This is a genomic window from Mesorhizobium sp. M0848 (assembly GCF_040319805.1).
Lineage (GTDB): Bacteria > Pseudomonadota > Alphaproteobacteria > Rhizobiales > Rhizobiaceae > Mesorhizobium.
The window spans coordinates 1-57,671 of record NZ_JAMYOM010000033.1; the positions used below are offsets into that span (position 1 = coordinate 1).

At 60.8% G+C, this 57,671-nt stretch carries 50 protein-coding genes and 1 pseudogene (1 of these 51 running past the window's edge); 31 read left to right on the plus strand and 20 right to left on the minus strand.

Features of this window, described 5'->3' with window-relative positions; translation table 11 throughout:
• Window positions 1-129: 129 nt before the first annotated feature.
• The 5 genes from NKH95_RS28920 to NKH95_RS28940 are packed head-to-tail and all read right to left on the minus strand — an operon-like array spanning window position 130 to window position 4,359.
• Complete coding sequence (locus tag NKH95_RS28920; protein ID WP_031212611.1) at window positions 130-903, minus strand: LamB/YcsF family protein; 774 nt, start codon at window positions 901-903, stop codon at window positions 130-132.
• 37 nt (window positions 904-940) lie between these two features.
• Entirely contained in the window at window positions 941-1,330 is a 390-nt protein-coding gene (locus tag NKH95_RS28925) for an acetyl-CoA carboxylase biotin carboxyl carrier protein (RefSeq protein WP_023809521.1), read from the minus strand.
• The gene (accC, locus tag NKH95_RS28930; RefSeq protein ID WP_023809522.1) at window positions 1,320-2,693 is read right to left on the minus strand and encodes an acetyl-CoA carboxylase biotin carboxylase subunit; all 1,374 of its coding nucleotides are present in this window, start codon (window positions 2,691-2,693) and stop codon (window positions 1,320-1,322) included. The genes NKH95_RS28925 and accC overlap by 11 nt, the downstream gene beginning before the upstream one ends.
• A 5-nt stretch (window positions 2,694-2,698) precedes the next feature.
• Window positions 2,699-3,148: an acetyl-CoA carboxylase biotin carboxyl carrier protein gene (locus NKH95_RS28935; protein ID WP_023809523.1), complete on the minus strand. Its 450-nt coding sequence runs from the start codon at window positions 3,146-3,148 to the stop codon at window positions 2,699-2,701.
• 8 nt (window positions 3,149-3,156) lie between these two features.
• Complete coding sequence (locus tag NKH95_RS28940; RefSeq protein ID WP_352442509.1) at window positions 3,157-4,359, minus strand: pyridoxal phosphate-dependent aminotransferase; 1,203 nt, start codon at window positions 4,357-4,359, stop codon at window positions 3,157-3,159.
• A 203-nt stretch (window positions 4,360-4,562) separates the two neighbouring features.
• On the opposite strand from NKH95_RS28940, the gene NKH95_RS28945 reads away from it, so the two are divergent.
• Window positions 4,563-5,741, plus strand: coding sequence for an NAD(P)/FAD-dependent oxidoreductase (locus tag NKH95_RS28945; RefSeq protein WP_352894005.1), 1,179 nt, complete (start codon window positions 4,563-4,565; stop codon window positions 5,739-5,741).
• Between the two features lie 106 nt (window positions 5,742-5,847).
• Complete coding sequence (locus NKH95_RS28950) at window positions 5,848-6,501, plus strand: GntR family transcriptional regulator (protein ID WP_023809526.1); 654 nt, start codon at window positions 5,848-5,850, stop codon at window positions 6,499-6,501.
• A gap of 46 nt (window positions 6,502-6,547) precedes the next feature.
• On the opposite strand, the gene NKH95_RS28955 is transcribed toward NKH95_RS28950, so the two are convergent.
• From NKH95_RS28955 to NKH95_RS28975, 5 genes are all read right to left on the minus strand, one after another.
• On the minus strand, window positions 6,548-6,997 hold the full coding sequence (locus tag NKH95_RS28955) for a VOC family protein (protein WP_023809527.1): 450 nt from the start codon (window positions 6,995-6,997) through the stop codon (window positions 6,548-6,550).
• A gap of 20 nt (window positions 6,998-7,017) precedes the next feature.
• Window positions 7,018-7,797, minus strand: a complete 780-nt coding sequence (locus tag NKH95_RS28960; protein ID WP_023809528.1) for an SDR family NAD(P)-dependent oxidoreductase — start codon at window positions 7,795-7,797, stop codon at window positions 7,018-7,020.
• A 94-nt stretch (window positions 7,798-7,891) separates the two neighbouring features.
• Complete coding sequence (locus NKH95_RS28965) at window positions 7,892-9,370, minus strand: aldehyde dehydrogenase (RefSeq protein WP_352442507.1); 1,479 nt, start codon at window positions 9,368-9,370, stop codon at window positions 7,892-7,894.
• A gap of 8 nt (window positions 9,371-9,378) precedes the next feature.
• Window positions 9,379-9,966, minus strand: a complete 588-nt coding sequence (locus tag NKH95_RS28970) for a thiamine pyrophosphate-dependent enzyme (RefSeq protein WP_023809529.1) — start codon at window positions 9,964-9,966, stop codon at window positions 9,379-9,381.
• 5 nt (window positions 9,967-9,971) lie between these two features.
• A complete protein-coding gene (locus tag NKH95_RS28975) occupies window positions 9,972-10,544 on the minus strand; it encodes a thiamine pyrophosphate-binding protein (RefSeq protein WP_023809530.1) in 573 nt (190 codons plus the stop codon).
• A gap of 101 nt (window positions 10,545-10,645) precedes the next feature.
• On the opposite strand from NKH95_RS28975, the gene NKH95_RS28980 reads away from it, so the two are divergent.
• From NKH95_RS28980 to NKH95_RS29035, 11 genes are all read left to right on the plus strand, one after another.
• Window positions 10,646-11,581 (plus strand): LysR family transcriptional regulator, encoded by a 936-nt coding sequence (locus NKH95_RS28980; protein WP_127267891.1) that lies wholly within the window; start codon window positions 10,646-10,648, stop codon window positions 11,579-11,581.
• Window positions 11,582-11,686: 105 nt separating this feature from the next.
• Window positions 11,687-12,835: an acyl-CoA dehydrogenase family protein gene (locus NKH95_RS28985; protein ID WP_023809532.1), complete on the plus strand. Its 1,149-nt coding sequence runs from the start codon at window positions 11,687-11,689 to the stop codon at window positions 12,833-12,835.
• A 9-nt stretch (window positions 12,836-12,844) separates the two neighbouring features.
• Complete coding sequence (locus NKH95_RS28990; RefSeq protein ID WP_352894009.1) at window positions 12,845-13,585, plus strand: NAD(P)H-dependent oxidoreductase; 741 nt, start codon at window positions 12,845-12,847, stop codon at window positions 13,583-13,585.
• A complete protein-coding gene (locus NKH95_RS28995) occupies window positions 13,578-14,708 on the plus strand; it encodes a CaiB/BaiF CoA transferase family protein (protein ID WP_352894011.1) in 1,131 nt (376 codons plus the stop codon). The genes NKH95_RS28990 and NKH95_RS28995 overlap by 8 nt, the downstream gene beginning before the upstream one ends.
• Window positions 14,709-14,718: 10 nt before the next feature.
• Window positions 14,719-15,561 carry an HTD2 family dehydratase gene (locus tag NKH95_RS29000; RefSeq protein ID WP_023809535.1) on the plus strand — a complete coding sequence of 281 codons (843 nt, stop codon included), beginning with the start codon at window positions 14,719-14,721 and terminating at the stop codon, window positions 15,559-15,561.
• A complete protein-coding gene (locus tag NKH95_RS29005) occupies window positions 15,555-16,367 on the plus strand; it encodes an HpcH/HpaI aldolase/citrate lyase family protein (RefSeq protein WP_023809536.1) in 813 nt (270 codons plus the stop codon). The genes NKH95_RS29000 and NKH95_RS29005 overlap by 7 nt, the downstream gene beginning before the upstream one ends.
• Before the next feature lie 26 nt (window positions 16,368-16,393).
• Window positions 16,394-17,770 carry an MmgE/PrpD family protein gene (locus NKH95_RS29010; RefSeq protein ID WP_352894014.1) on the plus strand — a complete coding sequence of 459 codons (1,377 nt, stop codon included), beginning with the start codon at window positions 16,394-16,396 and terminating at the stop codon, window positions 17,768-17,770.
• 825 nt (window positions 17,771-18,595) lie between these two features.
• Window positions 18,596-19,087 (plus strand): alcohol dehydrogenase catalytic domain-containing protein, encoded by a 492-nt coding sequence (locus tag NKH95_RS29020; RefSeq protein ID WP_023809539.1) that lies wholly within the window; start codon window positions 18,596-18,598, stop codon window positions 19,085-19,087.
• Window positions 19,088-20,020: 933 nt separating this feature from the next.
• On the plus strand, window positions 20,021-21,235 hold the full coding sequence (locus NKH95_RS29025) for a glycosyltransferase family protein (RefSeq protein WP_128303851.1): 1,215 nt from the start codon (window positions 20,021-20,023) through the stop codon (window positions 21,233-21,235).
• 1 nt (window position 21,236) lies between these two features.
• Window positions 21,237-22,481: a glycosyltransferase gene (locus NKH95_RS29030; RefSeq protein ID WP_023809541.1), complete on the plus strand. Its 1,245-nt coding sequence runs from the start codon at window positions 21,237-21,239 to the stop codon at window positions 22,479-22,481.
• Window positions 22,478-23,629, plus strand: a complete 1,152-nt coding sequence (locus tag NKH95_RS29035) for a glycosyltransferase family protein (protein WP_023809542.1) — start codon at window positions 22,478-22,480, stop codon at window positions 23,627-23,629. The genes NKH95_RS29030 and NKH95_RS29035 overlap by 4 nt, the downstream gene beginning before the upstream one ends.
• A 36-nt stretch (window positions 23,630-23,665) precedes the next feature.
• On the opposite strand, the gene NKH95_RS29040 is transcribed toward NKH95_RS29035, so the two are convergent.
• The gene (locus tag NKH95_RS29040) at window positions 23,666-24,331 is read right to left on the minus strand and encodes a class I SAM-dependent methyltransferase (protein WP_081734794.1); all 666 of its coding nucleotides are present in this window, start codon (window positions 24,329-24,331) and stop codon (window positions 23,666-23,668) included.
• A 233-nt stretch (window positions 24,332-24,564) separates the two neighbouring features.
• Between NKH95_RS29040 and NKH95_RS29045 the strand changes: the two genes are divergently transcribed.
• Genes NKH95_RS29045 through NKH95_RS29055 form a run of 3 tightly spaced genes read left to right on the plus strand, consistent with a single transcriptional unit; the run spans window position 24,565 to window position 28,638 of the window.
• Window positions 24,565-27,279, plus strand: a complete 2,715-nt coding sequence (locus NKH95_RS29045; RefSeq protein ID WP_352894016.1) for an ABC transporter transmembrane domain-containing protein — start codon at window positions 24,565-24,567, stop codon at window positions 27,277-27,279.
• Window positions 27,280-27,313: 34 nt separating this feature from the next.
• Window positions 27,314-27,760: a cyclic nucleotide-binding domain-containing protein gene (locus tag NKH95_RS29050; RefSeq protein ID WP_031212612.1), complete on the plus strand. Its 447-nt coding sequence runs from the start codon at window positions 27,314-27,316 to the stop codon at window positions 27,758-27,760.
• 23 nt (window positions 27,761-27,783) lie between these two features.
• On the plus strand, window positions 27,784-28,638 hold the full coding sequence (locus NKH95_RS29055) for an MBL fold metallo-hydrolase (protein WP_023809545.1): 855 nt from the start codon (window positions 27,784-27,786) through the stop codon (window positions 28,636-28,638).
• A gap of 1 nt (window position 28,639) precedes the next feature.
• Here the strand turns inward: NKH95_RS29055 and NKH95_RS29060 are convergent, their stop codons facing one another.
• Together NKH95_RS29060 and NKH95_RS29065 are read right to left on the minus strand one after the other, a co-directional pair.
• Entirely contained in the window at window positions 28,640-29,401 is a 762-nt protein-coding gene (locus tag NKH95_RS29060) for a polysaccharide deacetylase family protein (RefSeq protein WP_023809546.1), read from the minus strand.
• On the minus strand, window positions 29,398-30,486 hold the full coding sequence (locus NKH95_RS29065) for a glycosyltransferase family 4 protein (RefSeq protein WP_023809547.1): 1,089 nt from the start codon (window positions 30,484-30,486) through the stop codon (window positions 29,398-29,400). Before NKH95_RS29065 ends, NKH95_RS29060 begins: the two co-directional genes overlap by 4 nt.
• 73 nt (window positions 30,487-30,559) lie before the next feature.
• Here NKH95_RS29065 and NKH95_RS29070 point away from each other — a divergent pair, with 73 nt between their 5' ends.
• The 8 genes from NKH95_RS29070 to NKH95_RS29105 all read left to right on the plus strand — a co-directional run bounded on the left by NKH95_RS29070 (window position 30,560) and on the right by NKH95_RS29105 (window position 40,700).
• The gene (locus NKH95_RS29070; RefSeq protein WP_352442504.1) at window positions 30,560-31,741 is read left to right on the plus strand and encodes a DUF3095 domain-containing protein; all 1,182 of its coding nucleotides are present in this window, start codon (window positions 30,560-30,562) and stop codon (window positions 31,739-31,741) included.
• A 169-nt stretch (window positions 31,742-31,910) separates the two neighbouring features.
• Window positions 31,911-32,015, plus strand: a complete 105-nt coding sequence (locus NKH95_RS29075; RefSeq protein ID WP_023809549.1) for a hypothetical protein — start codon at window positions 31,911-31,913, stop codon at window positions 32,013-32,015.
• A gap of 536 nt (window positions 32,016-32,551) precedes the next feature.
• Window positions 32,552-33,886: an adenylate/guanylate cyclase domain-containing protein gene (locus tag NKH95_RS29080; RefSeq protein ID WP_352442503.1), complete on the plus strand. Its 1,335-nt coding sequence runs from the start codon at window positions 32,552-32,554 to the stop codon at window positions 33,884-33,886.
• A gap of 157 nt (window positions 33,887-34,043) precedes the next feature.
• Window positions 34,044-35,939, plus strand: coding sequence for an ABC transporter ATP-binding protein (locus NKH95_RS29085; RefSeq protein ID WP_023809553.1), 1,896 nt, complete (start codon window positions 34,044-34,046; stop codon window positions 35,937-35,939).
• Window positions 35,936-37,834: an ABC transporter substrate-binding protein gene (locus NKH95_RS29090; RefSeq protein WP_023809554.1), complete on the plus strand. Its 1,899-nt coding sequence runs from the start codon at window positions 35,936-35,938 to the stop codon at window positions 37,832-37,834. The genes NKH95_RS29085 and NKH95_RS29090 overlap by 4 nt, the downstream gene beginning before the upstream one ends.
• Window positions 37,835-37,836: 2 nt before the next feature.
• Window positions 37,837-38,835, plus strand: a complete 999-nt coding sequence (locus NKH95_RS29095) for an ABC transporter permease (RefSeq protein WP_023809555.1) — start codon at window positions 37,837-37,839, stop codon at window positions 38,833-38,835.
• Complete coding sequence (locus NKH95_RS29100; RefSeq protein WP_031212616.1) at window positions 38,832-40,013, plus strand: ABC transporter permease; 1,182 nt, start codon at window positions 38,832-38,834, stop codon at window positions 40,011-40,013. The genes NKH95_RS29095 and NKH95_RS29100 overlap by 4 nt, the downstream gene beginning before the upstream one ends.
• Window positions 40,014-40,220: 207 nt before the next feature.
• Window positions 40,221-40,700 (plus strand): class I SAM-dependent methyltransferase, encoded by a 480-nt coding sequence (locus NKH95_RS29105; RefSeq protein WP_023809557.1) that lies wholly within the window; start codon window positions 40,221-40,223, stop codon window positions 40,698-40,700.
• Between the two features lie 124 nt (window positions 40,701-40,824).
• Here the strand turns inward: NKH95_RS29105 and NKH95_RS29110 are convergent, their stop codons facing one another.
• Complete coding sequence (locus tag NKH95_RS29110; protein WP_023809558.1) at window positions 40,825-42,240, minus strand: adenylate/guanylate cyclase domain-containing protein; 1,416 nt, start codon at window positions 42,238-42,240, stop codon at window positions 40,825-40,827.
• A 189-nt stretch (window positions 42,241-42,429) separates the two neighbouring features.
• Here NKH95_RS29110 and NKH95_RS29115 point away from each other — a divergent pair, with 189 nt between their 5' ends.
• From NKH95_RS29115 to NKH95_RS29125, 3 genes are all read left to right on the plus strand, one after another.
• Entirely contained in the window at window positions 42,430-43,269 is an 840-nt protein-coding gene (locus NKH95_RS29115) for a hypothetical protein (protein ID WP_023809559.1), read from the plus strand.
• Between the two features lie 74 nt (window positions 43,270-43,343).
• Window positions 43,344-43,868, plus strand: a complete 525-nt coding sequence (locus tag NKH95_RS29120; RefSeq protein WP_023809560.1) for a GNAT family N-acetyltransferase — start codon at window positions 43,344-43,346, stop codon at window positions 43,866-43,868.
• Window positions 43,868-45,247 (plus strand): hypothetical protein, encoded by a 1,380-nt coding sequence (locus NKH95_RS29125; protein ID WP_352894020.1) that lies wholly within the window; start codon window positions 43,868-43,870, stop codon window positions 45,245-45,247. The genes NKH95_RS29120 and NKH95_RS29125 overlap by 1 nt, the downstream gene beginning before the upstream one ends.
• A gap of 305 nt (window positions 45,248-45,552) precedes the next feature.
• On the opposite strand, the gene NKH95_RS29130 is transcribed toward NKH95_RS29125, so the two are convergent.
• Genes NKH95_RS29130 through NKH95_RS29145 form a run of 4 tightly spaced genes read right to left on the minus strand, consistent with a single transcriptional unit; the run spans window position 45,553 to window position 50,495 of the window.
• Window positions 45,553-46,623, minus strand: a complete 1,071-nt coding sequence (locus tag NKH95_RS29130) for an adenylate/guanylate cyclase domain-containing protein (protein ID WP_023809563.1) — start codon at window positions 46,621-46,623, stop codon at window positions 45,553-45,555.
• Window positions 46,624-46,626: 3 nt separating this feature from the next.
• Complete coding sequence (locus NKH95_RS29135) at window positions 46,627-47,121, minus strand: Rab family GTPase (RefSeq protein ID WP_023809564.1); 495 nt, start codon at window positions 47,119-47,121, stop codon at window positions 46,627-46,629.
• A gap of 13 nt (window positions 47,122-47,134) precedes the next feature.
• Window positions 47,135-49,813, minus strand: coding sequence for an OmpA family protein (locus NKH95_RS29140; protein WP_352442500.1), 2,679 nt, complete (start codon window positions 49,811-49,813; stop codon window positions 47,135-47,137).
• Between the two features lie 7 nt (window positions 49,814-49,820).
• The gene (locus tag NKH95_RS29145; RefSeq protein WP_031212622.1) at window positions 49,821-50,495 is read right to left on the minus strand and encodes a coiled-coil domain-containing protein; all 675 of its coding nucleotides are present in this window, start codon (window positions 50,493-50,495) and stop codon (window positions 49,821-49,823) included.
• Between the two features lie 904 nt (window positions 50,496-51,399).
• Here NKH95_RS29145 and NKH95_RS29150 point away from each other — a divergent pair.
• A complete protein-coding gene (locus NKH95_RS29150) occupies window positions 51,400-54,306 on the plus strand; it encodes a glycosyltransferase (protein WP_352894023.1) in 2,907 nt (968 codons plus the stop codon).
• A 158-nt stretch (window positions 54,307-54,464) separates the two neighbouring features.
• Window positions 54,465-54,632, plus strand: a pseudogene (locus tag NKH95_RS29155) (IS1595 family transposase); the annotation flags it as partial.
• 93 nt (window positions 54,633-54,725) lie between these two features.
• Here the strand turns inward: NKH95_RS29155 and NKH95_RS29160 are convergent.
• Together NKH95_RS29160 and NKH95_RS29165 are read right to left on the minus strand one after the other, a co-directional pair.
• Window positions 54,726-55,880 carry a RelA/SpoT domain-containing protein gene (locus tag NKH95_RS29160; RefSeq protein ID WP_245486161.1) on the minus strand — a complete coding sequence of 385 codons (1,155 nt, stop codon included), beginning with the start codon at window positions 55,878-55,880 and terminating at the stop codon, window positions 54,726-54,728.
• A gap of 336 nt (window positions 55,881-56,216) precedes the next feature.
• The gene (locus tag NKH95_RS29165) at window positions 56,217-56,597 is read right to left on the minus strand and encodes a type 2 periplasmic-binding domain-containing protein (protein ID WP_206638033.1); all 381 of its coding nucleotides are present in this window, start codon (window positions 56,595-56,597) and stop codon (window positions 56,217-56,219) included.
• 107 nt (window positions 56,598-56,704) lie between these two features.
• Here NKH95_RS29165 and NKH95_RS29170 point away from each other — a divergent pair, with 107 nt between their 5' ends.
• Window positions 56,705-57,085: a DEAD/DEAH box helicase family protein gene (locus NKH95_RS29170; RefSeq protein ID WP_352722856.1), complete on the plus strand. Its 381-nt coding sequence runs from the start codon at window positions 56,705-56,707 to the stop codon at window positions 57,083-57,085.
• A gap of 43 nt (window positions 57,086-57,128) precedes the next feature.
• Window positions 57,129-57,671, plus strand: partial view of a hypothetical protein gene (locus NKH95_RS29175; RefSeq protein WP_352894025.1) — the 5' portion only. Its footprint extends 102 nt past the window's final position; 543 of the gene's 645 nt are visible here — the first part of the coding sequence; the start codon lies at window positions 57,129-57,131; the stop codon falls past the right edge of the window.

The window sequence follows — 57,671 nt, forward strand, 5'->3', positions numbered from 1 at the left end:
TTCCCTGCATTGCCCAGTACGGCCTCGACCCGAATGACCATTACCCCGCGGGCCTCCGCCACCCCGACGTCTGGTTGTAAAACGTCCGCGGCGGTGCCGTTCGGCACGGCCGCGTAACCGTTCGGTCGCTTAGGCCGCGAACGCTCTGACCCTGACGCCGCTTGCCTCAAGCCGTCTCCTGACATGCGCGGCGATGGCGACGGCAGCCGGCGTGTCGCTGTGGACGCAGATCGAATCGATCGGCGTCCGCAGCATCTGCCCGGAAAGCGTCTCGATGGCGCCTTGCTTGACCATTCGGACGACCCGTTCGGCTGCCCTCTCGGCGTCGTGGATGACAGCGCCTTCCAGCTTGCGCGAAACAAGGAAGCCTTCCTCCGTATAGGCGCGGTCGGCGAATATCTCGGACCTGACCGTCAGCCCAGCGTCGCGCGCGATCCTGTCCTGGAAGCCGAGCGCAATGACCAGGCAGATCAGGCCGGGATCGACGGCCTTGACCGCGCGCGTCACCGCTTCGGCGACGCCACGATCGGTCTGGGTAAGATTGCCTAGCGCGCCATGCGCCTTCACATAGTGGATCGGGTGGCCGGCATAGGCGGAAAGCGCCTGCGCCGCGCCGATCTGGTAGGCGACCAGCCTTTCGATCTCATCCATGGAATGCGGAATGATGCGGCGTCCGAACCCCCACAGATCGGCGAAGCTCGGATGCGCGCCAACGGCAACGCCCTTGTCGCGCGCCATCGAGAAGGTGGCAGCCATGATCTCGGGGTCGCCGGCATGAAAGCCGCAGGCGACATTGGCGGAACTGACGATGTCGAGGATCGCCGCATCGTCGCCGAGCCTGTAGGCTCCAAAACCCTCGCCCATGTCGGAATTGATATCGACCTGCAATCCTTGGGCCGCCATGGCGCTTTCCTCAGTGGTTCGAACCATCGCCTTTGCTTCACACCAGCTCGTAGAGCGGCGTGCCGTAGCCGACGACCGCTCCATCCTCGATCAGCGCCGCGCCCAGCACGCCGTCTACCGGCGCGAGCACGGCCTTCAGGCATGGGCCGACCTGCAGGACGCCGACCGTCTCGCCCTTGCGAACCACCTGGCCAGGGTCGGCAACCGGCCGACCGGTCGTTGGATGATCGAGACGGAACACGCCGACGCCGGGCGCGCGCACGCCTTTGAAGACCGTTTCGGCCTTCGGGGCTTCGGCCGCGGGTGTCGAGGGAACAACGGATTGCATGTGCAGGCGCAACGAAAAGCCGGCCTCCGACACTTCGATCTCGCCGATGCCGGCGCTAACACACCAGCCGGCCAGCCTTTCGAGCTCCTCAACCGTCATCGCCGCCTCGTCCCTGGAGCAGACCGCCTTCAATGAGACGTTCAAGATGATGGATATCGAAGCCGCCGGCGGCAAAGCCGGGCTCCTCCATCAGGAGGCCGTGGAGCGGCGCGTTGGTGGCGATGCCGACAGCCTCCATCTCGCCCAGCGCGCCGCTCATGCGCCGGATCGCCTCGGCCCGCGTCGCGCCATGCGCCAGCAGCTTGGCCACCAGGGAATCGTAGTGCGGCGGCACGGTGTAACCGGAGTAGAGATGCGATTCGACGCGGATTCCCGGGCCGCCGGGCGGCGTCCAGCGCTCGACCCGGCCCGGATGCGGGCGAAAGCTGTAGGGATCTTCAGCGTTGATGCGGCATTCGACGGCGTGGCCCTGGATGCGGATGTCTTCCTGGCTGAACGACAGGGCTTCGCCCCGGGCGATGCGGATCTGCTCGCGCACGATATCGATGCCGGTGACAAGTTCCGTGACGGGATGCTCCACCTGCACGCGGGTGTTCATCTCGATGAAAGAGAAGCGCCCGTCCTCGTAGAGGAATTCGAACGTGCCCGCGCCTGTATAGCCGATGGTTAGGCATGCGTGGGCACACAGCTCGCCGATCTCGGCAATCGCCTCGCGGGCGATGCCGGGCGCCGGCGCCTCCTCAATGATCTTCTGGTGGCGGCGCTGCATGGAGCAATCCCGCTCGCCTAACCACACCGCCTTGCCATGCTTGTCCGCCAGAATCTGAATCTCGATATGGCGCGGGTGCTCAAGGAATTTCTCCAGATAGACTTGCGGGTTGCCGAAGGCCCGGTCCGCCTCTTTCACCGCCATCGAAACGGCTTCCAACAGAGCGCGCTGCTCGCGCACGATGCGCATGCCGCGCCCGCCGCCGCCGCCCGCCGCCTTGACGATGACCGGATAGCCGATGGCCTCGGCAATGGCGCGCACTGCCTGCTCGTCCTGCGGCAGCGCCCCCTCCGACCCTGCAACGCAGGGAACGCCGGCAGCGATCATCGTGCGCTTGGCGGAGACCTTGTCGCCCAAGGTGCGGATCGCCGCGGCCGACGGCCCGATGAAGGCGAGGCCGGCATTTTCGACGGCCTCGGCGAAGGCGGCGTTTTCCGAGAGGAAACCATAGCCCGGATGGATCGCGCCCGCGCCGGTGAGTTGCGCGGCCGCGATGATCTCGGCGATATTGAGATAGCTCTCCGTCGCCGCAGCCGGCCCGATGCAGATCGCCCTGTCCGCCAGCGCGACATGGCGAAGGCTCGCGTCGGCTTCCGAGTGCGCTGCCACCGTCTTCAATCCGAGATCGCGGCAGGCGCGCAGGATGCGCAGCGCGATTTCACCGCGGTTGGCGATAAGGACGGTGTCGAACATCGCCGCTAGCCCAAATCTTCGAGAACGAACAGCACATCGCCGGACTGCACGGCGGCATGGTCGTCCAACGCGATCTGGACGATCCGCCCAGCGCGATCGGATTCCACGACGTTGAACGTCTTCATGGCTTCGAGGACACCGACCTTCTGCCCTTCCACGACCACATCGCCAACCGAAGCGAGCGGCGGTTCGCCTTCGGTGCCGGAACGGTAGAACACGCCGGTCAGCGGCGCGCGGATCGAATGCCGCGCGATGGGCGGAGCTGTCGAAGCCGGATTTGTGAAGACGGCAGGGCCGGCGGCTGACCCCGACTGCGGCGAAGGCTGCGACGCGGATTGCGCCAGCACCCCCTGCCTGGACATGCGGATACGAACGCCATCGCGCTCGATCTCCAACTCGGCAATGGGCGAACGCGAGACAAATTCGATCAGCTTCTGGACGAAGTCGAGATCCATCGCCGGCCCTACCGCAGCGCTTCGACAGCCTCGGCGATACGCCCGATCGCTTTTTCGATCAGGTCCATCGACGTGGCTATGGAAATGCGGAAATGCGGCGACAGGCCGTAGGCAGAGCCCTGCACCACCGCGACCCGCGCCTGATCGAGCAGGTAAAGCGAGAAGTCGTCGTCGCTGCCGATAGGAGTGCCGTCCGGGCGGCGACGACCGATCAGGGCCGAGCAATTGGGATAGAGATAGAAGGCGCCCTCGGGCGTCCGGCAGGTGAGACCGGGAATCGCGCGCAGCAGATCCAAAGCGCGGTCGCGCCGTGCCTGGAATTCGAGCGCCCGAGGGCGAAGAAAGTCCTGAGGACCTTCCAGTGCGGCAATGGTCGCGGCCTGCGAGATGGATGACGGGTTGGACGTGCTTTGGCTCTGCACGGTCGCCATGGCGCGGATCAGCGGTTCCGGCCCGCCGGCATAGCCGATCCGCCAGCCGGTCATGGCATAGGCCTTCGACACCCCGTTCACTGTCAGCGTACGGTCCTTCAGCCTCGGCTCGACGCCGGCGATGGTATGGAAGGTTCGTCCATCGAACAGGATATGCTCGTAGATGTCGTCGGTCAGAACGTGCACATGCGGGTGATCGAGCAACACCCCCGCCAGCCCCGCAAGTTCGTCGCGGCTGTAGACGGCGCCTGTCGGGTTGGAAGGCGTGTTGAGCAGCAGCCATTTGGTGCGCCCGGTGATCGCGGCTCGCAGGGCTTGCGGTGTCAGTTTGAAGCCCTGCGGCTCCGTGCAGGGAACGACCACGGGCTTGCCTTCGCCGAGCAGGACGATGTCGGTGTAGGAAACCCAATAGGGCGCTGGGACAACCACCTCGTCGCCGGGGGCCAGCGTTGCCAGCAGGGCGTTGTAGATGATCTGCTTGGCGCCGCCCGCGACACTGATTTGCGAAGGCTTGTAATCGAGGCCGTTCTCGCGCCTGAATTTTCCGGCCACCGCCTTCTTCAGCGCGGCGGTGCCGTCGACCGCCGTATAGCGCGTCTCCCCCCTGCGCATCGCCTCGTAGGCCGCCTCGACGATGTGCGGTGGCGTTGGAAAATCCGGTTCGCCGGCGCTCAGGCTGATGACGTCGATGCCGGCCGAGCGCATTTCGATTGCCCGCGCGGTGACCGCCATGCTGGGGCTTGGCTTGATGACGTCGAGACGGGGAGCGATCAGGCCCACGGGAAATCCTCGGCATGGCTGCCGCGACGTTGCCGGGCAGGTGATATCTGTTACAAATTGGATAATGTATTCTGTTTTTCACGTCAAACCTCTTTTTCTGCATCGAAGACCGGGTTATGTCTCATTCTGGTGGTGGGCCGATAGGGGAAAGTATCCAATCCTTGTCGCCACGGATGATATTCGAGATAGGGAACGCGATTGGTATGGGCACAAACTATGATGTGGTGATCGTCGGCGGTGGCGTTGTCGGCAGCTCGATCGCCTACTTTCTGTCAGCCAATCCGGATTTCGATGGCAGGATCGCGGTGATCGAGCGGGACCCGTACTACACGGCGTCCTCGTCTTCCTTGTCGACCAGCGCCATCCGCCAGCAGTTCGGCACGGCGCCCAACATTGCCATGTCGAAGTTCAGCATCGACTTCCTGCGCCAGGTAAAGACGCGGCTTGCCATCGGCGACGAGTTGGCCGACATCGGCCTGCATGAGCCCGGCTACCTCGTGCTGGCGACACCCGAGCGGGCAGACGCGCAGCGTGCCAAGAATCGCGTTCAGCGCGGCATGGGCGTCGACGCCGAACTGATCGAGCAGGTCGATCTGGCACGACGCTTCCCGTGGCTCAACACGGACGATCTCGCCCTTGGCTCGCTCGGCCTTGGCAGCGAAGGCTGGTTCGACGGCCCCGGCCTGATGCAGGCATTCCGCCGCAAGGCACGCACGCAGGGCGTGGACTATCTTGCCGCGACCGTGACCGGACTGACCATGGCGTCTCCCGGCAAGGTTGGCGAAGTGGTTCTGGACAATGGCGACCGGCTTGCCGCCGGCACGGTGATCAACGCGGCCGGGCCATGGAGCGCGGGCATTGCCAGGATGGCCGGCGCCGACCTACCGGTCGTCCCGAGCAAGCGATGCGTCTTCGTCTTCGAAACACCGGCAAGGATCGAGAACTGCCCCTTCATCTTCGACACAAGCGGCCTCTGGCTGCGGCCGGAAGGTCAGCTCTTCCTGTGCGGTATTCCACCGGTACGCGAGAACGACCCGGACGATTTCGGCCTGGATGTGGACTACGACCTGTTCGACGAGTTGATCTGGCCAGCACTCGCCTATCGTGTGCCAGGCTTCGAACAATTGCGCATGCTGCGCGCCTGGGCGGGGCTCTACGAGTACAACACCTTCGACCACAGCGGCATCATCGGCCGGCATCCCGAGATCTCGAACTTCGTCCTGGCCACCGGCTTCAGCGGCCACGGCATGATGCACGCGGCGGCGACCGGGTCGGGCGTCAGCGACCTCATTGCCTACGGCGAGTACCGATCTGTCGACCTCTCGGCCTTCCGCTACGAACGGATCGCTGGCAATCAGCCTATCGAGGAACATGTCTACTGAAGCGAAACGGGCGACATGGCATCGCAGTGACAACGGTGCTATGCGTCCACTTCTTCAATCAAAACGGCGCCAGTCAACAAACACGGCGGCCGCCTCAGGCTGATTCATGCTCGTACAGAAGAAAACCATCTCGACCCAGGTCGCCGATGCCATCAGGCAGAAGATCCTGATCGGCGAATACGAGGCCAACTTTCAGCTGCGGCAGGAGCATCTGGCCACCGAGTTCGGCGTCAGCCGAATTCCGGTGCGAGAGGCGCTGCATCAGCTTCATTCGGAAGGCTTCGTCACGCTGGTTTCCCACAAGGGCGCCGTCGTTACCTCCATTTCCCTGGACGAGATTCTCGAGCTCTACGAATTGCGAGCCCGGATCGAAACATGGCTGCTAGCCCTGGCCATTCCAAGGATGACGGAGGCAGACCTCGCGCTGGCCCGCGAGCGCGCAAAGCAGCACCAGGAGCAGGGCAAGACAGGCGAGTACTCGAACCAGCTCAACTGGAACTTCCACGCCGCGCTCTACGCGCCGTCCGGCCGCAAGGCGACGATCGAACTGGTCGGGCGCATCTACCAGCAGCTGGAACGCTACACGCGCATGATGGTGACGCTCACCGAAATCCAGGCCCAGTCCGACCGCGACCACTGGCAGCTCATCGACCTGTGCGAAGCCAAGGATACGCTGCGCGCCGTCGGCCTTTTGGAAATGCATATCATCACCAGCGGCAAATTCCTGGTCGACCGGCTTGAGGAATTGCGGGGCAGCTGATCAGTCGCCCCGTCTCCTTGTCCAGCCCCAATCCTTCGCGCGAAGATCATTTGCCGGGCAGATTGGTCGCCCGGGTCAGCAGGATCACGCCTGCCTTGTCGGCTGTGTCGTAGTAGGTGAAGCCGGTGCGGTTTTCCCGGCGCCCGCGCATCAGCACGGCAAGTCCGTCGGTTTTCGCCTTGGTTTCGGCTGCGTCCGCATCACGAACCTCGAAGCCGATATGGAAGACACCTTCACCCTTGCTGTCGAGATGAATTCGCTGCGGTGAAGGATCGCCGTTCGGCTGGCACAGCTGCAGCTGAACGTTCGGCAAGTTGCAAATCCGATATTGCATCGCCTTGAAACCCTCGGGGCTTGGGACCTGCAGTTCTTCGTATTCAGCCAGCGGCGGATAGGGCTCCCATGGCCCGATGCCGATGGAGTCGTAGTAGGCCTGCGCCTTGTCGATATCGTGCACGACGATGCAGATGTGATGCAGCTTTTCGAAATTACCCATGTCGTCACTCCCCATTCTTCTCACTCCTTGATCGGGACCGTATAGTTCAGCACGCGGCGCCCCCCGTCGGGGTAGATCGTCTCGCCGGTGATGTAGGAAGCGTCGTCGCTGGCCAGGAACGCCACGACCGAGGCGATCTCGGCTGCCGTGCCGAGGCGCCCGAGCGGTGTACGCGAAAGGACCGCCCGTCTCATTTCTTCCGAATCGATGAATGTCCCGTCCATGACCATGTCCGTGGCGATGGTGCCCGGGCCGACACCGACCACACGGATGCCATGGGGAGCGAAGGCGACGGCCGCGGTGCTGGTGACCTGGTTCATGCCGCCCTTGGAGATCGCGTAGGTGGCGACACGCGGGTTGGCGAGGCCCGAATTGATCGACGACATGTTGATGATGACGCCGCCTCCACCTTGCGCGATCATCTGGCGGGCGGCCGCCTGGGTGCCCATGAACGCGCCCTTCAGATTGACGGCGAGAACCCTGTCGTAGTCCGCCTCTGTGATGTCGAGAAAGTCCTGGACCGGAGCGATGCCGGCATTGTTGACCATGATGTCGACACGGCCGAACTTCGCCACCGCCGCTGCAATCAGCCCATCGATCTGTTCCTTCTTGCTGACATCCGTAACGACCGCCAGGACGCTGTCGGTGGTGCCGATTTCAGCGGCACATTTTTCTAGCTCCACGGCATTGATGTCGCCGAGCACGAGCTTCGCGCCTTCGGCCAAAAAGCGTTCCGCGCAAGCGCGTCCGATGCCGCGCGCCGCGCCTGTGACAACCGCCACCTTGCCTGCCTGTCTCATGTCCAATCCTTCGATCATTTGTAAGTCGGCCACCGTCTCAAGGAGTATGGGCCGAGCTTGGCTACGGATGGGGATTCTCCCACCGAAGCCTAGCCTAGCGGATAACGAAGGGATTGGCGGTCTTGCCGGCGGTGTCTATCCACACCGTCTTGGTCTGCAGATAGGAATTGATGGCATCCTGCCCGCTTTCGCGCCCGATACCGCTCCTCTTGTAGCCGCCGAAGGGCGCCATGTAGGAGACGGCACGGTATGAATTGATCCAGACCATCCCCGCCTCCATTGCGGCCGCGCCGCGCAACGCCCGGCCCATGTCGCTGGTCCATATTCCTGCCGCCAGCCCGTAGGGGCTGTCATTGGCAATGGCGAAAGCCTCTTCCTCGTCGTCGAACGGAATGACCGAAAGGATCGGTCCGAACACCTCTTCGCGCGCGATCCGCATGGTGTTGTTCACGCCAGTGAAGATGGTGGGCTCGACGAACCAGCCCTCGGCCAATTCACCCGAGGCCGGCTTGCCGCCGCCCAGCACGCAAAGCGCACCCTCGCGGCGCGCGATGCCGAGATAGGACAGCACCTTCTCGCGCTGGGCTTGCGTGGTGATCGGCCCGACCTGCGTCTCTTGCAGCGCCGGATTGCCCAGTCGAGCGCTGGCCGCCAGCGTTATGACGCTCTCCACGAACCGGTCGTGGATTTTGCGATGCACCAGCAGCCGCGAACCCGCGATGCAGGTCTGGCCACTGGCGGCGAAGATGCCTGAGATCGCGCCGTTGACCGCGCCCTCGATGTCGGCGTCGTCGAAGACGATGTTGGCCGATTTGCCGCCGAGCTCCAGCGTGACGACTTTTAGCTGTTCGGCAGCCGCTCGATAGACCGCGATCCCGCCAGGCTCACCACCGGTGAAGGCGATCTTGGCGACGTCGGGATGAGAGACGAGTGGCGCGCCGACATCAAGCGGCATGCCGGTAACGGTGTTGACCACGCCGGGCGGGAAGCCTGCCCGCGCAAACAGTTTCACGAACTCCAGCGTCGAGGCCGAGGCGTGTTCCGACGGCTTGATGACGACAGTGTTGCCTGCCGCCAGCAGCGGCGCGAGCTTCCATGTCAGGAGTAAAAGCGGCGAATTCCAGGGCACGATCGCTGCAATGACACCCAGCGGCTCGTGGCGGGTGAACGCGAACATGCCAGCCTTGTCGATCGGCAGCACCGCACCTTCGATCTTGTCGGCAAGACCGCCGAAATAGCGGAACCATTCCGGGATATAGCGCAGCTGTGCCGTCATTTCGGTGAGCAGCTTGCCATTGTCGCGCGTCTCGATGGCGGCAATGCGATCCGCGTTCTCCGCGATCAGCTCAGCCAGCCGCACGAGCAGCTTGCCGCGCGCGGTGGGCGTGATCCCGGCCCACTCCTTCGACCGGAAAGCAGCCTTGGCGGAGGCTACGGCGGCATCCACCTCGGCCTGTCCATCGCGCGGAATCAGCGCCCAGGGCCTGCCGGTGAACGGATCATGGCTCTCGAATGTATCGGCTGTCGATTGCAACCGACCGCCGACCGTGTTCTGGAAACTGACCAGCGCCATATCGGTCCTCAACAGGTGGTAAAGCCCAGATGGGCGCGAAAGCGGTTCTTGACCTCGACCGCGTCGCGCGGCGGCAGCGAGCGCGGCAGGTTCTCGGCGGTGATTTTCAGCACGAAAAGGCGCGGACCGTCGGCCGGATGCCGAAGCTCTTCACACAGCGTGTCGACCTCCTCCAGCGTACGCAGCTCGGCGGTCTTCAAAAAACCGCAAGCGGCCGCGACCTTGTCGAAACCAATGCCCTTGCCGGTATGGCTGGACTGCATGCCGGTCTCGCCGAAATGCTGATTGTCGAGCACGATCAGGTCGAGATTTTTCGGCCGCGCCACCGAGATCGTCGCCAGCGAACCGAACGCCATGAGCTGTTCGCCATCTCCGGTGATCACCATGACCCGCTTCTGCGGCTGGGCCTGGGCAAGCCCCAGGCCGATCAGCGCAGCACCGCCCATGGCGCCCCACAGATAATAGTTGTCGTTGCGGTCACCGGCAGCATGCACGTCGTAGCTCGGCGAGCCGAGACCGGTCACGACCAGGGCTCCGTCGCGGGCGTCAAGCAGCTTCTTCACCGCAACCCGGCGGTCCATCGTCGGTAAATTCATGTCGCTCACCACTTCTTCTTGCCGAGCAGCCGCTGCCCGATCAGCACGGCAATCTGCTGGTCGGCGTCGAAAGCCATCAAGGCTGCCTGCGCCACCGTCTCCACGAGATCGGGACCGGTCTCGGCGCGCAGCACCCTGAGGCCGATCGCCTTCAGCGAGGCCTCCGTCGCCTGCCCCATTGGCACCTGCCACGGATTGAACTCGGCCCACTCGCCTCGCATCGTCACCAGGACGAGCAGGGGAAAGCGCGCCTGCACGGGAAGCGACAGCATGTTGATGCAATTGCCGACGCCTGAGGATTGCATGAGCACGACGCTCCGCTTGCCGCCGAGCCAGGAGCCTGCGGCAATGGCGATGCCCTCCTCCTCCGTCGTCAGCACATTGGTGACAACCTCGGGATCCGTGCTGAAGCGCTCAATCAATGTGGTGTGGCCTGCGTCGGGCACGTAGGACATCTGGCTGATGCCGGCGGCCTTGAGCACGTCATAGACCGGATCCGGCCACTGCTTTTCAGACGCCGCCGGAGCGGCTGCAAGTGCTGCCGCTTGCGGATGTTTTGCTTCTATGCTCGCCGTCACCTTGGACCCCCGGGAATTTGGATTGGAACCAGGTTACCTCGGCTGTCCAATCTAATCTTCGTCCCTTTATTGTGATCAGATATAATGATATTCGATAGCTCATGGAGTTATCGCAGCTACGCACGCTCATCCACGTCGCCGAACTCGGCAGCCTCAGCAAGGCCGCCGACCGGCTGCACATTGCGCAGCCGGCGCTCAGCCGGCAGGTGCGCATGCTGGAGGAGGAATTGGGCTTTGCCCTTTTCCTGCGCCATGGACGCGGCATGGTGCTGTCTGAGCAGGGCAAGGAGGTGCTGGCGCACGCCATGCGCGTGATGGCCGAGATCGACGAGATCCGCGCCACGGCCACGCCCGCCGATGCGCCGCTAACCGGCGAAGTGGCCATCGGCCTGCCGCCCACCGTTGCCGACATTATTTCGCTACCGCTGGCGGCCGCCTTCGGCAAGGCCCATCCCAAGGCCAAGCTCAGGCTTGTCAGTGCCTACACCGGCTATCTGCTGGACTGGATGCACCGCGGCGAGGTGGACGTTGCGGTGCTCTACGACCCGCGCATGGCGCGTTCGCTGCGCTCGCGCCCGCTGCTCCTGGAAAACCTGTTCCTGATCGGACCGCCGGACGCGGGTTTTTCAACCGTGCGCGCCGTATCGTTCGCCTCGCTCGCGGGCAAGCGCCTGCTGCTGCCCAGCATCAAGCACGGGTTGCGCATCATCGTCGAACGCTGCGCCACGGATGCCGGCATCACGCTCGATGTCGGCATCGAAGCGGACTCATACTCCGCGCTGAAGGACCTAGTGCGCAACGGCCATGGCTGGACGATCCTGCCGCTCGCTCCTATCCATGCCGACGTGACCGCCGGGCTGCTCACCGCCGCGCCGTTGATCGATCCGGTGCCCGTGCGCCGCCTGATCCTTGCATACCCGGCGGACCGGCCTGCCTCGCGGCTGGCGCGGTTTGCCGGACAAGCGATCGAGGACATCGCCAAGGATCTTGTCGGGCGGGCCGTCTGGGTTGGCCAGCTTCTCGGTCCTCCGCCATAAGCATTTGAATTTCGTTATATCTGCTCACGCCTGCCTTGCATTGCGGATAGGGCGTCGAGGCGCGATAGTGAGGCCTGCAGCAAGACGAAAAGCCGGACAAACCTCATGGAACACTACCAGGACATTCGCGATGCCGTCGCCAGGTTGTGCGCGCGCTTTCCCGGAGAATACTGGCGCGCACTCGACAGGGACATGACCTACCCCGGTGAATTCGTCGCAGCGCTGACGCAGGCCGGTTGGCTCTCGATCCTGATCCCGGAGGCCTATGATGGCTCGGGCTTGCCGCTTTCGGCCGCCGCTGCCGTGCTGGAGGAAATCCAGCGCGCCGGCTGCAATGGTGGCGCCTGCCATGCCCAGATGTACACGATGGGCACGCTTGTTCGCCACGGCTCGGAAGCCCAGAAGCAGCGATATCTGCCGAAGGTCGCCACAGGAGAATTGCGCCTGCAGGCCTTCGGCGTCACGGAACCGAGCAGCGGCACCGACACCGGCGCGCTCAAGACTACTGCTCGCCTCGACGGCGATCATTTCGTGGTCAAGGGCCAGAAGATCTGGACCAGCCGTGCCGAGCATTCCGATCTGATGCTGCTGCTGGCGCGGACCACGCCGCTGAAGGACGGCATGAAAAAGACCGACGGCCTCTCCGTCCTCATCGTCGACATGCGCGAAGCCGTCGGCAACGGCCTCACAATCCGGCCGATCCGCACCATGATGAACCATGCCACCACGGAAGTCTTCTTCGACGATCTGCGCGTGCCGGTCGAAAACCTGATCGGCGAAGAGGGAAAGGGATTCCGCTACATCCTCTCGGGCATGAACGCCGAGCGTATCCTGATTGCCGCCGAGTGCATCGGCGATGCGAAATGGTTCATCGAAAAGGCCAGCACCTACGCAAAGGAGCGGCATGTGTTTGGCCGGGCAATCGGCCAGAACCAGGGCATCCAGTTCCCGATCGCAAGGGCCTACGCCAACATGCGCGCAGCTGAATTGATGGTGCGCCAGGCGCTGAGCCTCTACGAGGCCGGCAAGAACCCCGGCGCTGAAGCCAACATGGCCAAGATGCTGGCGGCCGACGCTTCGAACGAAGCCGCCAATGTCTGCATCCAGACTTATGGCGGGTTCGGTTTCGCTGAAGAATACGATGTCGAGCGCAAGTTCCGCGAGACGCGTCTCTATCAGGTCGCGCCGATCTCGACCAACCTCATCCTGTCATACCTTTCCGAGCACGTGCTTGGACTGCCGCGTTCCTACTAGGAGTCGTCCGTGAACGTCCTCATCGTCTACGCCCACCCGGAAGCAAAATCCTTCAACGGCGCCATGAAGGATCTCGCCGTGGAAACCCTGACCCGCGCCGGCCACGACGTGGTTGTCAGCGACCTCTATGCGATGGGCTTCAATCCTGTCGCAGGGCCGGGCGACATATCGGGCGAGCGCAACGATCCAGACTTCTTCAGCCTGCCGCGCGAGCAGACCGCCGCCTACGAGGCCGACGCACTCGCGGCCGACATAAACGCCGAGGTCGAAAAGGTGAAGCGGGCGGATTTCGTGCTGTTCCAGTTCCCGGTCTGGTGGTTCGGAATGCCTGCAATGCTCAAGGGCTGGGCCGATCGCGTCTTCGCGCGCGGTTTCGCCTATATGCCGGGCCGCAAATACGACACCGGCATGTTCAGGGGAAAGCTCGCCATGGTGGCCGCCACCACGGGCACGTCGGCCGACACCTACGCGCCCGATGGCATCGACGGCGACATCCTCACGGTGCTGTGGCCGATCCACAATGGTCTGCTGCGCTATTCCGGCTTCGACGTGCTGCCGCCCTTCGTCGCCTATATGCCGGGCCGTGTCGGCGACGATGGCCGCAAGGGCTATCTGGAAGCCTACCGCAAGAGGCTCGAGGACATTGATGGCACGCCGCATCTGTTCTTCCACGCAGCCGAGGACTACGGCAAGAACGAGCGGCTGAAGCCTGGTGTGCTGGCGCGCTCGGGAGTGCAGCGCAATGTCTGACGGCGCCCGCCCACTGGAGGGCCTGTTTGTCGTTTCGATCGAGCAGGCCGTCGCCGCTCCGCTCTGCACGGTCCGCCTTGCCGATGCCGGCGCACGCGTCGTGAAGATCGAGCGCCCGGAAGGCGAAACCGCGCGTCACTACGATTCCGCAGTGGAGGGCATGTCGGCTTACTTCGTCTGGCTCAACCGCGGCAAGGAGAGCGCGGTGCTCGACCTGAAGACCGAGCACGACCTGGCTCTCCTGCGCCGGATGGTCGCGCGCGCCGACGTCCTCGTGCAGAATCTCGTGCCGGGCGCCATCGACAGGCTCGGCCTCTCGGCCGATACAATTGCGAAAGAGTTTCCTCGGCTGATAGCCATCAACATCGTCGGCTACGGGCAGGACACGCCCTACGCGGCCATGCGCGCCTACGACATGCTGGTGCAGGCCGAAAGCGGCATCTGCGCCGTTACCGGCACACCGGACACGCCGAGCAAGGTCGGGGTTTCCGCCGCCGACATCGCCACCGGCATGAATGCCCATGCAGCGATACTCGAAGCCTTGTTGGCGCGCCAGAAGACTGGGCGCGGTCGCATTGTCGAGATTGCCATGTTCGACGCCATGGCCGATTGGATGACCGTGCCGCTGCTGCACTACGAATATGCGGGCCGTGAGACCCAGAGATATGGCCTGGCGCACGCTTCGATCTACCCCTATCGACCCTATGCCTGTCGGGATGGCAGCGTGGTCGTGTCCATCCAGCAGAACAATGAATGGAAGCGCTTCTGCACGCTCGTGCTGCAAAGGCAGGATCTGTTCGCCGACGAACGCTTCGCCACCAATGCCTGGCGGGTGGCCAATCGCACGGCACTCGACGCCGAGATCGAACCGATCTTCGCGGCAATCGACTGCGAAGTGGCTATAAACCGTCTCAACGAGGCGCAGATCGCCTGGGGCCGGGTGAGCGCAATGAACGACCTGCCGCACCACAAGGCGTTGCGCCGGACAGAGGTGGCGCTGCCGGACGGCAGGCGCATCTCCGTGCCGATGCCGGCAGGGCGGTCGGAGGGGTTCGCAACGGTCCCCAGCGTTCCCGCCCTTGGCGCCGATACGGACCGGATCCGGTCCGAATTCGCCGCCTGACGAGGACCTGATGAGCCTGGACATAACCACGCTGCAGGAATGGGTTGGACGCACACACACGGTCGAGGACATTGTCACCCCGCGCCTGCTGGCCAGCTTTGGCGCCACGCTTGGGGACCACGCGGCGCAGACTGCCGAGGGCGCGGCCCCGCCAGGACTGCACTGGTGCCTGACGCCGGACATTGCCGCCATGCGTGAACTCGGACCTGACGGGCACCCGGCCAAAGGCGGCTTCCTGCCACCGGTGCCGCTTCCGCGCCGCATGTGGGCTGCCAGCGACGTGCGTTTCATGGCGACGATCCGCTCCGGCGACCCCATCCGCCGCCGCTCGACATTGACCGCCATAGAGGAGAAGCATGGCCGCAGCGGCCCCCTCACCTTCGTCACGGTCCGGCACGACATTGCCAACGATTCCGGTCCGGTGATCGAGGAGGACCAGACCATCGTCTATCGCGCCGCCGAAGCTGCTGCGGCGACCCCTGCCCCGCCGGCCAATTCGCCCCTGGCCGCATCGCACGAGCGCACGATCAACGTCGATCCCGTGCTGCTCTTTCGATATTCCGCGCTGACGTTCAACGGGCACCGCATCCACTATGACGCGCCCTACGCCACGACGGTCGAGCACTATTCCGGGCTCGTCATCCATGGCCCGTTGCAGGCGACGCTGCTGATGAACTTCGCCACCGCCATTGCCGGCACGTCGCCGCGCCGTTTCTCGTTCCGCGGCGTGCATCCCGCGACCGGCCCGCAGCGCCTGCTTTTGAGCGCAACATCCCGAGGCCAAGATGGCATGGCCCTCGAGGTACGGTCGGCCGACGGCCATGTGACGGTGAAGGCCACGGCGCAATGGTGAGCTTCGTCACGCCTGTGGTGCCGCTCTTCGTACCCGGCTCGCGGCCGGAGCGCTTTGCCAAGGCCGACAGCAGCGGCGCGGATGCGGTCATTCTCGACCTCGAGGATGCCGTCGCCCCTGGCGACAAGGAGCGCGCCCGGGAAGCAGTCGTTGCCCATGCAGCCGTGCTGACATCCGCGGTCGTGGTTCGCATCAACGCCGTCGGCACACCCTGGCACGAAGTGGATATCGATGCCGTGCGGCGCCTCGACGGCGTCTCCGTCATGCTGCCCAAGGCCGAGCGGCCGGAAGACATTACTGATATGACCAGGCACATGGCACGCAGCGTTTCCGTCATCGCGCTGGTCGAGAGTGCTGTCGGCCTTGCCAATCTGCCGGACATATTGGCCACGCCCGGCGTCGTTGCCGTCGCCTTCGGCTCGGTCGACTTCTCGCTCGATCTCGGTTGCGCGCATGATCGGCTGATCCTGCTTGCGGCTCGCAGCGAAATCGTCTGGCGCTCGCGCGCCGCTGGCCGGGCCGCGCCGATCGACGGCGTAACGACCGACCTGAGCAATCCTGAAATCACGGAGGATGACGCCCGCCACGCCATGAAGATGGGTTTTGGCGGCAAGATGGCCATCCATCCGAGGCAGATCGAGCCGATTCGCAATGGCTTTCGCCCGAGCGAAAATGACATCACATGGGCACGCGACATCATTGGCGCGGCCTCATCAGGCGAAGCCAGCCAGGTGAACGGCGAGATGGTGGATCGGCCGGTCATCGAACGTGCAAGGCAGGTCCTGCGCCGGGCCGCTTTGGTCTAAAGGGCATGCCAGAGGAGGAGCAACAGATGAGCACGGACACCGCCGATTGGCCGACCGCCAGGCTCTGCTCGTTCATCGCCGAACTCGACTTCGAACAGATCCCGCCGCGCGTCGTTCATTTCGCGAAAGGACTGATGATCGACTGGCTCGGCTCGGCGCTGGCCGGCAAGGGTGCGCACCAGGTCGAGATCATCGACGGCTTTGCGCGTGCCATGGGGCCGGCGGACGGCCCAAGCACCATCATCCCGACGCGGCGGCGCACAAGCCCCTATTTCGCGGCGATGGTCAATGCGGCGGCCTCCCATATCGTGGAACAGGACGACGTTCACAACGGCTCGGTCTTTCACCCGGCGGCCGTGATCTTTCCGGCGGTCCTGGCGGTTGCCGAGGCTGAGGGGAAGACCGGCCGCGACGTCCTGACTGCCTGCATCGCCGGCTATGAAGTGGGCATCCGCGTAGGAGAATTCCTCGGACGCTCGCACTACGAGATATTCCACACCACCGGCACCGCTGGCGCTGTCGCCGCGGCCGCGGCGGTCGGCAGATTGATCGGACTGGACGCAGCCGGTCTCAACCATGCTCTCGGCTCCGCCGGCACCCAGGCGGCAGGGCTCTGGGAATTCTTGCGCGATGCCGCCGATTCCAAGCAGCTTCATACGGCGCGAGCCGCCGCCAACGGCCTGTTTTCTGCCTATCTGGCACGCGATGGCTTCAAGGGGGCCGCGCAGATCCTCGAAGGGAAAAAGGGCATGGCTTCAGGCATGTCCAGCGACGCCGATCCGGCCCGCCTGACGGACGGCCTCGGCAGCCGTTGGGCAACCGAGGAGACCTCCTTCAAATGGCACGCCGCCTGCCGGCACACCCATCCGGCCGCTGATGCGCTGCAGCTTCTCATGCGCGGCGAGGGGCTCGGTCCGGACGACATCGCTGATGTGGTAACCCATGTCCATCAGGGAGCCATCGATGTCCTGGGCGCGGTGGTCATTCCACAAACCGTCCACCAGGCGAAGTTCTCCATGGGCACAGTGTTGGGCCTCATCGCCGTCCATGGCGTCGCCGATCTCGACGCGTTCGAACACCAAGCACTTGCCGACACGCGCGTCGCCCGTTTCCGCGCCAAGGTGCGGATGGAGTTCGACGCCGAGATCGACAGACTTTATCCCAAGCAATGGGTCGGCAAGGTGAGCGTCACGACCGTTGACGGCCGCAAATTCAATGCCCGCGTCGACGAGCCCAAGGGAGATCCCGGCAACACCCTTTCGAAACAGGAACTGGAAGCCAAGGCTGTACGCCTCGCTGAATTCCGAGGCGGCGCCACCGCCGACGAGATGCGCGCGTGTATAGCCCGCATCTGGAGACTCGATCAGCCCGGAAGCACGGCGCATATATTTGCTGAGAGTTAGCCCGCTATCGCGCCGAAGGACTGCATCCGCCCGAACGGATGGAGAATTGCCCGCGGCCGGTCGTGCTATGGGGCGTGCGCAGGAGCGACCGCAGTTGACTTCAGAGGCGATGTCAGCTTTCGGGAGATCACCCAGTGTCGAACGGCCGACTTGAAGCGCATTGCTGCCATTTGCGAAGATTGAACAAACGCTACTGAATTTGGGTCGTCAATTGCGAACGAGCGCATAACGGGCAGTTCGATTCCTTTCGCGCCGCCCTGTGTTGTAAAGCAGTTTGACGATAATGGTGGGCCCGGAGGGCATATTAAAATCCTTGGTTTTGTTGAGTTTTTCGTGGGCCAGAATCTGAAAGCTTCCCGTATCGTTTCGTATGCTCCCGCGACCCCAAACTGCCGACCATAGCTGACCTCGTTTTACGAACGTTGGGAGCAGGGTCCAGAACGGCGGAAATGGGGCCGGAACCTGACTGACAGCTTCGCGACTTCGGGATGGCCCTAGCGGACGTTTTACAAGTCTGGCATGTCCCATCGGAGACTCGACGACGTCGCTAGGCGAGAAGCGCCGAAACGCTTGTCCAATTATCCCCGGCCCGTTCCGCTTCGATCGCCTCATCAGGAGGCCTCTGGTCGCGCACCAACTTGACGATCTGTTAGCCATGGCAATTGTCGACTAGTATACTTAGCTGGAGTGTTCATGCTGAGGTTCTTGTCAGCGCGCCGCAGTCGCTAGAAATCCGGCCGGGCGCCATGCCACAGCCCGGCGCCAGCGAAGTGGTCGTTCACGTCAGCCGTGCCGGCATCTGTGGCTCCGACATTCACATCCTGCATGGCTCCAATCCGTTCGCCGTTCTATCCGCGCGTCATCGGCCATGAGTTCGCGGGCACCGTCACCGCGCTCGGACGCCATGTGACCGGCGTTGCCGTGGGAGGAGGCCGCGCGGTGGTCGACCCCGTGGTGTCGTGCGGCCACTGCTATCCCTGCCGGATCGGCCGTTCCAATGTCTGCGCCCACCTCGAAGTGATCGGCGTCCATCGCGACGGCGGTTTCCGTAACTTCGTCGCCGTCCCGGCGCATAATGCCATTCCAATTCCGGCCGACATGCCGTTCAGTCTGGCGGCGCTGGCCGAACCGATTTCGATTGCCGCCAACGTCCTCGACCGCACCGGCTGTGGCTCTGTGATACTGCTGATCAGGGTGCCGGAACCGTCGGCGTCACGGTGCTGCAGGTTGGCAAAATGCATGGTGCCCGCTGCATCGTGGCCGACATCGATGAAGCTCGCCTCGAGCGGGCGCTACGCTTCGGTGCCGACAAGGTGATCCACTCCGTGCGCGATCCCGTGCCGGCTCGCGCCTGAATCGCCGGCTGTTGCCACGCGTCGTCGAATGGCTGGCCGACAAGCGGCTCGATCCGCAAGGCATGATCAAGTAGCCTATAACTCATTGAAATTGCATTAAAATATCCCTATAGTCCCAAAAGAGACCGACACCAGAGCCGTCAAAAAATTACGCTTTTGGTTTTAAAGGGAATTCGCCGCAAAGAATTTTCGAGGGTTCACCAACTATCGGGACCAATCGGGCGATTTTTGTACCTCACGACGTTCGACGGCCTGCCCAAGCCGTTTAAAGAAGTACCGTCACCGCTCCAATAAGGCATTGGCATGGGCCATAACGATCGACAAGCAACCGGTGTCGCACACACCCTGCAGCGGGTGGTGTGTTGCGACCGCGCTGGCATCCACTCGATTTTTGCTGAAATTCCGGCTAGCTTGGCGACAGATGGCTCAATTTCTGGTCGGTGAATCACAATGAGACCGCCCGTCAAGAGAATAATGGGCGGCACCTTTGGTCCCGAGGCGAGTGCAATGGCGCACGAATGAATTCTACAACAATGCGCCGTGCGACGCCAGCTACCTTGCCCTTTCGTATACGATCAAGCAATTGGCTATATGGGCAAGATAGGGGAATTTCACCTTTACCAGTCCGGATCGGAATCAAAAGGGATGATTTCTGCCGATTTTTTTGACATCGCTTTCCTCCTCGATCCATCCCACAATACAACAGGAAGTCTCTGCTCACACCCGCGCGGCGATATCCGCCACCCATCTAGTTCCGGACTCGCGATCAGAAAGCATATCTGAACGGCATTCCATAGAAGCAATATAAATTGAAAATTGCGGCCAAACCCAGGATGGTTTCGAAGCCGGCGGGCCACTCACGGTCTCAAGGCGAGAATTTAAGAGACGTTCAAGAATGACCCAGCACGCAGAAAACGCTCGAATTCTCATGTACAGCCACGACACGTTCGGGCTCGGCCACTTGCAGCGCTGCCGGACTATCGCGCATTCGCTGGTCGAGGATTTCCGTGGGCTTCAGGTGCTTATCATTTCGGGTGCGACTATCGCCGGCGCCTTCGACTACCGCGCCCGTGTCGACTTCGTGAAGATCCCCAGCGTCATCAAGTTGCGCAACGGCGAATACACCTCGTTGGAAAAGGACATCGATCTGCATGAGACGCTAAGGATGCGTCAGTCGATCATTCGCCACACAGCCGAGACCTTCCGGCCGGATATCTTCATCGTCGACAAGGAACCGCTCGGCCTGCGCGGTGAGATTGAGGACACGCTGTCCTACCTCAAGACGCGGGGCACCACGCTGGTGCTTGGCCTGCGCGAGGTGATGGATGCACCGCATCTGCTCGAAGCAGAGTGGGCGCGCAGGGATGTGATGCGCAAGATAGGCCTGTTCTACGACAAGGTCTGGGCCTATGGCCCGCCGGATTTCTACGATCCATTGACCGGCTTGGATGTGCCGCCGGCTGTCAGGGCAAAAATGAGATTCGTCGGTTTCCTGCAACGGAGCCTGCAGCGGAACCAGTTGCCCGGCCACCGGCCAGAGGGCGACTATATCCTGGTTACCACCGGTGGCGGCGGCGACGGCGCCGAATTGATTCACGACGTCATCGATGCTTATCAGCACGATCCGAAATTGCAGCACAAGGCGCTGATCGTGCTTGGGCCTTACATGCCGGCTCGCAAGCGCAACAAGTTGCTGAAGAAGGGGGCCACGATCCCCTACATCAAGATTATCGAGTTCGACAACCGCATGGAAGACCTGATTGCCGGCGCCAAGGCGGTAGTGGCGATGGGCGGTTACAATACTTATTGCGAGATACTATCTTTCGACAAGCCGGCGCTCATCGTGCCGCGCATCGAACCCCGCCAGGAACAACTGATCCGCGCGCGGCGCGCAGCCGAACTGGGCCTCGTCGAAATGCTTTTGCCGGAGGAAGCCAAGGACTCCCAGCGATTTGCCGATGCACTGGTGGCGCTGCCGAATCGGCCTCGTCCATCCCAGAGTAATCCACATCTGACCCTGGAAGGGCTCCCTCATATTTCCGAAATCGTCGCGGAATTGCTCGACCGGCAGGCTGGCCCTCACCTTTCGGTTATTGAAGGCATGAACTGAGTTGCAACATCGCAAGATCGTCGTGGTTCTGAAGGGTTATCCGCGGCTGTCGGAAACCTTCATCGCGCAGGAACTGCTCGGACTGGAGCGTGCGGGGTTCGATCTGATACTCGTTGCGCTCAGGCGGCCGACCGACGCAAAACGCCACCCCGTGCATGACGAGATCAAAGCGCCCGTCCATTATCTGCCGGAATATCTGCATGAAGAGCCGCTGCGCGTGGTTCGCTCGCTTTCTGCTTGTTTGCTGCGGCCGGGCTTCTGGCGTGCACTGGGATCGCTGGCCGTCGATATGCCGCGCGACTTTACGCGCAATCGCGCGCGCCGTTTCGGGCAAGCGCTCGTGCTAGCGGCCGAATGGCCCGAAGACGCGGTATGGCTGCATGCGCATTTCGCGCACACGCCGGCATCGGTGACGCGCTATGCCAGCCAGCTTCTTGGTCTGCCCTGGAGCTGCTCGGCCCATGCCAAGGACATCTGGACTTCGGCGGATTGGGATCTGGCCAGCAAGCTTTCCTCGGCGCGCTGGACGGTAACTTGCACGAAAACCGGCTTCGACCGTCTGAAAAAACTCGCCGACGGCAACTCGTCAGTGCATTTGAGCTATCATGGGCTCGACCTTGATCGCTTCGGCATTTTCGGCGAGGCACGAAAACAGCATGACGGCTCGGCGCCGGACGAACCGGTTATCGTTCTGAGTGTCGGGCGCGCCGTTGCAAAGAAAGGTTACGACACCTTGCTGGAGGCCCTTGCCCTCTTGCCCGGTGATTTAGCGTGGCGTTTCGAGCATATTGGCGGCGGCGAGGAACTGGAACGGCTCAAGGCGTTGGCGCAAAAGCTCGGACTGGATGGTCGCATCTCTTGGAAAGGCGCGCTCGCGCAGGAAGAGGTGCTTGAGCACTACCGCCGCGCCGATATCTTCGCCCTGGCCTGCAGGATCACCGCAAATGGTGACCGCGATGGTCTGCCGAATGTTCTGGTGGAGGCGGCCAGCCAGCGGCTTGCCTGCGTGTCGACCGATATTTCCGGCGTGCCGGAGCTTTTATCGCCGGATGAAACCGGGCTGCTGGTTCCGACGGAAAACCCAATTGCCCTGGCACAGGCGCTGGAGCGGCTGATCCGTGATCCCGTGCTGCGTGCCCGCCTCGGCGACACCGCAGAGGCGCGCGTGCGCGGCAATTTCGATCACATAGCAAGCATTGGACAGCTCAAGGAGCTGTTCGAACGGGAGTGGCGGGCCGCCGAATGAAGCGGCTGCGCGCGTTCTTCTATGTCCAGCACCTGCTCGGCATCGGCCATCTCGCGCGCTCCAGCCGCGTCGCGGCGGCTCTGGTCGATGACGGGTTTGACGTAACCATCGTCACTGGCGGAGCGCCGGTCGCGGGGTTTCCGGGATTGGGGGCAATATCTGTAACCCTGCCATCTGTCACCTCCGGTGATGAAGGATTTTCCGGTCTTGTCGACCTGCAGGGCAAGCCCATCGACGATGATTTCAAGAAACGGCGTTCAGAGATGCTGCTGCAGGCATTCCGGGATTGCAGGCCTGATATCGTCATTGTCGAGGCGTTTCCATTTGGGCGCCGGCAGATGCGTTTCGAACTCTTGCCGCTGATCGAGGCCATCGACGCGGCGTCGCCCAGACCGCTGCTGGTGACGTCAGTCCGTGATATCCTTCAGGAGCGCGTCAAGCCGGGCCGAAACGAGGAAACGGTCGATCTCGTTAACAGGCATTTTGACCTTGTCATGGTCCATGGCGATCCGGCTTTCGCAACCATCGACAAGACATTTCCACTGGCGGGAGCGATCAGGGCCGAGGTTGCGTACACGGGGCTCGTTGCCGCGCCACCAGCGCCCGCGGCCTCCGAGCGTTTCGACGTTGTGGTGTCGGTTGGCGGCGGGGCCGCCGGAAAGAGCCTTGTCCGGTCCACCATCGCATTAGCGCGGAATGCCGACAACGCCTGGAAATGGTGTCTGATCACCGGCCCAAACCTGCCGAAGGACGAATTTGACGCGATTACACGCGATGCGACGCCGCGCCTGTCCATCTTCCGGTTTCGCGAGGATTTCGCCAGCTTGCTGACCGGCGCCCGCCTGTCGGTCTCGCAGGCGGGTTACAACACTGTCTGCGATGTCCTGCGCGCGCGCTGTCGCTCGCTGCTCGTTCCCTTTGCAGCCGGCGGGGAAACGGAACAGACGGTTCGAGCCCTTATGCTCGAAGAGCTCGGCCTTGCAACGGTGCGGATGGAAAAGGACCTGACGCCTGAGTGTCTGGCGCAAGCGATCGAACAGGCGCTTGCGGGACCGGCGCCAGCGGCGCATCGTCTCGATCTGGAAGGCGCCCGTCACTCTGCGCAAATCCTGCGCGAGCGGCAACGAACCTGGTCCTCGAAATCCTAACGCAGGTCGCATCTCGTTGGATTCGCGAAACGCGCTTCAAACAGTTCCAATCAGCATGAAGCGCGTATATTTTTTTGTCGGCAGTTCGCCGGAGAACCTGATCTCCCGTAGCGCCGCCATTGCTTCGAAGGCTGCAAGCGAAGCCACGCAGTTGATGTGCGTCGGCTCGCTGAAGTAATCGTTCGATTGCAGCAGCACATTCGTGCCCCGCGGAAGCAGGGCAAGCCAGGCACCCAGCTCGGCTATGTGTTCGCAGCTCGTATTGACCACTAGGTCGGGCCGCCCGGCGGCATAGTCGAGTGCGTACATATCTTCCGTCAGCGCCCGGAAGCGGTCGCCGGCTTCCCGGTTGAGGGTCCGGGCGACCGGCCCGACTTCCGGATCGATGTCGATGCTGTCGATCGCCGCAATGTCGAAACGGGCGTCGTTGAAAAGCATTGCCGGCAATACGCCGTACCATCCACCCAGCACCCATATACGCCCGAACCGGCCGCCGCAGCTTCCAAACAGCTCGTCGAGCGCCCACATCTTGCAAGCGACCTGCTTGTGGTTGAAGGCGTTGGCGATGTCGGCCGTCGGATGCTTGGCGATGACGCGCGCCAGCCCGGCGACGAGAGGGTGGTCGACATAGGCGGCAATTCCCCGGGCGAGATCCAAGGCTTGTTCGTGCCCGCCGGCATTGCGTGCTTGTGTGACATCCATCATATTCGTCCTCTATGTTGGGATTTCGGGCGACACAACGCAATATTGCCTCACGCGAGCCTGTTCGACTTGCGGATAAGACGATGCCGCCAGCCGTTTCGCCGTTGCACGGTGGCGAAGGGGGCCGATTGCGTCTGTCCCGACCAGCGGCGTCCATCCGCGAAGACATTGCCGATACATCGTTTGCCAGCAGGTGCTTTCACCGCCTGCATCCTCCAAACTGACAGTCGCATATGGAACCCAGCCTAGCCCGCTATATCTGGACGCACACCCGGAAGCAGCAGATCTGGATATTGATGATCGTCCTGCTTTCGATGATCCCATATTTCATGTCCTTCGACCTGCCGAAGCTGATCGTCAACGGCCCGATCCAGGGGAAGGGGTTCGAGCAACCCGGCACGACCCTGCCCTTCATGAGATTGCACTATAACCTGCCGTTCATTGGCGAGGTCCAGTTCTTCTCCGGTTTTCAGCTTGACCGCAAGGAGACGCTGCTTGCCCTGTGCCTTGTGTTCCTCTTGCTGGTCGTCATCAACGGCCTGTTCAAACTCTACATCAACACCTACAAGGGCCGCCTCGGCGAACGCATGCTGCGGCGTATTCGCTTCGATCTGATCGATCGTGTGCTGCGGTTTCCGCCGATTTACTTCAAGCGGGTGAAATCCGCCGAAGTGGCGACCATGGTGAAGGATGAGGTGGAGCCGCTGGGCGGCTTTATCGGCGATGCCTTCCTGCAGCCGGTGCTGCTCGGCGGCCAGGCGCTGACGGCCATGCTGTTCATCATGGTCCAGAACGTCTGGCTCGGAATGATAGCGGTGGTGATCGTGATCATCCAGATCGTACTCATCCCGCGGATGCGGCGGCGGCTGCTCGTGCTTGGGCGCCAACGGCAGTTGACGGCGCGCGCGCTTTCTGGCCGGGTTGGCGAAATCGTTGACGGCATCGGCGCGGTTCACGTCCACGATACGTCGAACTACGAGCGCGCCGACATAGCTGCTAGGCTAGGGCTCATCTTCAAGATCCGCTTCGATCTTTACCAATGGAAATTCATGGTAAAGTTCCTCAACAATTTTCTCGCACAGCTCACGCCCTTTCTGTTCTACATGATCGGCGGGTATCTGGTCATCGGGGGCCGGCTGGACGTCGGCCAACTCGTGGCGGTGATCGGAGCCTACAAGGACCTGCCCGGACCGATGAAGGAACTGATCGACTGGGATCAGGATCGGCAGGATGTCCAGGTCAAATATCAGCAGGTCGTTGAACAGTTCACCGTCGAGGATATCATTGCGCCGGGAATCGCGGCACTGACGATCGACGATCCCGGTCCGATGACAAACCCGCTGTCGGCGGTCGGTCTCTCCATGGCAGACGATGGCGGTGCAATGCTCCTCAACCGTGTCTCCATGCAGGTCAAGCCGGCTGAGACGGTGGCGCTGGTCAGCACCCCGACAGGCGGAGCGGAGGCGCTAGCAGAAGCCTTCGCGCGTCTGAACTGGCCAGAGAGTGGAAAGGTCGCTTCGGGCGCCGATGACCTGCTTGAACTCCCCGAAGCCGTGACCGGCCGGCGCATGTCTTACGCCTCGTCGGATGTTTTCCTGTTCCAAGCAAGCCTGCGCGATAACCTGCTCTACGGGTTGAAGCATGCACCGCTGACATCGGTGACTTATGACGGCGCCGCGGCAGACCAGCAGCGCTGGAATATGGACGAGGCGCGCCGGTCGGGCAATCCGGATTTCGACGTCCATAGCGACTGGATCGACTATGCTTCCGCCGGTGCTACCGGCCCGCACGACCTCTTTGAAGCGGTGCGCCGGGTGCTCGACGCGGTTCTTCTGTCGCGCGACATTCTGGATCTTGGCTTGCGCTCTTCGGCCGACCTCACGCGTCACACGAAGCTCGCCGGGCGGATCGTCGAACTGCGTGCAGCGCTGCGAACCCGGCTGGAACAGGAAGGGCTGCGCGAACTGGTGGTTCCTTTCGAGCCGGGCGCTTACAACACGGAAGCGACGATCGGCCAGAACTTGCTTTTCGGCGCCGCCGCCGGCCCCGAACTGGCCGACAAGGCTCTGGCGGCCAATCCCTACTTTGCTTCCGTGCTGAAGCAGGCCGGCCTCGACAGCACGCTCTACGAGATGGGCATGGAGATCGCCGAACAGGCGATCGAGCTGTTTGCCGACCTGCCGCCAGATCACCAGTTCTTCCAGCAGCTCGCCTTCATGAGCGCCGAGGAGATCCCCGCCTACGAGACCTTGCTGCAGCGGCTCAAGAACCGCCCCTACGAGGCGGTTTCGGAGGCCGACCGCGCCATGATCATCACCTTGAGCTTTGCCTATATCGAGCCCCGGCACCGCTTCGGCCTGCTGACCGACGAGTTGATGAGCAAGATCGTCGCCGCACGCAACCAGTTCTATGAAAACCTGCCGCCCGAACTGCACAACGCGATCGAACGGTATGATCCTGCCAAATACATTGCCGCGGCCACCGTCATGGACAATGTCCTATTCGGCCGTGTGGGAAACAACCATCCCGACGCCCCGGACCGCATACGCTCCATCGTCTATGACATTCTTGACGAGCTGGGGCTCTATGCCGAGCTTCTGGATGTCGGCCTGGACTTCAACGTCGGCGCCGGTGGAAGGCGGCTGACCGGCGGACAGCGACAGAAGCTCGATGTTGCCCGGGCTCTGCTCAAGCGTCCCGATTTTCTCATTCTCAACCGGCCGCTGTCGGCGCTCGACCAGCGCATTCAGGACAAGGTGCTGCGAAACGTGCTCGAGGAAGCCAGACGCGACGGCCATTCGCCGGCAATTGTGTGGGTCGTGACGAGTCCGGCAATGGCGATGATGTTCGATCGCGTTATGGTCTTTGACTCGGGTCAATTGGTGGAAGACGGTACACACGAGACACTTTTGGCAGAGAACGGTATCTTCAAGGAACTTCTGTCATAGTCTGGCAGACGCGAATTTAGGAAGGTTTGCGACAATGCTGCTCAAGGATGAAGTTGGAATGCTGCAACGCGTTCCCTTGTTCTCTGGCATTGAGCCGGCAAAGCTCAAGCTGCTCGCGTTCACATCCGATCGCGTGAATTACAGCGCCGGCCAGATTCTTTTCCGGCAGGGCGACGAGGCAGACGCTGCCTATGTCATCCTTTCAGGCAGGGCGGATATTCTGGTCGATTCCGACAGCGGGCCGATGAAAGTTGCCGAACTGCTGCCAAATTCGATTGTCGGCGAGATCGCCATATTGTGCAACAGCTCCCGCACTGCCACCGTCAGCGCGGCAAGTGATCTGGAGGCCTTGAGAATCCGCAAGGATCATTTCCTGAGGCTTATGAAGGAGTTCCCGGAAATGACCATCGAGATATTGCGGGTTCTTGCCGATCGGCTAAGCCATACGACCGCGGATCTGATCGACGCACGAAGCGCCTAGAGCTATGATGGGCGAAAGGTAGCATGGACGACGATTTTTTCCTGGTCAGATTTTGGGGCGTGCGCGGCAGCATTGCTGTATCCGGGCCAGAATTCGCTCGCTATGGCGGCAACACAATCTGCATTGAGATGCGATGCGGCAAGCATACGCTTCTGTTCGACGCAGGCTCTGGCCTGCGGCCTGCCGGCAAGGCGCTTCAGGCGTCGGATGTGACCGATTTCGACCTGCTTTTCACCCATTGCCATTACGATCACATCATCGGGCTGCCGGCTTTTGCGCCTATCTTCGACCCGAGCGTCAAGCTTACGCTTTGGTCCGGGCATCTTGCAGGACGCATGACGACCCGGCAGATTATCGATGAGTTCATACGGCCGCCGTGGTTTCCGGTGAAAATGAACGTCTGCAAGGCAAATCTCGACTGCCGCGATTTCGTATCCGGAGACGTGCTTCGGCCGCGCGAAGGGGTGGTGGTTCGGACCGGCAGTCTCACCCATCCGGGAGGCTGCATAGGCTACCGGATCGAATGGGGCGGCCGCGTCGTGGCGGTGATCACCGACACCGAGCACGAGCCGGACAAACTCGATCAGTCGGTGCTCGACCTGATCGAAGATGCCGACCTCGTCATTTACGATTGCACCTACACCGAGAAGGAAATGGAACGCCGCCGCGGTAACGGTCACTCGACATGGCAACAGGGCGTCAAGCTCTGTGAGGCGGCCGGTGCACGGGCGCTTGCACTGTTTCACCACGATCCGACACGCACCGACGAGCAACTGGACGAGATGGAGAAGCTGGCCAAGGACAGGTTTGCCGGCGCTTTTGCCGCGCGGGATGGCCAGATGCTCAAGTTCCCGGTCTCATCGCACAGAAAGCGCTGAGCTATTTTCCTTTACCCGCGTGGCGCCCGATCAATGTCCTGATCGGAAGCCATGCACAGGGTTCAGCCTGTGCGGTGACTGTCAACAATCGTTCGAGGAAAAGCCAGGCCGATTCATCATGTACAAGATGGTGGGTGAGCAGGCCGATCGGCTCGCCGTCGGATGCATGCTGCAAGTGTGCGATGATAGCCTGGACCAATACACCATGATCGCGGCAGCCGCGCGTGCCATGCCAATCCATGATGTCGACATTGCTGTTGATGACCGCCAATGAAGCCGGCTTCGGCGGCCCATAGACTGACAAGGCCGCAAAACCTATCGATCCAAGGTCGGATACCACGCCGGCGTCGATCCTGTTCCAGGGCGGCACCAGCATCGGAACGGCACGTGCGCCGTGCAGGCCGGTTACTCGCGACAGTCCGCGAGCCAGATCATCGAGCACCGCCTCGCGTGGCCGATGCGCGCCGAGCTCCTGCTTTTTCTGGTCCTCGGGCGCATGAGTCCGGTGCGCCCAGCCATGGATGGCGACCGTGGCATGCGGGGCCTCGTCGAGCCGGGCGACAAGCTTCGCGTCGGTCAGGGCCGGAATGACGGCCAGAGTGACCGGAACCGCGAATTCACCGGTGAGGTCGAGCAGCCGATCAAGCGCAGGCGTCGGATACACGGCGTCGTCGTCGCGCAGCCAGAACTCCGCCTTTCGGCCCGCCCGTTGCAGGCGCGCCAGCTCTTCCACCAAGGGCTGCCAGATCGGATCGGACGTCATGAGACCGGGACCTTCGCAATAAGTTCGGCCAGACGCGCAGCTGCGCCACCGAGGGAACGTTCTTCGAGAACGAAACGCCGGGCTTCCGCGGCCATGATGGTTCTTTCGTCGTCCCGGGCCAGAAGCCTTTCAATGGCGGAAGCGAACGCCGCGACATCGCCCGGCGGGGTGAGAAACCCGGTCTGGCCATCCCGCACGACCTCCGGCACGCCGGCGATGTCCTGGGCCACCACCGGAAGGCCGGCGGCCTGTGCTTCAAGATAGGCAACGCCGTAGGCCTCGCCATAACCCGGCCAGACATAGATTCCCCCGGTGTAAAGGACATCCGGCACGGCGGCAGGCTCGATCGAGCCGATCCATTCGATACGATCGGCGGGCAAGCCGGCGAATTGCGCTTCGACCTCGTCGCGAGCTGGCCCGTCTCCGACGACCGACATGGTCCAGGGCATATGGCCGATCAAGCCGAGCGCTTGCGCCAGCATGCGATAGCTGCCCAGTTTGTCGCCCGGGCGCATCATGGCGACGGTAACGAGGCGCGTCGGACAACCCCGTGCCGGGATTTCCCGGAATGCCGATATGTCGATGAAGGGCGAAAGCATACCGAAAGCGGCCTTGGGAATAGCATCCGCCAGTCCCTGACGATCCCTTTGGGTGAAGCAGATGTTCAGAGCCGCTTGTTCGATGGCTCGCGCCACCAATGCTTGGCTATCGGCCCACAAGCCGGCATTGCGTCGCCTGGAATAGGAGGCTTCCGCTGTCACATAGGGGACAGCAAAGGCCGACGCCAGCTCCGGCCCGATCAAGTCGGGCGCCTTGTAATAGGGATGGTAGGTGAACCAGAGATCGGGCTTGCCGTCACGATCCCAAAGCTTGGTCAGCCGCGCGGCTTCCTCTGCGGCCTCGATCTTGAGTGCCTCGAAACTTTTCGACTCCGGCTGGCGTAGATAGAAGCGCAACTCAGATGCCAATTCGACGCTATGCCCTCCGTACTCCAGCGCTTTGACAAGCATCCGTGCCATCTGGCGGTCGCCGGAGACAACGGGATGATTGGGTGACTTCAGCGGCGCGTAGAAGGCAATTCGCATCGCGCGACCTATCATCGGAAAGCCTGCGCAAGTCAATTTCGAAGCGTAATCGACTTCACCTTCAAGCCGTGGAATGTGCTATCTAATGGCCATGGAACCAGCTGTCGCGTCCGACCCGTTTGTCGCTTCTTTGCCTGTCTTCGCAAAGTTCGAAAGCGTTGCCGATATCGATAACTATCGGCCCCTCCCCGATGGCTGGGCGCTGGCCACTGCCGACATTGTCGGCTCGACCAAGGCGATCGAGGCGGGGCGCTATAAAACCGTCAATATGGCCGGCGCAAGCGTCATTTCGGCGCTGCTCAATGCGCTGGGTCGGCAAGATCTCCCCTTTGTCTTCGGCGGCGACGGCGCACTCGTGGCGTTTCCCGGCTCGGCGCTGGAGATCGCCCGCAACGCGCTGGCGGCCGTCCAAAGATGGGTGGCGGACGAACTGGGCCTGACCTTGCGCGCCGCGATCGTGCCGATAGGGGACATAAGGGCGCAGGGCCTCGACGTTCGCGTGGCGAGGTTCCAGGCCTCCGAAGCGGCCTTCTATGCCATGTTCGCCGGCGGTGGCGGCAGTTGGGCGGAAGCTGAGATGAAAGCGGGGCGCTACCGCATCGATCCTGCGCCGGTCGGCGCGCGGCCGGATCTGACCGGCCTTTCCTGCCGTTGGAACCCGATCGAAGCACGGCATGGCGAAATCGTCTCGATCATAGCCACACCGGGGGCGTCGCGCGACTTGCGCGGGTTTCAGTTTCTGGCTTCCGACATCATCGCCCTCGCCGGCAGGCAGGAGCGCAATGGCCACCCGGTGCCGGTGGACGGCCCGGGCTACAGTCTGCTGCCCGCCGGCCTGGATGTCGAGGCGCGGGCGATGGCCACGGCAGGATGGCGGTGGCGGTCGAAGCTGTGGATCGTGTTCCTGATGACGCTTACGGCTGTAACCGATCGATTTGGCTGGACGATTGGCCGTTTCGATCCGAAGGTCTACAAACGCGAGGTGGCCAGCAATTCGGATTTCCGAAAGTTCGACGACGGCTTGAAGATGACCATCGACGTTGACGCGGATGTGCTGCATCGGATCCAAGACCGGCTGAAGCAGGCGGAAGAGGCGGGCATCTGCAATTATGGCCTGCACCGCCAGAAGTCGGCCTTGATGACCTGCCTCGTCATCTCGCCGCTGCAGCGCGATCATGTTCATTTCATCGATGGCGCCGCCGGCGGCTACGCGATGGCTGCCGCAAGCCTGAAGGCGAAGGCGCCGGTCTGCTGACTGCTTGTTTCCGCAATATGCCCTCACTCATGGTTCTTGGCACCGGTGAGCCGCGCCATGGGAGCGGGTAGCCTGTCCGAATTGACGGGAAAGCAGATTTTTGGACGCCTAACGATCAACATATGACCGTCTTCTGAACCGGATTTCGAGGTGCGTCGCGCAAGTCGGCGTGATCGGACCGAGCTATGTCGGGTTGCCGCTGTCGGTTGCGATCGCACGCGCCGGGTTCCCGGTTTCCGGCTTCGACATCGAAGCCCGGAAGGTCGATGCCTGAGCCAACGGCCAATCCTAATTGAGGCAGTGACGTCGACAGCCGTGCCGGCCGGGCGGTTCCGCACCACTGCGGATTTGCCGAACTAGCCGTCTGCGATGCCATCATAATCTGCGTTCCGACACCGCTGACGAAACACCGGGAGCCGGAGAGGATCCCCGAAGGATTCGATGCTGTCGTCGTGGCAACCTACCACGACGCGATCGACTATCAGGCGATCGCTGATCACGCTCCTCTGGTCGTCGACACACGCAATGATTTTGGCCGCCTCGGGCTGGTCCAAGAGACAGTGGTGGTGAAGGCCCGACGATGTCTGAGACGGCGAATTCTTTGCCCGATGTCAGGATCGAGATTGCACTCCGCCGGAAGCCTCGCCACATAGGGTTCCAGGTGATAGATGCTGTTTACGCCTGCTTCCTTCCTGCAAGGAGTTATTTAGGAAATTCTTCGCCGGCTTTCGTCGCCGAAGCCGGCTTCACTGCCTTCACTTGTGTGGCGGATCAAAGGAGATGGCTCGTCTTCGACGGGTTTGAGATAGCATGAGCACAGCGCAAGCAGAAGTTTCCACCATTCTCATGGATAAAGTTGCCGACTGGCTGAGCCAATCGGCGCTGGCGGGCAACGACCTGGAAACATTGGTAAAGGGCTTTTGTGAACGGTTGGCTGCTGCCGGCCTGCCGCTGAAGCGGGTGCATTTGAGCTTTTCGATGCTTCATCCGCTCTATGACGCGCTTGGTTTTACCTGGCTTCGCGGCCAGGGCCTGGAAGTGGAAGGCTTCCGCAGTGAGAACGGCGTTCATTCCGACAGATTCCTGACCAGCCCATACTACCATCTGCTCAGCAACAAGCTCGACCACCTGCGGCGCCGGCTTGACCCGTCGGTGCGGTCGGAGTTTCCTGTTTTCGACGACCTCAGGCGTATGGGCGTCACCGATTACATGGCATTCGTGCATCCCTTCAACGGCGATACCAGCCAGGGCATGATGGGGTCGTGGTCGACCGACAGTGCGTCTGGCTTCAGCGACGGCATGATTTCGGCGCTATTGCGGATCCAGAACTATCTCGCTATCGCCACCAAGATGGCGGTGCTCACCAAGCTCGCCGACAACATGATGACCACTTATCTTGGCGGCGACGCCGGCAGACGTGTGCTGGACGGCCAGATCAAGCGCGGCGAGGGTGACACAATCCGGGCCGCACTGGTCATGGGCGATATGCGGGGGTCGACAAGGCTTGCCGAAACCTCCGGTCGCGAAATCTACATCGATACGCTGAACCAGTTTTTCGATGCCATCGCTGCACCTTTCAATCGCAAAGGCGGGCAGATCATGAGTTTCCTGGGGGATGGCTTCATCGCCGTCTACCCCTGCGAAAGGCATCGCTCGCAGTCCGAGATCGCCTGCCAGGCTGCTCTTGCGGCAGCGCACAAGGCCAGCGCGCGCATGATGGAGCTCAATCTGCGCAGAAAGGAGCAGGGGTTGGGCGACATAAAGTTTGGTATCGGCCTGCATGTCGGCAATGTGATGTTCGGCAACGTCGGACTTACCGACCGGCTGACATTCTCTGTCTTCGGCTCGGCTGTAAACGAGGTCCAGCGTCTCCAGACCCTGACCAAGAAATATCCGCACAGCGTTCTCGCCAGCAAGGACTTCGCCAGCTATTGCGGCGACAACAGTTGGCTGACGCTCGGCACGGAGGAACTGGCGGGTATCAAGCAGAAGCTGACGGTGCTTTCACCCGATTTGTCGGGTGCTCTCGCGCTCGATGAAGACGCTGCGCCGATTCAGGACCGGATATCGGACGCCGAGCAGGTCATGCTGCTTCATCGCGATGCCGCGCGGTTGTCGGCAAGCGACCGGAGGAAGCTCCAGTAACCGACACGATCCGGTCCGAAAGCCTTGGTGTGCAGCCCGGTCGCCGGTTCCGTCGCGGAATTCGATTCGAATCCAAGTTGCTCTAGGCTGGCAATACGCTAGTCTCGCTTTTTGGGTCTGCCGCCCGGCAGACTGCCAGAGTGGGGCTGGTGTGAGGATGAATTCGGGCATTGATCTGCTGCGGATCGAGGATCTTGGCATCTCTTTTGCCATGATCGGGGGACCGTTGCATGCCGTCAGACGCGCAAATCTCCGCGTCCTGCCCGGCAAGGTTACCGCGCTTGTGGGCGAGTCCGGTTCCGGAAAATCGGTTCTCAGCCAGGCAGTGATGGGCATTTTGCCGAATACGGCCCACGTTCGCGGCCGTATCCTGTTTTCTGATCCTGAAAAGCCTGGCACGACGCAAGACATCCTGCAGATGCAGCGTGACGGAACCGAAATCCGGGCGTTGAGAGGCAGCCGCATCGGCAAAATCTTTCAGGAGCCAATGACATCGCTCTCGCCGCTGCACACGATCGGCAACCAGGTCAGCGAATCCTTGCAGATTCATACGCCTATGGCTCGGGCGGAGCGCAAGGCGCGGACCGAGGAAATGCTCGGCCTTGTCGGCTTCCCCAATCCCAAGCGCGCCTACGACATGTATCCATTTGAACTTTCGGGAGGATTGCGGCAACGCGCCATGATCGCCATGGCGCTTATCTGCCGGCCTGCTTTGTTGATCGCCGACGAGCCGACGACGGCGTTGGACGTCACCATCCAGGCGCAAATCCTGCAATTGCTGCGCGGGCTTCAGACCAAGCTGAACATGGCGATGCTGCTGATCACGCACGACCTCGGCGTGGTCGCCAATGTCGCCGACGAGGTGGTGGTCATGTACCATGGCGAGATCATGGAAATGGGGCCTGTCGAGGCGATATTCCGCCGGCCGGGCCACCCTTACCTGAAGGGCCTAATGGCAGCCGTTCCGCATTTCGACCTGAAGCCCGGTGAAAGGCTAAAGGCGCTCCGCGAGGTGCCGGTGAATGTCGGGAACCTGCTCGGCAAGCAGACTGCCCCGGCATCGAAGGGGCCAGACGACATCCTGCTGTCGGTAAGGGATCTGACCAAGACCTTCACCATCCGCAAGTCAGGATGGTTCAGCGGGGGTCATCAATCCTCTGTTCGCGCCGTGGACGGCGTGAGCTTCGACATCAGGCGGGGTGAGTGTCTGGGTCTGGTCGGCGAAAGCGGCTGTGGCAAAACAACCGTCAGCAAGATCCTCATGCGGGCCATTACCCCCAGCGGCGGTTCTGTGATCTTCAACGGCCGCGATGGACCGACCGACGTCCTGGGCGCAGAGGGAGATGCCCTGCGCATATTGCGCGCGAAAATCCAGATGGTCTTCCAGGACCCGGTTTCGTCGCTTTCACCTCGCATGACGGTGGAGAACATCTTGAGCGAGCCGCTGGAGATCCATGAGCGTGGCAATGCGGCGTCCCGACTCGCCACGGTCAAGAGCCTGATGCAGGCAATCGGGCTCGATCCGCGCTTCATCAAGCGTTATCCGCACAGTTTCTCCGGCGGGCAGCGTCAGCGCATCGGCATCGCGCGCGCATTGGCGCTGGGGCCTGAACTCCTGATCTGCGACGAGCCGGTTTCGGCGCTCGATGTCTCTGTCCAGGCGCAGATCCTGAATCTTCTGAAGGACCTGCAAAAAGAACTGGGCCTGACCTACCTGTTCATATCCCACAATCTGGCGGTGGTGGACTACATGGCAGACCGCATCGCGGTGATGTGCGGCGGGCGTATCGTCGAGCTTGCGCCGCGCGAAATTCTGCTCAGGAAACCAATCCACCCCTACACGCGCTCCCTGGTCGCCGCGGTACCTTTCCCCGATCTCGACCGGCCGATGGATTTCAAGACGCTGAAGCTCGGCGGCGCTTCTGACACCAGCGCATGGGGACCACAATTCCGCGAAGAAGGCGACGAGGATGTCCTGGCGCCGCTCGATCTTGGCGGCGGCCACCTCGTGCTGGCCCGACGTTCGGCCGATGTCAGCGAGTTACGCCATTGATCAGCCGTCGCACCGTCCTTGGCGTGATGGCTTCGGCACTCCTGCCGGGCACGTCGCGCGCTGGCGACCTGGAGCCGGAATTTCTTCGGCCGCAGCTGACGGCCAGGGCGCTGCCAGCACTCACCGAGCGCCTGCCCAAGAGCCCGCGCGCCTTGAATCTCGCCACGATGGGCCGGCAGCCGGGCCAATATGGCGGCACGCTGCGTACGATCATCGGCAGCCAGAAAGATATCCGGATGATGACGATTTACGGATATTCTCGCCTGGTCGGCTACGACGAAAAGCTTAGCTTGCAGGCCGACATTCTCGAAAATTTCGACGTCGCGGATGATCGCATCTTCACGTTCAAGATACGGGAAGGACACAAATGGTCCGACGGCAGCCTGCTGACGCCGGAGGATTTTCGCTATTGTTGGGAAGATGTCTGGCTGAACGATGAGCTTTCGCAAGGCGGGCTCGCCCCGACCCTGATGGCGGACGGCAAGCCGCCACGCTTCGAGATCGTCGATCCGTTGACGGTGCGCTATAGTTGGGATGCGCCCAATCCCGACTTCCTGCCCAAGCTCGCTGCCGCTTCGCCGATATCGCTTGTTCTGCCATCCGCCTATCTCAAGCAGTTCCACAAGAAATATCAGGATCCATTCCGGCTCGCCGGCCTGATGAAGGAGAACCGGACCCAGAAATGGACGCTCCTGCATATCCGTATGTCGCGGCAATATCGCCCGGAGAACCCGGAACTGCCGACGCTCGACCCCTGGCAGAACCGAACCAAGCCGCCGGCCGAGCAATTCATCTTCGAGCGCAACCCCTTCTTTCATCGGACAGACGAGAACGGCCGGCAACTGCCCTATGTTGACCGAATCATCATGAATGTCAGCTCATCGGCGATCATCTCCGCGAAGACCGGGGCGGGCGAGAGCGACCTGCAATGCATGGGAATTGACTTCAGCGATTACTCCTTCCTGAAGGACGCGGAGAAGCGCTATCCGGTGAAGATGCACCTGTGGAAACGCACACAGGGTTCTCGGCTGGCGCTGCTGCCGAATCTGAATTGTGCCGACCAGGTGTGGCGTGGCCTTCTGCGTGACGTGCGCGTGCGCCGCGCACTTTCGCTCGCCGTGGACAGGCGCGAGATCAATATGGCCGTGTTCTACGGATTGGCGCAGGAAAGCGCCGATACGGTTTTGTCCGAGAGCCCGCTCTACCGGCCGGAATTCGCTAAAGCTTGGGTTGCCCATGATCCCGACCAGGCCAACGCGCTGCTCGACGAGGTCGGGCTTCTGGCACGTGACGATGACGGCCTGCGGATACTTCCCGATGGACGCTCTGCCCAGATCATCGTGGAAACCGCCGGCGAAAGCACGCTGGAAACCGACGCGCTCGAACTCATCACCGATCACTGGCGAAAGATCGGCATCGCCCTGTTCATCCGGACTTCGCAGCGCGACATCTTCCGCAGCCGCGCGCTTGGCGGCCAGATCATGATGTCGATGTGGTCGGGCATCGACAATGGCGTGCCGACCGCCGACATGAACCCGAGTCAGTTGGCCCCCACAATCGACGATCAGCTGCAATGGCCGCTCTGGGGTGCTCACTACTTGTCTCATGGCAAGATGGGCGAGGCGCCCGATCTTCCTGCAGTGATCGAGTTAATGGTTTTGCTCAAGCGCTGGAACGCATCGACCGAAGCGACAGAGCGCGCCGAAATCTGGAATTCGATGCTGTCGATCTACACCGATCAGGTGTTTTCGATCGGGACCGTGAACGGAACGCATCAGCCGATTCTGGTGTCCTCACGGCTGCGCAATCTGCCTGACAAGGCGCTCTTCGGCTACGATCCGACCGCCTATTTCGGTGTCTACATGCCGGATACATTCTGGCTTGGAGAGTCCTGAGCGTGCTTCGATATATTGTCTGGCGCATTACTGTGATGGTTCCAACGCTGCTGGTGATATCAGCGCTGGTGTTCACGATCATCGAACTTCCCCCCGGCGACTATTTCGACAGCTATGTCGCCGAGCTTCGGGCACAGGGCGAAGGGGTGGATTCCGATCGCATCGAGATGATGCGCAAGGAATATGGTTTCGACAAGCCGCCGATCATTCGTTACTTCTATTGGGTCGGCGGGATGCTGCACGGCGATTTCGGCTATTCCTTCGAGTATGAGTTGCCGGTTCGCGACGTCGTCGGGGACCGAATGTGGCTGACTGTGCTGGTTTCCTTCGTCACGATCATCTTCACTTGGCTCATCGCCTTTCCGATCGGCATGTACTCCGCGACGCATCAATACAGTTGGGGCGATTACGGCCTAACCTTTTTTGGCCTCCTAGGCCTTGCCATTCCGAACTTCATGCTGGCGCTGATCCTGATGTATTTCGCCAACATCTGGTTCGGCACGTCCATCGGCCATCTCATGGACCCGCAATATCTCAGCGAGCCGATGAGCTGGGCCAAGGCGAAGTCGATACTCTCCCATCTCTGGATCCCGGTCTTGATCATCGGCACCGGCGGCACGGCAAGCATGATCCGGCGGCTGCGCGCCAATCTGCTCGATGAGCTACACAAGCAATATGTGGTGACCGCGCGCGCCAAAGGTCTTCATCCGTTCAGGGCGCTGGTCAAATATCCGCTGCGCATGGCGCTCAATTTCTTTATTTCCGACATCGGCTCCATCCTGCCGGCCATCATCTCCGGCGCCGAAATCACCGCGATCGTGCTGTCTTTGGAAACGACCGGGCCAATGCTGATCAAGGCGCTGCAAAGCCAGGACATGTATCTGGCGGGGTCGTTCCTGATGTTCCTCGCCTTCCTGACGGTTATCGGCGTCCTGATTTCCGACCTGGCGCTGGCGCTGCTGGATCCACGAATTCGTTTGCAGGGCGGCAGCACCAAATGAAAACGGATTCGCCGCTCCCCGCTCCGAGTGCTCCACTAGAACACTATGTTTCCAGCGCGCCCTTTGACCTGCAGTCGGTCGAGGCGATGACGGTGGAGCAGTCGAAGGTCTTTCAGGCGTCGCAGTTGCGGCTGATGTGGTGGAAATTCCGCTTGCACCGGCTCGCCCTTGTATCCGGCATATTCCTGGTAGTGCTTTATTTCGGGATATTAATCTGCGAGTTCCTGGCGCCCTACAACCTGCACACGCGCAACATGGACTACATCTATTCGCCGCCGCAGCAGGTGCACCTGTTCCACAACGGCCAGTTCGTCGGGCCGTTCGTCTATGGCCGCCAGATGACGCTGGACATGGACACGCTCAAGCGGAACTACATCGACAACCAGGACGATGTTCAGCGGCTCCGTTTCTTCTGCAAGGCCGATCGTTACCGGTTCTGGGGCCTGATCGAAGGTGACAGGCATTTTGTCTGCGCTGCCGAAAACGGTCAGCTTTTCCTGGCGGGCACCGACCGGCTGGGGCGCGACGTGCTCTCGCGCATGATCTATGGCGCACGCATTTCACTGACAATCGGCCTCGTCGGCATCAGTTTCAGCTTCCTGCTGGGCATCGTCATCGGCGGACTGGCCGGTTATCACGGCGGTATCTTCGACCTGATCGTTCAACGAATAATCGAAGTTCTGCAATCGATTCCCAGCATTCCGCTATGGTTGGCCCTGGCGGCGATCATGCCGATAACCTGGAGCCCAATCCTGATCTATTTCGGCATCACCGTCATCCTCGGAGTGCTCGACTGGACCGGACTGGCGCGGGCCGTGCGTTCAAAGCTTCTGGCCTTGCGCGAGGAAGATTACGTTCTCGCCGCGCAGTTGATGGGCGCCGGAAGCAGCCGCATCATTAGGCGGCATCTCATTCCCGGCTTCATGTCGCATCTGATCGCGACGGCGACGCTCTCGATTCCTGGCATGATCCTGGGCGAGACGGCGCTGAGCTTCCTCGGGCTCGGCCTGAGGGCGCCGATAACCAGCTGGGGAATCCTGCTCACCGAGGCGCGCAGCGTCAGCGTGATCGCGTTCTATCCATGGCTTCTCCTGCCGATGCTCCCCGTCATTCTCGTCATCATGGCGTTTAACTTCCTCGGTGACGGCTTGCGGGACGCCGCAGATCCCTACAAGTGAGGTCGTTATTTTGCCGCGCGCCGTGCCGCCTATTCCACCCGGTATGATCCTTGCCGGCTGCCTGTACGGTTGTTGCAGTGTTCATCGTCCGCCTCTATATGTTCCGACACGTGATCGAGTTTGGCACTACGCCTTCGGGATACACCCGTGAACAGTTCGTGTCGGAGGCATTGCCGATCTTGAGCTGGTTCAGGACACACAAAGCATATGAGTCGCCTTGAGAATTTCATCAGCAGGATGACCGCACAGCGCGACATTCTCGACCAAGTCTGCGTCGAGGTGGCGAAGATGGAGGGGCTTGTGCTCGAGCTCGGCCTCGGCAACGGACGGACGTTCCACCATCTGCGCGAGCGCCTGCCCGGGCGCCGGATCGTGGTGTTCGACCGCGAAGTCGGTGCACATGCCAGCTCAATTCCCGAAGCCGAAAACCTCGTGCTCGGCGAAATACGCGAGACGGCCCGCAAGTTCATTGGCATCGAAGCCGCCCTTGTTCATGCCGACATCGGCACCGGCTATGACGATCGCGATGCAGTGACTGCTACCTGGCTTCCCGATCTGATTGCGAGCCTGCTTCGCGTCGGCGGCTTCGCGGTCAGTGGCACGCCGCTCGATCACCCGCTGCTGCAACGCCTCCCGGCGCCGACTTCAGAGCCCGCCGATCGTTATTTCCTCTGCAAGCGCGTGTGAGCGGCCGAGAGCCCTCATCTTTTCACGCAAACGATGCTCTACCGCAATTCCAAGGGAAAGTGCTAGGCGCTTTTCCCGAAAACCGTTTACACTTCCTTGGAATTGCTCTGGACGGCCCAATTGCTCAGGGGATTGTATACACCGCTATCTCCCGCTCGATGCCGCGCAGCGAGACTTCGTGAAGCACGGGCGTCAGAGCGTTCCTGCGCAACAGATCGGCGGTGAGATTGTCGTCGACCACTGCACGGGTGGCGAAGATAGCCTGTGCGTTGGCCAGGTTCTGGACCCGTGAAGCAATGTTGACCGTCTGGCCGAAATAGTCCTGTCGCTCGTTCATGGACACGGCGATGCAGGGGCCGGCATGGACACCGATCTTGAGCAGCAGATCCTCGCGCCCGCTTCTGTCATTGAGCGCACGCATGGCATCACGCATCCTGAGGGCCGCAGCCATCGCGCGATCAGGCGTCGCGAATGTCGCCATCACCGCATCACCGATGGTCTTCACCACCGCGCCTGCCTCCGCCGCGACGATCTCGTGCAGAACCTGGAAATGCACGTGCACGAGATCGAAGGCTGAAAGGTCGCCCACCCGCTCGTAAAGCGCGGTCGATCCGCGCAGGTCGGTGAACAGGAAGGTGAGGCTGGTGATCTTCAGGCGCTGGTTGATGTCGAGCGTATCCGTACGATAGAGGTCGCGGAACGTCTGGTTGGTGAGCAGGCGCTTGGCGGTCAGAAAAGGCCGGCGTTTGCCCAGGAGATTATGCAATGCCTCGCCGGCGATGAAGACTGCCGGCAGCACGCGGGTGTCGGTCCTGTTTTCCAGCGAAATACGCAGCGGACCGGGTAGCATTTCCAGTGTCTGGTTCTGGACATGGTCGCGGTCGAAAGCCAAAGACAGGCTTCGCCGCTCTTTTGTTGGTTTGCCCTTCGCGTCGATGAACTGCGCTGAATGGGTGACCGGCTCGAAGACGATGATGAATTCGGGCGGAAGCTGTATAAGCAGGACGGCCTTTTCACCCGGCGCCAGCTCGATATCCTCCAGCGAGAACGCTCCTATGTTTTTCGCCAGATCCTCTTCCGGCAGATCGACGCCGGATCCCCAGTAAATCTGGCGAAAATATTCCACCAACGGCAGTTCGTGTGGATTGTGGGCGGCAATCCTGCGCACGCGAGGGCTGACGGTGAATGTCACCTCGACCATCTCATCAAGGGTCGGCGAATAGCCTTCGGAGCATAGCGCGCAGGTGTATTCGTCCTTCTGCAGGGTTTTCAGCGTAGCGTTGGTGTCGAGCACGCCGCCACAGCCGGGGCACAGAACATTCCATGAAATGTCGAAGATGCCCACCCGCGCCGCATGGAGGAAGGCGCTTATGGCGCGTTCCTCGTCGAGGCCATGCTTGCTGGCGAAAGCCGGCACATTGATGCGGCAAAGTTCATAATCCTTGCCTTCCGCGATGGTCCGCCGGATCGCGTCGATTGCCTGGAGATCGACATCGGTTGATTGCCGCAAAAGCGAGAACAGATCCTGAATTTCGGTCATCGTGCAGGCTCCGGAAAATGCGCCCCCTAGGTGGTTCACCGGAACCGGTCTTTGTTCCGAGCGCTCCATCTTACTTCGAAACGGATCGTACGGCCATTCGAATGGCAAAGCCCGCGCGACGGTTCAATTTCCGTCGGGATTTTCACCGATCGCAAGCGGCACTATGGTGAGTCCATGGGGTATTCATCTTTGGGACTTTCTCCCGCGCCGACACCCGGCAACCCGCCATTTCCCGCGGCCCTGCGGCTTTTCTCGGCGGGGGTCATCATCGTCCTGATCGTCGGCGCCGGCCTGTTTTTCGCGCCTGCGCTGGTCAAGCCGCGCTGGCCCTGGGCCGTCACGCCGTTCAATGCCCGCTTCCTCGGCGGCTTCTACACCGCCGAAATGGTCGTGATGGCGGCGCTGCTGGTCTGGAACCGCTGGTCGCCAGGCAGGCTCGTGCTTGTCATGGCCTTCATCTTCACCGTCATCGTGTCGGCGGCTTCGTTCTTCAGTCTCGGCTATTTCAACTTCGAGCGCAAAGCGCCCTGGCTCTGGTTCTTGGTCTATCTTGCTTCGGTCGCGGTATCCGGATCGTTCCTTTGGCGGGCCAGGGGCCGTCCTTCCGCAAAGGGCGTGACCTTAAACTCTGCATGGCGCGGCTACATGTCGATGGAAATGGTGATCCTCGGGCTCTATGGCGTCGGTCTGTTGCTGTTTCCCCTGACATTCGGCGGCTTCTGGCCGTGGCCGATCGACGCCTTCCACGCTCAGGTCTACAGCGCCATCTTCCTCGCCGGAGCGGGCGGCACATATCTCGTCAGGAAAAGCGCGCCGCGCGAAGAGCTGCTGGTGCTCGGTCTGGCGCAGTTTCTGGTCGGCTTGTTTGCCATCCTTGGCCTTGTCATCACCGAGGCCGCAGTGCACCGGATCGACTGGACGGCGACGGGAACATTGTGCTGGCTCGCCCTTTTCGGCTGGATCGGAATCAGCGGCATCTTCAAACTCTACGCCGTCTCCTGGTACTTCAGCGCGCAATCGGCATCATAGGATGATGAGATGGCTGGATTTTCAGATGATGTCCGGTGCATCGTGCCGGGCCCATTGCCTTTGCCGGGAAAGCCATGACCAGCACGACCTCGCCATTCCCAAAGAAAATCCAGCCGCAACTCCGGGCCATTCGGCCAAGCGATGCGGAGGCGCTTTGCGCCATCTTCAACATGCCGGGCTTCCGCTGGGGCACGCTCAGGATGCCATTCGAGATGGTGGAGCAGGTAGAACGGCGTATCGCCAAGTCCGGCCAGGAAACCACCTGGATCGTTGCCGAGCTGGACGGCAAGGTCGTCGGCCATGGCAGCCTGGTCGTGCAGGGTTCGCCGCGCCGTTCGCACATCGGTGAGATCAATATCGGCCTTGACGATGGCTTTGTCGGCAAGGGTATCGGCTCTGCCATACTTGGCGCGCTGCTTGACGTGGCCGACAACTGGCGCGCCCTGAAGCGAGTCGAATTGACCGTCTATGCCGACAATGAACCGGCCATCCGCCTCTACACAAGCCACGGCTTCGAGGTCGAAGGCCGGCATGTGAAGGCCGGCTTTACCGAAGGGCGGTATCACGACCTTCTGAGCATGGCCCGGCTGCGGTTCTGATGACCACGGACTTTGATCCGACCCTTAAGGCTCCGGTGGATGTTCTGGCAGTGCTATCACTGCTCTGCCCGGAAGTCGTGCGTGACATCGAGCAGAACTGGAATGCACCGGTTTCCGAATACGCCCGCCATCTGTGGCGGCCGGTGGCAAGGCCTGCATCGAGTCCGGCGATCGCTGCCCGTTCGATCCTGCTTGATATACTGCATCAGCGCCTTGATTTGATCATGCAGCCTGAAGAGGTCGGCAAGGCCCTTGAAGAATTCGACCACAGACCGGTGATTCAGTCCGGCCTCCACTGCCTGCTTCTGATGGACCGGATCACCTTCGATGCCCTCCTGTTTGCCTGGCTCGGCGCGGTCGAAAACGGGCTGTCGGCCTTCGTCGGCTTCATGGGAACGACGATGACCATGGAGACAATTGGCCGGGAGGGGCCGGGATGGCTCGATGTCGGCGACGACAAGGTCAACTTGTTTGGCATGGGGCGCCACAAACTATGCCGCAAAAGCGCCTGCGCGGCCGGCCCGGTCACCCTCAACAAGCGGGCGCTCGAAGCGGTGGGCGACGAAACGGATGCCAGCCGCTGGCTGGGCACACTGCTCGCCAGCCAGGACAAGGTGTTTGGAACCGCCGCCGATGCACTGACAGAACTCAACGAGGATCTGGTCGCCGATTGGGATCGTTCCGGCATGGCTCGGCCGGTGTTCATCGATGACCGGCTCGCGGCTTCCGTCGTGGCGCGGCATCTGGACCATGACAGCAGCCTTCTTTCCAAGCTGCTCCTTGAGCCCGCAAGGCGTCAGCGTCTCGAACGTACCCTGCAAGAGACCGAATCGAGCCCATTTGGCAGATTCCTGCCCAATGCCACGGCCTATTTCTGGGGCATTCGCAAGGAGCGCGTGCGCAAGCTCGTCCTCGAGAACGGGCACCTGATCGAGCCTGAAAGGCCGAATGGTCTTTCCATCCCGTTCGAGCGGGCGCATCTCAAGCAGGCGCTGCTGGACGGCGTGCTGCTGCCGAACTTGTTCCTGACGTTCCTCGTTCTTGCCATATTGCCGCGCGTGCGGGTCGTGGGCGGCCTGAGGCAGATCGGTTATGTAGCGCTTTTCCATTCGATCCTGCTGGCCGCGCTGGATGAAACCGCGCCGGAAGAGCGCGGTCTGGCTGCCGAGTTGCAGGTTCGGGAAAATGCCTGGGGCACCCGGGTCATCGATGAAAAAATGTCGGTCCGCGAACAGGTTGCCGGCCTGCCGGCAGGGAGGCTGTTTCCTGACCTGCTCGGGCACTACCGTTCGCACACCTTTGCCGAGACGACCGACGACCTGAAACTGGTTCGTGAAAACGCCCGATGGCGCAAGATAGGCCGAGCCTTTGGCGTCTGATCCGGGCCGCATGCCCTCATTTGTCATTGCACTATTCCGGCCTTGCGGAGCCCGTCGACCGTGAGTTCGATATCGGCAGGGTTCTTGTAAGGCAAGACTTTGCGACGGTATTCCAGCGAATAGTCAGGATTGACGCGAGCAGTTCCTGCCATGCCGCCACGCGTGGGGAAAACGGCCCAGATGGCCGTAACTGTCGTTGCGAGCCAGCCCCAAGTCGCCCAATGAGGGTCACTAGTTGGGTCAAATCTTTGCGTTGATCATTTGCGGCTTGAGATGCAGTGCGCTCCAGGATCGTCAACCGGAAATCAGGCTGGGAGCCGCCACATTCGTACACGACCTGCACCACGCAATTCCGTTTCCTCAAGTGGGTCGCAAGCAAATTTTGGCCCAAGCAGTTGGCGCGTTGCATCGGAGATACGGATTTCACCGGGCTCCGCGGACGTTTGAATACGTGAGGCGAGATTAACGGTCTCGCCCCACAGGTCATAGGCGAACCGCCTTTTGCCTATGACGCCAGCGACGATCGGTCCCGAGTGAATTCCAATTCTCAGCCTTATCGGTTCTCCTGCGAAGAGTTCGCGCTTGACCGCCTTGCGCAGTTCAACTGCATAGTGCGTGAGGGCTCGTGCATGATCGGATCGCGCGGTGGGCAGGCCAGCGACCACCATGACACAATCGCCGATAGTCTTGATCTTTTCGCAGCCGTGTCGTTCCGAGAGCCTATCCGCCGCCTTGAAGAAGTAATTCAAGATAGCGAGCGTAGTCACCGCTCCGACGCTGCGCGCTCTTTCGGTAAAACCGACGATGTCGGCAAAAAGCACACTCACCTCCGCGTGGTTGTCGGCAATTTTCTTTTGCGCTTTCAACCGCTCCGCGATCGACGCCGGAAGAATGTTGAGGAGCAGGGATTCCGCGCGCTGGTATTCACGCGACAATCCCTCCTGACTCTTCCTCAACGCCTCATTGGCCGAATGTAACTTCTCGTTGAGTTGGCGCTCCCTCTCTTGCAGAAGAGTCATTTCATAAGCCTTCTGTTGAAGCCGCTGCTTGTTGTCGCGTTCGGCAGTGGCATCAAGAAAGAGCAGCCACACGCAGTCATCATCAGCAAAAAGATGAAGGTCCGCGACACGCCCGCTGGGCAGTTCGACCATAGGCATATGAAATGGAAGCTCCGGGCAAGGCAGCAAACCTTCCATGAATTCAAGCTGGTCGGCTACAGGCTTACCGATGCGAAGGCATGAGAGCCCGTAATGTTCAACGTTACCGCCCTTCGCCGCTGTCCGCAGCTGGGCGTCAATTTTCACATACGCAATAGCACGCTCGTTGTAGAAGAAATCGTAAATCCAGCTTCCGACCTCTCTTGGCAATCTTTGCATGGTCTATTTGGTGACCATCGAAGCGAGTTTAAGAAACGCATCATCGACATGCTCACCCGAGAGCGCACTTGTCAGATAGACTTGCCATCCGCGTTGCCTCAGTTCGTCAATTTCTCTATCTGGTATTACCCACCGATCGGCCAGATCTGATTTGTTGAAAAGCAGTACGAACGGCATAGCACCGAATTCAGCCTCGACCCGCTCGCGCAGCGTGAGTGCAGCGGTAAGGGTAGCGGCGCGGGTTCCATCGACGACAAGCACGAGGCCTGTCGCACCTCGCACATGGCTGACGCGGAATGAGCCGATATCATCTTCGCCGGCCAAATCCCATAAAATCAGATCCACTGTTTTGTCCGGGAGTGCGACACTCTTTTTGTCGATTTTCACTCCCACCGTGGTCAAGTAGGTCTCTGAAAAGATGCTTTTCACAAACCTGCGAACCAGGCTCGTCTTTCCAACAGAGAACCCGCCCAACATACAGATCTTTTTTTGCAACATCTTGGGCTCCCACCTAGTCCAAGTTTACCGTAACGGAAACCCGGCGATTGGTGGAGCTACCAGCCTGACTATTTTCAGGCACCGCCGGTTCAAAGGTGCCCGCGCCCCGAACCAGCAGCAGTTCCGGGGCGACGCCGCGCTTGTTGAGAAGCGCACGAACTGTCTCGGCACGGGCGGCGCTGATCGACGCGTTGGCCGTCTCACGGCCCGTGGTGTCCGAATGGCCGGTCAACATGAACCGCGCAGTTACGCCTGACTTGCGGGCATTTTGGGCGAATTCCTTTATTTGATCCGCCAATCTGTCGAGAACCGGCGTCTGCTCTGGTCCCGGCACAACTTTGCCGGAAGAGAAGAAAATGTCGGTCGTCTGGATAGACTCTCTCAAATGATTGAGCTCTGCAAGGTCCAGCTCACGCAGTTGCGAGACATCCAGAACCACTCCGTCCGCCGAAAGTTGTTCAGCGGCGGCCTGCGCCCGGTCGATCCAGGCGGCAGGAGCCTCGCCCACGACAACGATGCGACCCTGGATGATCGAAAGTCGGACCGATTTCGGCGGCGTCAGCGACGCCGTCAGCCGCTTCACCACAAACTTCGGATCAAGGCTCTGGTAGAATTGCCACTGTGAATGAACGCGGGCAGGATCGACCTCCGTTCCGGACAGCAGAGCTTGCGGGTCGGCGGCAAGCGGGTCTCGCAGGCCGGAAATATAGAAATGTCCACCCCTGGTCGATTGTTGGGCGACGACAATTCCCGGTTGGGCCTCAAGTCGCGACACATAATACTGCCAGTGCTCCGCCGCGCGTGCTTCGGGGCTCACATCACGAACCTTGGAAATGTCGAATTCCGGTCCACCTGCCGAAAGCTGTCGGGCCGCTGCGCGCGCCCGATCTATCCAGGTGTCGGGAGCCTCGCCCTCGGCAATGATGCGATTATTGACGATCGAAAGTCGTACTGTATCCGGTGGATACAGCGACGCCGTCAGCCGTTTCAACACGAACTCCGGCTCAAGGCTCTGATAAAATTGCCATTGTGAATGAACCCGGGCGGGATCGACCTGCGTTCCAGACAACAGCGACTGCGGGTCGTCGGCAAGCGGGTCTCTCAGGCCGGCAATATAGAATCGGCCATCGCGTATTTTTTGTTGTGCAACGATGATGCCCGGCTGGGCCTCCAGTCGCGACACGTAGGCCTGCCAGCGCTTCGCCTCGAGTACTTCGGGGCTTACGTCACGAACCTTGGAGATGTCGAATTCCGGTCCGCCTGCCGAAAGCTGTCGGGCCGCTGCACGCGCCCGATCTATCCAGGTGTCGGGAGCCTCACCCTCGGCAACGATGCGCTCATTGTCGATTGATAGTCGTACTGAATCCGGCGGAGCCAGCGACGCCTTCAGCCGCTTCAGCACGAACTCCGGTTGAAGGCTCTGATAGAATTGCCACTGCGAATGAACCCGGGCGGGATCGACCTGCGTTCCAGACAACAGCGACTGTGGGTCGGCGGCAAGCGGGTCTCTTAGGCCGGCAATATAGAATTGGCCGTCGCGCGCCTGTTGTTCGGCAACGATGATGCCCGGCTGGGCCTCCAGTCGCGACACGTAGGCCTGCCAGCGCGACACATAAGCCTGCCAGCGCTGCCCGGATTGCCAGGAAAGAAAGAACCAACCGCCTGCCAGAATCAAAAACAGCAGGGCCACGGCGGCCACCAGCCACGGAAATCCCTCGTTTGATTCCTCCTGCTTCTGCTCCACGCAGGTCCGCAATTGCGCCTCTACCCCGGCCAACTGCGAACTGTCGCCGTCAAACTCTACTAAAGCCTGTGAGCATTCCTCATGGATGCGAAGCAATACATCGCGAACTATTTCATGCAATTCCTCTGGCGGATTTCCCCGGATCACCGAAACCAGGGTCGCAAACGGTCCAACTTCCGACCAGAGACGAAGGTCGCCAAAACGGATAGTGTCCAGGCCGCTCTGCTCTCTCTCGTTGAATGAATCTTTCACAAAATCTTGAATTGCACTAAGCATCGACGAAATCAGCTGGGGATCTTCGCTCGTCGCATTGTCGGCAGCTACATGCGCTATCAAAAGCCCGGAATTACGATTAATGAGAAAGGCATGCTCTACACGATAGATAAGAGAATGCTTTAGGACAACTTCCGAGAAGCTCGCACCTGTCCTCCAAGCTTCAAATCTCCACTTGAGCCCATGCCAGGTAAATATATGTCTTAAAGTTTCATTCAGTGACTGAAATGTCTGGTCGATCTTTTCCCCGATCGACTTGCGGATTGCCGGCAGAAACACCGGGTATAATATATCCGTCAGCGTGCGCGGGCTCTTCTGGATTGACCGTTGCACAGCCCGTTCGACAGCTGGCGCAAGCGCCTCGCCGAGCTGCGCATGAGTCGCTCGCGCGACCGCAATGGGAAGAACATCGCCCACCGCTGCCGCAAGCTGCTCGGGTTCGTCCAGCAGATGCGTAACTCGTGAAAGCTCCGAAATTTCGCGGCTGACCAGCAACTGGCGCAGCGTTTCCATGCGAGGATCGGCGGTTGGAACTCCGTCGAAACGCGCACGATAGTCCGGATCAACGTTCCGGGCAATTTCGACCAAAAGACGAGCCAGAGCCTCGCGATCAATTTCTGTATCGTTCGAGGCTGTTCTTTGTGGAAGACTGATTGGGTCGACGGTTGACGTCAAGGTCCCATCAACTCACTTTCCAGCTACGATCCGAGTTGCCCTTGCTGCCGACGGGATCCTGATTCAGACATTTCGCAACCTCTACAAACAGGCCAGCCAAAAGATTTCGGTCGGTCTTAACGTTGCTGAGATCGGCAAACATTTTCTCTATCAGCATCTGAACGCCTTCATTCTTCTGCTTAATTTCCTCACGCAACAAATGATCGTTTCGATTTATCCGGTCCGAAACGTCCCGCTCAAGCGCGCTCAATTGATCCGACAACGCACGCACCTGCTTTTCAAGTGCCTGGTTTTGCTCGCGAAGATTCCGGTCAATCTCCTTGTCGGCATCGGCTCGTGAGTCTTTTTCGTTCCGCAATTGCGCCGCGAGCGAATCGATCTGCTTCTTTGCATTTGACTCGTACATCTCAAGATTGCGCTTGGCTTCGGATTCGACATCCTTGAAGCGCTGCAACACCCGTTCTTCAAGCTTGGAAAAACGGCGGTCATAGTCCTGCATCTGGTTGCCGAACAGCAGATCGCGTATCTTGTCGACACCTACGGCGTCGCCGGCGCCCCCGTTTTCGCGAACCTGGGCCGCCATGAAGTTCAGCCCGCTTCCGTCTGCATTACCGATCAAATTTGCGTCCGCCTTGTTTGCGGAGGAAACGGCACTCGAAGTACTCGAAGATTCCTTGGCCATCCTTATACCCCTCTATTTGAACCACCTGCCACAGTGCAGAGACCCATAAACAGGTGAAGATGCCAGCAAAATCCGCGACCTGCAAGCCGGAATCTTCTTGGCGAAAGCCAATTTGCGTGCTCTTTTTACACGTCTTGGACCGGCCGAAAAAGCACCAGTACCGCTAGGTGTTGCTCTCGCCCCTCTCTGTGATAGCAACCATAGCCGTTTAATCTAATTGGTTATCGAGCGAAATCTACTATGAAGCCGAGTGATACAATGGCATTATGTATATCTATTTAGACAGACGTAAGTAATGAGTTTTCATTAGAAATTGCTAAAATAGCTGTTCCAGTGAGCAGCATATTGGCTCTCGCTCCGCTATATACTGCCACCATCAGCTTCCGGCGCGATCTCAACAGTAGAAGGAGAATCTTCTTCTTACACGAGGAATCGCCGATCAAGAATGCAGCCCGGAATCGAGGTGTTTCGGTCGATAGGAGAGAGCAATAGGTCCCAATAGCTGGCAGTCATTCAACCAAAGCTTCAGTGGGCTTGCATTGCTGCGTCGTCGATTGCAAAGGACGGCAGTTTGCCATAGCCAGGTGCCAGGGACCGCAGCTTGTGGTCATGGTGCCGATTTCAGGGATCGACATGAGTATGCGGCATGCTTGGTTTTGACGTGCATCTGCGACAGCCGGCGTCCGATCTCGGCGGCACGGATGAAATGCTGCGCCAGGCTTCTAATGTCGCTAGCACGACAGGAGCAAGCTCGCACTGCAGCCAAATGGCGGCGCGACGGCTCGGAAGAGTTTACGGGAGACTGTTTGGACGCAGCATCCTCGGTGACCGTTTCCTTTGGCGGGAAACCGCCGGCTATGTCTCGGGGCTCTTGTACCTTCGAACCAGGCTTGGGTAAGACGGCATGGCGCATAATCCATTGGTTTCAATCGTGGTTCCTGCGCACAACGCAGAGGTGACGCTGGCGCGCGCACTCGATTGCCTTCTCGATCAGGAAATCGTGGATTGGGAGGCGATCATCGTCGACGACGCCTCCACGGACCGCACCCCCGCGATCATTGCCAGTTATGTGGAACAAGATTCCCGATTTCGGACGTTGAATTCTTGCGCCCGTGGCCCCGCCGGCGCGCGCAATAGCGGGATTTCGACGGCGCGCGGCCACTGGCTCATGTTTCTGGATGCGCACGATTGGGTAGACGCCAGCTTCCTCGCGAAAATGCTAGCCGCACTGGAGGCTGCGCCCGATTCAGTGGCCGCCTATTGCGGCTCCCAATGCGTGATGCCCGATGGCGAACTTATCTGGTTGAGCATCTCGTCAGAGGTTGCGATCCAGCCCTTTGAAACATTTGCCCGCCGGTGTGCCATCGCCACCCACGCGCTGCTGCTCGACCGGGAGACAATCGTCGAGTTGGGCGGTTTCGATGTGTCGCTGCGTACATGCGAGGACTGGGATCTGTGGCAGCGCCTCGCCCGTCTCGGCAGAAATTGGGTAATGGTCGACGAGCCGCTCGCCTTCTACCGGGCTAGCCCCAACTCGCTCACCCGCAATTCATCTCAGATGCTGGCCGACGCGGAAATCGTCATCGCCCGTGGCTTCTCTGCCGACTCCAGAGTCAAACACCCGGTGACTATCCACGCCAACGGAGCGAACTCGGCGGATGGCCGCACCGCTTCCGAAGCACTCGCGTGGTTCGCATTTTGGAACGCCGCGTTGGATTGCGGCGGCGGCTCGGGCTCGATCAACCCGCAGTCCCTGCGCGCGCTTCCGGCCGGACGCAAGTGGGCGAGTGAGATCGCCAAGGTAGCCATCAACGGCCTTGCGGTGGGAAGCCTGTCTGTGCCGGCGCAACTGGCTGCCAGGTGGGGAAGGTTCGGCCGCGCCATCACCGAGTTGATTACCGAACTCAGCAAGGTCTGGGACAATCCCGCAGCGGCTCGCCGCATCCAGTATCAGCTTGAGCAAATGCTTCTCGACGCCGACGATCTTGGCGCGCCGCGCAGGCTGGCGCGAACACTTGGAATCCGCGTCGACGCTCGAAATCCGACCTCGACCGAACTGCCGGAAGGAATCGACCAAATCTATGCCTACCTGATGATGGATGGCCACATCGAGGCCGTCGTACAATTCGGCGTGCTCGGGACAGTGACAAGGGATCATTGGATTGAACTGATCCGGAATTTCGCACCGCAAAAGGAGGCTGGCGCCAACACTCCGAACACGCTTCCATCCCGGGCATTGTCAGGCACAGCCGAACGCGAGCCTGATCCGGACAGCCATTTCGGCAAACTCGCGAGATTGGCTGCGCAAGCGCGGGAGTTGGTCCGGTCGAGCGCCGAACCTGCGGAGCCTTCTGCCGCGCCGCGCCGTGCACGGCCCAGGCACGACGAGAATCGCACGTTGTTCTGGAATGGCTATTTCACGACCGAGGATCCCTGGAACTACGGTTCGTCCTATGAGCAGGAAAAATATGAGCGGCAACTCGAGATTCTGCCTGCGGGTCCCATCGGACGGGCACTTGAGCTCGCCTGCGCGGAGGGCCACTTCACGCGGCAGCTGGCGCCGCGAGTGGGCCATCTGACCGCAACCGACATCTCCGCCATAGCCGTGGGACGGGCCCGCGCGCGATGCAGCGATCAGCCGAACGTCGAATTCGGCGTACTGGATTTCTCCGCAGACACGCTGCCGGGTGAAATGGATCTGATCTTCTGTTCGGAAGTGCTCTACTATCTGGATGATCTCGCCGAGTTGCGGCGCATTGCCAAAAAATTCGCAGAGGCGTTGGCGCCTGGCGGCAGTTTCATCAGCGCCCACGCATTCGTGCTGCGTGACAATGTTGAAAGGACGGGCTTCGACTGGAACACATTCGGGGCACAAGCGATCTCAGAGGCGCTCGCAGCGACCGAAGGTCTCGTCCTCGAGCAGTCGATCCAGACCGAGCTCTATCGCATAGACCGCTTCCGCCGCCTGTCACCGCACGATGTAGTGACGGAACCGAGGATTGATCATGCGCCGATCCGCGCGCCCATCGGACTCGGGGTCGCCCGAAATATCGTCTGGGGCGGGGCGCGGGCCTTGCGCCGCGACGTCGCGCGCAGCGAGCGGCGGCCACGTATCCCTGTCCTCATGTACCACAGCGTCGCCGAAGAAGGTCCGGCTGCCCTCGCCCGTTTTCGGCTAACGCCCGCCGCATTCGCCAGCCAGATGGCATGGCTGCGCGCCAATGGCTTTCACGCGACCACGTCCGAGCAACTGGAACGGTCCATCGCCAACCGTCAGCCTTTCGCTGGCCGCCCAGTGCTCATCACCTTCGATGACGGCTTCCAGAATTTTGCCGACCAAGCCTGGCCAACCTTGCGCGCGAACGACCTGACCGCGGAAGTGTTCCTGGTGACTGACCTGGTGGGTGAAAGCGCGCAGTGGGATGCCGAAAACGGTCCGCCGACGCAGCTTATGGATGCCGGGACGGTGCGGCGGCTCGCCGCCGAAGGTGCGTTCTTCGGAAGCCATCTCGCGACGCATCGCGCGATCGATGGTCTGTCGAGCTCTGACTTGGCCGCCGAACTGCTGCGCTCTCGTATGTTCATCGAACGTTGGACCGGTCGGCCAACCTCGGCGTTCGCGGCACCCTTCTCTGTCACCGACCGACGGCTCGGCAGACTGGCCAAGGAGTCCGGCTATCGGATCGGCTTCGGCAGCAGACACGGGCCGGCGGACCTTAATTGCGATCCCATCGATCTTCCACGCATCGAGATTCGCGGGGATCGCTCGCTCGACGACTTTGTCGCCACCGTCGAGGCCATGCTCGATTAAACGGTGAACTTTGTCACGGTCATCGGTCCCGCTCACGTGCGCAAGATCGACGAAACGCTCCGCACTCGCCAGACTGCTGCGATCGCCCGATGTCACCCCGAGATCGGAATGACCTGCCCCGGCGGCTGAGTAAACACTGCCAAAATACCCGGCGCATCAGCATCTTCAAGCGCGGCATGCGTGGCACCTATCAGCCTTGCGCAAAAAAGCATCTGCACCGCGACCTCTCCGAATATGACTTCCGCCATAATTCACGCGTAGCCCCTGGCATGAACGACGATGCACGGGCCGGTCGCAGCCTCGATGGTATCGTCGGCAAGCGCCTCGCCTCGGGTTACTTCACACGGAAGCGAGCGACGGCGCTTAAGCCGAACCATAATAGGGCCTTTCGTAGGGTTCGGAGCTACCACCTGTGCAGGCTAACTGTATTCGATAGCCGCTTTTCCCGTGCAGATGGATTTCAGATTACGAGCAAATAAGTAAACGTCTCCGAAGTAATTCGGATACATTTCCACAAGCTTTTCTTTCTTATCTACCTCGACCAAGACAGCCTTCACCTCACTGCCCCTTAGCTCGATTTTTTGCTCGATCTCTTTCAGTTTTCGCGCACCTAATATAAGCGCCCAGAACGGCTCGATGGACAATTTATGATCTTTTCCATATTGAAGCAAATAGTATCGAGTTTTGGCTGCTTTATGTACGAAGTTTTCTGGGCAGTGAGTAGTATTATTGATTTTTTCTAGTATGCCGATCGCATCTATACGCTTGTTGAGATCCCGCAATTCTCGAACCCGGTCATTGTGATCCGGAACACTTACATGAACGGGGCACTGCTCAACGTGCGCGAATTCCGCCGACATAAGCTGGAAAAGGCGAAGCCAATCCTGGTCGCCCTCTCCGTGCTTCAAATCCTGGCCCCGGAATAGCCCGACAGCCTCAACCGCAGTTGCCCATGAGTGCTGAAGCTTGGTACGAACTTGCAACTCGATGCGTCGTCCGTCGAAAGCCTCGGTGTCGGCATCTCTGGGTCGGTATTTGAAAACAATATGGTGACTTCGATACCCGTCCGGCTTCGGCTCATCGATATAGTTAAACTCCCTAGAGTGGATCTCATGGGGGAACTTGTCTCGCATCGATGCGAGAAGCGAGCGAACACCTTTGATATCGGCCATGATCGCTCGGCAACCGCCGATGTCGTTCATGGTGTCCAAATTGGTGGTGGACTCTCGAAGCTTCCGACGAATGGATGCCATGCGCTTCGGCCGGGATGCCATGTCGCCCTCCAGTCGCAGGGCTCTTATGTGATGACCGACAGAGAACCGAACGCTGCGCATCGGCAGAAAGTGCGAGTCGCGCCAGCTATTGGCGATTGAGAAGATTTCGAGTGCGTCCACATACTGGCCGACAGTGATGTCTCGTCCGAACTGAATAGGTTTTGCCAGCCGGTCGCCTGCCTTGCGAACGGCTTTCATGCTGTAGGCAAGGCGCGGGTACTCAGTCATTGGAGCCAAGAAATCAAGATAGCCCGCCTCATTCTGGACTGGCCGGACTATCGCAGGGGAATCAGATCCCAAGAGTCATATCCGTTTGGGTAAGCGAAGTACCATAGCGCGCGACATCGGATCTCCGCGAGCGATCGTCTCGGCCGTATCTGCCTAGATCGCGCCCCTGGACATGACGCGGACGTAGATGCCGTCACGGTCAGCCAGCTTATAGTTCTTTTCAGTGCTTTAAGGGCGACGCCGACAACATAGCAATTGCCTCCTGAAAGATACCTCAGGACAATTGAAGGCTTCATGGCAGGAAATTGCCTTTTCTCCATCGCATTGGGCATTAAAAAGCACCACCGTGAGCCTTATTGCTCTGATGGTGGTACCTAGAAATCCGGGTGGGCGATATGCGAAGGTTCATCAAAGCCAATCGACGTTTGAGTGGGCCTGAATCATTCCCACTCGATTGTTCATGTCGGCGACGATCAGCGTCGGTGGCGGCAGTTCATCGAGGATTGGTCTTCGAACGATCTCCTCCCCATCGGCGGTGGCGCGACCGATAGGCCGCATGTTGAGGACGGCCATGCCGAAGCCGGATGCGACGGCCGAGCGCACCGTTTCGTAAGAGCGCGTGCGAAAGCGCACCTCCGGCCGTTTCGCCAGCTCCTCGATCGGCTCTCGAACGCGTGAGGACGATGCTGGGAAATCTTCCTGAATGATCCGTGCGGAACATTGGAAACCTTCGGACGGGTTCGTTCTGGAGCCCAATGCCCTAGAGGCAGCAACAGAGACCGAAGCCAACCTAGCGCTCACTGCCGGACCGGGAGCCGGCAAGACGGAGATGCTCGCAACGCGCCGACTTTCTCCTGCGGACGCGAAGCTGCAGATACCCAAAGCGTATCCTTGCGATCTCCTTCAAGGTCGATGCCAGCACGAACCTCAAGGCGCGCGTAAGGCGCCGGTGCGGCCACCAGCTTGGGGAACGCTTCGACAGCTTCACATTCCATCGCTTCGTGCTCCGCATAATCCAGCAGTTCCGCCTCGCGCTCACCGGGCAGGACGTACTGGCTGCGGACTTCTCCGTCGGGCCGGCTCGCATCCAGGGCCAGTCGATTACATTCAGGGACATGATCCCTCTTGCGAAGACGATCGTCGAGGGCAGCGTGATCGCGCGGAACGCGCTGAGGAAACATACAGCCAGGTATTCTTGGACGAGTTCCAGGACTGCACCGATCTCCAGTACGGCCTCATTAAGGCCTGTTTCCTTGGAACCGGCGCGCAACTCGTAGGGGATGTCATGGAAAGACAGTCTATCGCTATCGTGCAAAGGGAATGCCTGAAATCCGCCTCCCAGGTCAGCCCGGCGATCCGGAATTCGAGGCTGCCTACGAAAAGGCGACGCAAGGCCAGGGCCTCAAGGCAGCTATTATCGACCTACCCGGTCGGGCGTTGCCAAAGACATTCGGTCATGCTGCGCGGCGGCTTGAAGCGACGATGGAATGGCTGGACTTTGACGAAGCGACGCAGCGGAAGAATGCCCGTCTTATTGAACGCTTCCTTCGGATGCAGGTCGATCCTGCCTGTCCGCCAACTTGGCGCGATACGCCCGTCGAACATCTCGACGCCGACCATCTGCGTTCGATTATAGAAAGCGTCTTTGCCGCCAACAGGACGGTTGCCAAGCACCTGCTGGTCGCAATCAAGAAGCTCTTGTGGGTGGGGATCGAAATTGAGAAATGGATCAAACCGCAGAACGAATCCTCACTGTCGATCCACGTCCGGATTCCTAATCGACCGCCAATCCCGCGTGGCGGGTCCCCATTCGGGAAAAGTTCGAGGCGCGCCATCCGATTGGCTCCCCGCCCCGCACCTGCT

Coding starts and splice junctions, on each gene's coding strand:
- NKH95_RS29100 (WP_031212616.1), top strand. CDS start 38,832: ATGAAAACGGATTCGCCGCTCCCCGCTCCGAGTGCTCCACTAGAACAC.
- NKH95_RS28970 (WP_023809529.1), bottom strand. CDS start 9,966: ATGAATTTACCGACGATGGACCGCCGGGTTGCGGTGAAGAAGCTGCTT.
- NKH95_RS29110 (WP_023809558.1), bottom strand. CDS start 42,240: ATGACCGAAATTCAGGATCTGTTCTCGCTTTTGCGGCAATCAACCGAT.
- NKH95_RS29080 (WP_352442503.1), top strand. CDS start 32,552: ATGAGCACAGCGCAAGCAGAAGTTTCCACCATTCTCATGGATAAAGTT.
- NKH95_RS29145 (WP_031212622.1), bottom strand. CDS start 50,495: ATGGCCAAGGAATCTTCGAGTACTTCGAGTGCCGTTTCCTCCGCAAAC.
- NKH95_RS28980 (WP_127267891.1), top strand. CDS start 10,646: ATGGAGTTATCGCAGCTACGCACGCTCATCCACGTCGCCGAACTCGGC.
- NKH95_RS29055 (WP_023809545.1), top strand. CDS start 27,784: ATGGACGACGATTTTTTCCTGGTCAGATTTTGGGGCGTGCGCGGCAGC.
- NKH95_RS28960 (WP_023809528.1), bottom strand. CDS start 7,797: ATGAGACAGGCAGGCAAGGTGGCGGTTGTCACAGGCGCGGCGCGCGGC.
- NKH95_RS29045 (WP_352894016.1), top strand. CDS start 24,565: ATGGAACCCAGCCTAGCCCGCTATATCTGGACGCACACCCGGAAGCAG.
- NKH95_RS28925 (WP_023809521.1), bottom strand. CDS start 1,330: ATGACGGTTGAGGAGCTCGAAAGGCTGGCCGGCTGGTGTGTTAGCGCC.
- NKH95_RS29130 (WP_023809563.1), bottom strand. CDS start 46,623: ATGCAAAGATTGCCAAGAGAGGTCGGAAGCTGGATTTACGATTTCTTC.
- NKH95_RS29010 (WP_352894014.1), top strand. CDS start 16,394: ATGAGCACGGACACCGCCGATTGGCCGACCGCCAGGCTCTGCTCGTTC.
- accC (WP_023809522.1), bottom strand. CDS start 2,693: ATGTTCGACACCGTCCTTATCGCCAACCGCGGTGAAATCGCGCTGCGC.
- NKH95_RS28935 (WP_023809523.1), bottom strand. CDS start 3,148: ATGGATCTCGACTTCGTCCAGAAGCTGATCGAATTTGTCTCGCGTTCG.
- NKH95_RS28945 (WP_352894005.1), top strand. CDS start 4,563: ATGGGCACAAACTATGATGTGGTGATCGTCGGCGGTGGCGTTGTCGGC.
- NKH95_RS28920 (WP_031212611.1), bottom strand. CDS start 903: ATGGCGGCCCAAGGATTGCAGGTCGATATCAATTCCGACATGGGCGAG.
- NKH95_RS29000 (WP_023809535.1), top strand. CDS start 14,719: ATGAGCCTGGACATAACCACGCTGCAGGAATGGGTTGGACGCACACAC.
- NKH95_RS28955 (WP_023809527.1), bottom strand. CDS start 6,997: ATGGGTAATTTCGAAAAGCTGCATCACATCTGCATCGTCGTGCACGAT.
- NKH95_RS29050 (WP_031212612.1), top strand. CDS start 27,314: ATGCTGCTCAAGGATGAAGTTGGAATGCTGCAACGCGTTCCCTTGTTC.
- NKH95_RS29125 (WP_352894020.1), top strand. CDS start 43,868: ATGACCACGGACTTTGATCCGACCCTTAAGGCTCCGGTGGATGTTCTG.
- NKH95_RS29150 (WP_352894023.1), top strand. CDS start 51,400: ATGGCGCATAATCCATTGGTTTCAATCGTGGTTCCTGCGCACAACGCA.
- NKH95_RS29120 (WP_023809560.1), top strand. CDS start 43,344: ATGACCAGCACGACCTCGCCATTCCCAAAGAAAATCCAGCCGCAACTC.
- NKH95_RS28995 (WP_352894011.1), top strand. CDS start 13,578: ATGTCTGACGGCGCCCGCCCACTGGAGGGCCTGTTTGTCGTTTCGATC.
- NKH95_RS29085 (WP_023809553.1), top strand. CDS start 34,044: ATGAATTCGGGCATTGATCTGCTGCGGATCGAGGATCTTGGCATCTCT.
- NKH95_RS29040 (WP_081734794.1), bottom strand. CDS start 24,331: ATGGATGTCACACAAGCACGCAATGCCGGCGGGCACGAACAAGCCTTG.
- NKH95_RS29060 (WP_023809546.1), bottom strand. CDS start 29,401: ATGACGTCCGATCCGATCTGGCAGCCCTTGGTGGAAGAGCTGGCGCGC.
- NKH95_RS29070 (WP_352442504.1), top strand. CDS start 30,560: ATGTGCTATCTAATGGCCATGGAACCAGCTGTCGCGTCCGACCCGTTT.
- NKH95_RS29105 (WP_023809557.1), top strand. CDS start 40,221: ATGAGTCGCCTTGAGAATTTCATCAGCAGGATGACCGCACAGCGCGAC.
- NKH95_RS28965 (WP_352442507.1), bottom strand. CDS start 9,370: ATGGCGCTGGTCAGTTTCCAGAACACGGTCGGCGGTCGGTTGCAATCG.
- NKH95_RS28950 (WP_023809526.1), top strand. CDS start 5,848: ATGCTCGTACAGAAGAAAACCATCTCGACCCAGGTCGCCGATGCCATC.
- NKH95_RS29020 (WP_023809539.1), top strand. CDS start 18,596: ATGGCTCCAATCCGTTCGCCGTTCTATCCGCGCGTCATCGGCCATGAG.
- NKH95_RS29025 (WP_128303851.1), top strand. CDS start 20,021: ATGACCCAGCACGCAGAAAACGCTCGAATTCTCATGTACAGCCACGAC.
- NKH95_RS29065 (WP_023809547.1), bottom strand. CDS start 30,486: ATGCGAATTGCCTTCTACGCGCCGCTGAAGTCACCCAATCATCCCGTT.
- NKH95_RS29005 (WP_023809536.1), top strand. CDS start 15,555: ATGGTGAGCTTCGTCACGCCTGTGGTGCCGCTCTTCGTACCCGGCTCG.
- NKH95_RS29035 (WP_023809542.1), top strand. CDS start 22,478: ATGAAGCGGCTGCGCGCGTTCTTCTATGTCCAGCACCTGCTCGGCATC.
- NKH95_RS28985 (WP_023809532.1), top strand. CDS start 11,687: ATGGAACACTACCAGGACATTCGCGATGCCGTCGCCAGGTTGTGCGCG.
- NKH95_RS29135 (WP_023809564.1), bottom strand. CDS start 47,121: ATGTTGCAAAAAAAGATCTGTATGTTGGGCGGGTTCTCTGTTGGAAAG.